The organism is Paraflavitalea pollutisoli, from assembly GCF_029360705.1.
Lineage (GTDB): Bacteria > Bacteroidota > Bacteroidia > Chitinophagales > Chitinophagaceae > Paraflavitalea > Paraflavitalea pollutisoli.
Genome location: NZ_JARKMX010000004.1, coordinates 1 through 57671, shown reverse-complemented (window position 1 = coordinate 57671; position 57671 = coordinate 1). Strand labels below are relative to the sequence as shown.

General features: G+C 50.6%; 50 protein-coding genes and 1 tRNA gene. 24 read left to right on the top strand and 27 right to left on the bottom strand.

Annotation, left to right across the window (positions count from 1 at the left end; all coding sequences use genetic code 11):
• Nucleotides 1–152: 152 nt before the first annotated feature.
• The 4 genes from P2W70_RS10140 to P2W70_RS10125 all read left to right on the top strand — a co-directional run bounded on the left by P2W70_RS10140 (nucleotide 153) and on the right by P2W70_RS10125 (nucleotide 3426).
• Entirely contained in the window at nucleotides 153–1616 is a 1464-nt protein-coding gene (locus tag P2W70_RS10140) for a T9SS type A sorting domain-containing protein (RefSeq protein WP_276481334.1), read from the top strand.
• 130 nt (nucleotides 1617–1746) lie between these two features.
• Nucleotides 1747–2004, top strand: coding sequence for an acyl-CoA-binding protein (locus P2W70_RS10135; RefSeq protein ID WP_276481333.1), 258 nt, complete (start codon nucleotides 1747–1749; stop codon nucleotides 2002–2004).
• A gap of 25 nt (nucleotides 2005–2029) precedes the next feature.
• Nucleotides 2030–2578 carry a hypothetical protein gene (locus tag P2W70_RS10130; RefSeq protein WP_276481332.1) on the top strand — a complete coding sequence of 183 codons (549 nt, stop codon included), beginning with the start codon at nucleotides 2030–2032 and terminating at the stop codon, nucleotides 2576–2578.
• A complete protein-coding gene (locus P2W70_RS10125) occupies nucleotides 2563–3426 on the top strand; it encodes a hypothetical protein (protein ID WP_276481331.1) in 864 nt (287 codons plus the stop codon). The genes P2W70_RS10130 and P2W70_RS10125 overlap by 16 nt, the downstream gene beginning before the upstream one ends.
• Nucleotides 3427–3544: 118 nt before the next feature.
• On the opposite strand, the gene P2W70_RS10120 is transcribed toward P2W70_RS10125, so the two are convergent.
• Entirely contained in the window at nucleotides 3545–4594 is a 1050-nt protein-coding gene (locus tag P2W70_RS10120; RefSeq protein ID WP_276481330.1) for a glycosyltransferase, read from the bottom strand.
• A 16-nt stretch (nucleotides 4595–4610) separates the two neighbouring features.
• Nucleotides 4611–6056 (bottom strand): oligosaccharide flippase family protein, encoded by a 1446-nt coding sequence (locus tag P2W70_RS10115; protein WP_276481329.1) that lies wholly within the window; start codon nucleotides 6054–6056, stop codon nucleotides 4611–4613.
• 79 nt (nucleotides 6057–6135) lie between these two features.
• Here P2W70_RS10115 and P2W70_RS10110 point away from each other — a divergent pair, with 79 nt between their 5' ends.
• Entirely contained in the window at nucleotides 6136–7260 is a 1125-nt protein-coding gene (locus tag P2W70_RS10110) for a glycosyltransferase family 4 protein (protein ID WP_276481328.1), read from the top strand.
• Here P2W70_RS10110 and P2W70_RS10105 read toward each other — a convergent pair.
• Entirely contained in the window at nucleotides 7238–8149 is a 912-nt protein-coding gene (locus P2W70_RS10105) for a glycosyltransferase family 9 protein (protein WP_276481327.1), read from the bottom strand. The genes P2W70_RS10110 and P2W70_RS10105 overlap by 23 nt on opposite strands.
• A 121-nt stretch (nucleotides 8150–8270) precedes the next feature.
• Between P2W70_RS10105 and P2W70_RS10100 the strand changes: the two genes are divergently transcribed.
• Nucleotides 8271–8876: a hypothetical protein gene (locus tag P2W70_RS10100; RefSeq protein ID WP_276481326.1), complete on the top strand. Its 606-nt coding sequence runs from the start codon at nucleotides 8271–8273 to the stop codon at nucleotides 8874–8876.
• 130 nt (nucleotides 8877–9006) lie between these two features.
• Entirely contained in the window at nucleotides 9007–10308 is a 1302-nt protein-coding gene (locus P2W70_RS10095) for a radical SAM family protein (RefSeq protein ID WP_276481325.1), read from the top strand.
• 75 nt (nucleotides 10309–10383) lie between these two features.
• Here the strand turns inward: P2W70_RS10095 and P2W70_RS10090 are convergent, their stop codons facing one another.
• A complete protein-coding gene (locus tag P2W70_RS10090; protein WP_276481324.1) occupies nucleotides 10384–12231 on the bottom strand; it encodes a M43 family zinc metalloprotease in 1848 nt (615 codons plus the stop codon).
• A gap of 356 nt (nucleotides 12232–12587) precedes the next feature.
• On the opposite strand from P2W70_RS10090, the gene P2W70_RS10085 reads away from it, so the two are divergent.
• The 6 genes from P2W70_RS10085 (at nucleotide 12588) to P2W70_RS10060 (ending at nucleotide 17321) form a co-directional block, all read left to right on the top strand.
• Nucleotides 12588–13487 carry a DMT family transporter gene (locus P2W70_RS10085; protein ID WP_276481323.1) on the top strand — a complete coding sequence of 300 codons (900 nt, stop codon included), beginning with the start codon at nucleotides 12588–12590 and terminating at the stop codon, nucleotides 13485–13487.
• A gap of 40 nt (nucleotides 13488–13527) precedes the next feature.
• Nucleotides 13528–14292, top strand: coding sequence for a sulfite exporter TauE/SafE family protein (locus P2W70_RS10080; RefSeq protein ID WP_276481322.1), 765 nt, complete (start codon nucleotides 13528–13530; stop codon nucleotides 14290–14292).
• Nucleotides 14293–14323: 31 nt separating this feature from the next.
• On the top strand, nucleotides 14324–14713 hold the full coding sequence (locus P2W70_RS10075) for a hypothetical protein (RefSeq protein WP_276481321.1): 390 nt from the start codon (nucleotides 14324–14326) through the stop codon (nucleotides 14711–14713).
• 122 nt (nucleotides 14714–14835) lie between these two features.
• Entirely contained in the window at nucleotides 14836–15714 is an 879-nt protein-coding gene (locus tag P2W70_RS10070) for a hypothetical protein (protein ID WP_276481320.1), read from the top strand.
• Nucleotides 15715–15763: 49 nt separating this feature from the next.
• On the top strand, nucleotides 15764–15949 hold the full coding sequence (locus P2W70_RS10065) for a hypothetical protein (RefSeq protein ID WP_276481319.1): 186 nt from the start codon (nucleotides 15764–15766) through the stop codon (nucleotides 15947–15949).
• An 82-nt stretch (nucleotides 15950–16031) separates the two neighbouring features.
• Nucleotides 16032–17321, top strand: coding sequence for a bifunctional folylpolyglutamate synthase/dihydrofolate synthase (locus P2W70_RS10060; RefSeq protein ID WP_276481318.1), 1290 nt, complete (start codon nucleotides 16032–16034; stop codon nucleotides 17319–17321).
• Here P2W70_RS10060 and P2W70_RS10055 read toward each other — a convergent pair.
• The 7 genes from P2W70_RS10055 to glgB all read right to left on the bottom strand — a co-directional run bounded on the left by P2W70_RS10055 (nucleotide 17316) and on the right by glgB (nucleotide 24889).
• A complete protein-coding gene (locus P2W70_RS10055) occupies nucleotides 17316–17867 on the bottom strand; it encodes an NUDIX hydrolase (protein WP_276481317.1) in 552 nt (183 codons plus the stop codon). The genes P2W70_RS10060 and P2W70_RS10055 overlap by 6 nt on opposite strands.
• A gap of 97 nt (nucleotides 17868–17964) precedes the next feature.
• Nucleotides 17965–18684 carry a (Fe-S)-binding protein gene (locus P2W70_RS10050; protein WP_276481316.1) on the bottom strand — a complete coding sequence of 240 codons (720 nt, stop codon included), beginning with the start codon at nucleotides 18682–18684 and terminating at the stop codon, nucleotides 17965–17967.
• A 27-nt stretch (nucleotides 18685–18711) separates the two neighbouring features.
• The gene (ribH, locus tag P2W70_RS10045) at nucleotides 18712–19215 is read right to left on the bottom strand and encodes a 6,7-dimethyl-8-ribityllumazine synthase (RefSeq protein WP_276481315.1); all 504 of its coding nucleotides are present in this window, start codon (nucleotides 19213–19215) and stop codon (nucleotides 18712–18714) included.
• Between the two features lie 110 nt (nucleotides 19216–19325).
• On the bottom strand, nucleotides 19326–20045 hold the full coding sequence (locus P2W70_RS10040) for a tetratricopeptide repeat protein (protein ID WP_276481314.1): 720 nt from the start codon (nucleotides 20043–20045) through the stop codon (nucleotides 19326–19328).
• 42 nt (nucleotides 20046–20087) lie between these two features.
• Nucleotides 20088–21086, bottom strand: a complete 999-nt coding sequence (gene pdhA, locus P2W70_RS10035; RefSeq protein WP_276481313.1) for a pyruvate dehydrogenase (acetyl-transferring) E1 component subunit alpha — start codon at nucleotides 21084–21086, stop codon at nucleotides 20088–20090.
• 646 nt (nucleotides 21087–21732) lie between these two features.
• Nucleotides 21733–22773 (bottom strand): tetratricopeptide repeat protein, encoded by a 1041-nt coding sequence (locus tag P2W70_RS10030; RefSeq protein ID WP_276481312.1) that lies wholly within the window; start codon nucleotides 22771–22773, stop codon nucleotides 21733–21735.
• A 166-nt stretch (nucleotides 22774–22939) separates the two neighbouring features.
• Nucleotides 22940–24889: a 1,4-alpha-glucan branching protein GlgB gene (gene glgB / locus P2W70_RS10025; RefSeq protein ID WP_276481311.1), complete on the bottom strand. Its 1950-nt coding sequence runs from the start codon at nucleotides 24887–24889 to the stop codon at nucleotides 22940–22942.
• Nucleotides 24890–25297: 408 nt separating this feature from the next.
• Between glgB and P2W70_RS10020 the strand changes: the two genes are divergently transcribed.
• Both P2W70_RS10020 and P2W70_RS10015 read left to right on the top strand, forming a co-directional pair.
• Nucleotides 25298–28081: an outer membrane beta-barrel protein gene (locus P2W70_RS10020; protein ID WP_276481310.1), complete on the top strand. Its 2784-nt coding sequence runs from the start codon at nucleotides 25298–25300 to the stop codon at nucleotides 28079–28081.
• Between the two features lie 34 nt (nucleotides 28082–28115).
• Nucleotides 28116–28853 (top strand): GLPGLI family protein, encoded by a 738-nt coding sequence (locus P2W70_RS10015; RefSeq protein ID WP_276481309.1) that lies wholly within the window; start codon nucleotides 28116–28118, stop codon nucleotides 28851–28853.
• A 90-nt stretch (nucleotides 28854–28943) separates the two neighbouring features.
• On the opposite strand, the gene P2W70_RS10010 is transcribed toward P2W70_RS10015, so the two are convergent.
• Together P2W70_RS10010 and P2W70_RS10005 are read right to left on the bottom strand one after the other, a co-directional pair.
• Entirely contained in the window at nucleotides 28944–30818 is a 1875-nt protein-coding gene (locus P2W70_RS10010) for an alpha-amylase family glycosyl hydrolase (RefSeq protein ID WP_276481308.1), read from the bottom strand.
• Nucleotides 30819–30857: 39 nt separating this feature from the next.
• Complete coding sequence (locus P2W70_RS10005) at nucleotides 30858–32243, bottom strand: MFS transporter (RefSeq protein ID WP_276481307.1); 1386 nt, start codon at nucleotides 32241–32243, stop codon at nucleotides 30858–30860.
• Between the two features lie 213 nt (nucleotides 32244–32456).
• Between P2W70_RS10005 and P2W70_RS10000 the strand changes: the two genes are divergently transcribed.
• Entirely contained in the window at nucleotides 32457–33935 is a 1479-nt protein-coding gene (locus P2W70_RS10000; protein ID WP_276481306.1) for a hypothetical protein, read from the top strand.
• Between the two features lie 257 nt (nucleotides 33936–34192).
• On the opposite strand, the gene P2W70_RS09995 is transcribed toward P2W70_RS10000, so the two are convergent.
• From P2W70_RS09995 to P2W70_RS09975, 5 genes are all read right to left on the bottom strand, one after another.
• Complete coding sequence (locus tag P2W70_RS09995; RefSeq protein WP_276481305.1) at nucleotides 34193–34759, bottom strand: hypothetical protein; 567 nt, start codon at nucleotides 34757–34759, stop codon at nucleotides 34193–34195.
• 65 nt (nucleotides 34760–34824) lie between these two features.
• Complete coding sequence (locus tag P2W70_RS09990; protein ID WP_276481304.1) at nucleotides 34825–35457, bottom strand: hypothetical protein; 633 nt, start codon at nucleotides 35455–35457, stop codon at nucleotides 34825–34827.
• Between the two features lie 5 nt (nucleotides 35458–35462).
• Nucleotides 35463–36245 carry a fatty acid desaturase family protein gene (locus P2W70_RS09985; protein ID WP_276481303.1) on the bottom strand — a complete coding sequence of 261 codons (783 nt, stop codon included), beginning with the start codon at nucleotides 36243–36245 and terminating at the stop codon, nucleotides 35463–35465.
• A gap of 263 nt (nucleotides 36246–36508) precedes the next feature.
• Nucleotides 36509–37783, bottom strand: coding sequence for a glucose-1-phosphate adenylyltransferase (locus tag P2W70_RS09980; RefSeq protein ID WP_276481302.1), 1275 nt, complete (start codon nucleotides 37781–37783; stop codon nucleotides 36509–36511).
• A gap of 90 nt (nucleotides 37784–37873) precedes the next feature.
• Nucleotides 37874–39292 (bottom strand): glycogen synthase, encoded by a 1419-nt coding sequence (locus P2W70_RS09975; RefSeq protein ID WP_276481301.1) that lies wholly within the window; start codon nucleotides 39290–39292, stop codon nucleotides 37874–37876.
• A gap of 254 nt (nucleotides 39293–39546) precedes the next feature.
• Here P2W70_RS09975 and P2W70_RS09970 point away from each other — a divergent pair, with 254 nt between their 5' ends.
• The 3 genes from P2W70_RS09970 (at nucleotide 39547) to P2W70_RS09960 (ending at nucleotide 42531) form a co-directional block, all read left to right on the top strand.
• Nucleotides 39547–41022 carry an MFS transporter gene (locus tag P2W70_RS09970; RefSeq protein WP_276481300.1) on the top strand — a complete coding sequence of 492 codons (1476 nt, stop codon included), beginning with the start codon at nucleotides 39547–39549 and terminating at the stop codon, nucleotides 41020–41022.
• 66 nt (nucleotides 41023–41088) lie between these two features.
• Nucleotides 41089–42075, top strand: coding sequence for an ROK family protein (locus P2W70_RS09965; protein WP_276481299.1), 987 nt, complete (start codon nucleotides 41089–41091; stop codon nucleotides 42073–42075).
• A gap of 27 nt (nucleotides 42076–42102) precedes the next feature.
• Entirely contained in the window at nucleotides 42103–42531 is a 429-nt protein-coding gene (locus P2W70_RS09960; protein WP_276481298.1) for a hypothetical protein, read from the top strand.
• Between the two features lie 10 nt (nucleotides 42532–42541).
• Here P2W70_RS09960 and P2W70_RS09955 read toward each other — a convergent pair whose 3' ends face one another.
• The 3 genes from P2W70_RS09955 to P2W70_RS09945 all read right to left on the bottom strand — a co-directional run bounded on the left by P2W70_RS09955 (nucleotide 42542) and on the right by P2W70_RS09945 (nucleotide 45367).
• Nucleotides 42542–43507: a phosphodiester glycosidase family protein gene (locus P2W70_RS09955; RefSeq protein WP_276481297.1), complete on the bottom strand. Its 966-nt coding sequence runs from the start codon at nucleotides 43505–43507 to the stop codon at nucleotides 42542–42544.
• 28 nt (nucleotides 43508–43535) lie between these two features.
• Nucleotides 43536–44468, bottom strand: a complete 933-nt coding sequence (gene lipA / locus P2W70_RS09950; protein ID WP_276481296.1) for a lipoyl synthase — start codon at nucleotides 44466–44468, stop codon at nucleotides 43536–43538.
• 98 nt (nucleotides 44469–44566) lie between these two features.
• Entirely contained in the window at nucleotides 44567–45367 is an 801-nt protein-coding gene (locus P2W70_RS09945; protein ID WP_276481295.1) for a hypothetical protein, read from the bottom strand.
• Nucleotides 45368–45416: 49 nt separating this feature from the next.
• Here P2W70_RS09945 and P2W70_RS09940 point away from each other — a divergent pair, with 49 nt between their 5' ends.
• Nucleotides 45417–45848 carry an OsmC family protein gene (locus tag P2W70_RS09940; protein ID WP_276481294.1) on the top strand — a complete coding sequence of 144 codons (432 nt, stop codon included), beginning with the start codon at nucleotides 45417–45419 and terminating at the stop codon, nucleotides 45846–45848.
• A gap of 111 nt (nucleotides 45849–45959) precedes the next feature.
• On the opposite strand, the gene P2W70_RS09935 is transcribed toward P2W70_RS09940, so the two are convergent.
• From P2W70_RS09935 to P2W70_RS09915, 5 genes are all read right to left on the bottom strand, one after another.
• Nucleotides 45960–47249 (bottom strand): DUF2851 family protein, encoded by a 1290-nt coding sequence (locus tag P2W70_RS09935; protein ID WP_276481293.1) that lies wholly within the window; start codon nucleotides 47247–47249, stop codon nucleotides 45960–45962.
• 134 nt (nucleotides 47250–47383) lie between these two features.
• Nucleotides 47384–47965, bottom strand: a complete 582-nt coding sequence (locus P2W70_RS09930; RefSeq protein WP_276481292.1) for a Maf family protein — start codon at nucleotides 47963–47965, stop codon at nucleotides 47384–47386.
• On the bottom strand, nucleotides 47965–48912 hold the full coding sequence (locus tag P2W70_RS09925) for a geranylgeranylglycerol-phosphate geranylgeranyltransferase (RefSeq protein WP_276481291.1): 948 nt from the start codon (nucleotides 48910–48912) through the stop codon (nucleotides 47965–47967). Before P2W70_RS09925 ends, P2W70_RS09930 begins: the two co-directional genes overlap by 1 nt.
• Nucleotides 48913–49015: 103 nt before the next feature.
• A complete protein-coding gene (locus P2W70_RS09920; protein ID WP_276481290.1) occupies nucleotides 49016–49534 on the bottom strand; it encodes a KdsC family phosphatase in 519 nt (172 codons plus the stop codon).
• 97 nt (nucleotides 49535–49631) lie between these two features.
• Nucleotides 49632–51818 (bottom strand): carboxy terminal-processing peptidase, encoded by a 2187-nt coding sequence (locus P2W70_RS09915; RefSeq protein WP_276481289.1) that lies wholly within the window; start codon nucleotides 51816–51818, stop codon nucleotides 49632–49634.
• A 341-nt stretch (nucleotides 51819–52159) separates the two neighbouring features.
• Between P2W70_RS09915 and P2W70_RS09910 the strand changes: the two genes are divergently transcribed.
• The 4 genes from P2W70_RS09910 (at nucleotide 52160) to P2W70_RS09895 (ending at nucleotide 57279) form a co-directional block, all read left to right on the top strand.
• Nucleotides 52160–52236: transfer RNA gene (locus P2W70_RS09910), tRNA-His, on the top strand.
• A 146-nt stretch (nucleotides 52237–52382) separates the two neighbouring features.
• Nucleotides 52383–53888, top strand: coding sequence for a TlpA family protein disulfide reductase (locus P2W70_RS09905; RefSeq protein WP_276481288.1), 1506 nt, complete (start codon nucleotides 52383–52385; stop codon nucleotides 53886–53888).
• Between the two features lie 90 nt (nucleotides 53889–53978).
• Complete coding sequence (locus tag P2W70_RS09900; protein WP_276481287.1) at nucleotides 53979–54551, top strand: DUF445 domain-containing protein; 573 nt, start codon at nucleotides 53979–53981, stop codon at nucleotides 54549–54551.
• A 91-nt stretch (nucleotides 54552–54642) separates the two neighbouring features.
• Entirely contained in the window at nucleotides 54643–57279 is a 2637-nt protein-coding gene (locus P2W70_RS09895; protein ID WP_276481286.1) for a TonB-dependent receptor, read from the top strand.
• A gap of 92 nt (nucleotides 57280–57371) precedes the next feature.
• Here P2W70_RS09895 and P2W70_RS09890 read toward each other — a convergent pair.
• A partial coding sequence (locus tag P2W70_RS09890; protein ID WP_276481285.1) for a group II intron maturase-specific domain-containing protein occupies nucleotides 57372–57671 on the bottom strand: 300 nt, incomplete at its 5' end.

Below are 57671 nucleotides of genomic sequence, written 5' to 3'. Positions count from 1 at the left end.
GTATCCTATCCCGCGTTATTATCCCAACCGGGGAACCGGGAATGTATTTTGGGAAATGGTCAAGTCCGGCACTCTTTATAAACTTCTAGTAATCAAGCCATATAAATCAGGTATGCCATTTGACTATCCATGCCAGATCAATTCGTACCCTTATGTATCAATCCCGAACCGAACAAATGCCCCCGCGCGCAAAGGCCATTAGTGTCGCCTTTCCCCATGCCTTTGTGTGGAGACGTGTACTGATGACGTTGCTGCTTGCGCTGGCCCTGTTCTTTTCGCTGAAGGCTCAAAACGTTACTGAGATCATCACCGACTATAATGGATATTGGAAAAGCGGCAGCTCCGCCATCAGCGCTGTAAAACCAGACAATTCTCATAACCTGGTAGCTTTTACGTACAATGGCGTTCGCTACTCTACCGGCGTCAATGACGCTTTATTGACCACCCATGGCCAGGCCTTTACGGCTGGTGACTATAAAGCTTTACCGGTTCAGCACATCAGCGTTACGGCCAATGCCAACACCAAGATCGCACTCGGGGCGATGTATGACGGCGTATTCAATGGCGCCAGCAACCCGCCCCCCATCAACGATATCTACAGATACCTCACCGATGGTGCCCGTGGTATGGATATTGGCACCGGGGTAGCCAACCTGCCAGCCGGTACTATTACATTTGCTGTCTCGGACTTACAATCCACCCTCATCGGTGATGGAATTCCGGACCTGTTGATCACGCAAATCGCCGATCCCTCTGGTTCATCAGACCAATATGAATTTGCTGACGTCAATGGCGTACGTGTCGGCAATCTCGTTAGTATCAACCTGGAAACCCTCAGCCACCTTGGCCAATGGATCGCCGACTTCTACAATGCGAATACAAGCCCTATGTTCCTGAGCTCTGGGTTTACACAAACCGAGCGCCCCCTGCGCCTGTGGGCTGCCGATTTCAGCACCTTTGGTATCAATGCTTCCAACATCAACCAGATAGCCTATTTCAGGATCCGCCTGAGCGGTAATAGCGATATGGCCTTTGTCGCCTACAACAACAAATCATTCACCATCCCTTCTTCCCTGCCCGTTGAATTGAATGCCTTTAAAGGAGTGTCCGTGCAACAGTCGGTACAACTTGACTGGCAAACAGCCAGCGAATCGACACTCGCTCACTTTGAAGTGGAATACAGCCAGGATGGTCAGCAATTCACGGCCATTGACCGGGTTGCCGCTACCGGCAACAGCAATACGCTTCGCAACTATGGCTTTACCCACCGAACCCCTGCCGCCGGCGCTGCCTGGTACCGTTTGAAGCAGGTGGACCTGGATGGCCGTTATACCTACAGCAACACGATCAGGGTAGCAGTACAACGCAACGTAAACAGTAAGGTGCATACCTTCCCTAACCCCGTCATCAACCGGGTAACGGTTCAACACAAACGGGCAAACGGCACCGATCGGGCTGTTGTCTGCAACCTGTTGGGTAATGTGCTGGTGCAATGGAAGCCCGCAACCGGCAGTACACAGTCAACTATCAACCTGGAATCCTTGCCTACCGGAACCTATGTAATCGTAGTAGGCCGTGGTGAGGAGCAGCAAACATCGATGATCCTTAAAAAATAATTATATATTGTACAGAACCCACAGACGTCCCGTTTCTACGGGACGTTTTTTTTAGTCGTAGGTCATAAGAGCAAGTTCTGTACCTTGGCTGCTGACTTTTCCTTACATTCGCGATAAACATAATGTGACTATGGACCTGAAAACCCTTTTTGAACAAGCTACTGAAGACAGCAAAGCATTATCCGACCGGCCCAGCAATGACACCCTGCTTCAATTGTATTCTCTGTACAAACAAGCTACCGAGGGCGATGTCAATGTAGATCCTCCTTCCAATCCTTTTGATTTTGTATCCAAAGCCAAATACGAAGCGTGGGCTGGCCTGAAGGGCAAGACCAAAGAAGTTGCAATGCAGGATTATATCAACCTGGTGGGTAAACTGAAAGGGTAAGGTCCGGCAGGGAGCAATCAGCAGCATGAAAAAGACTTTCCTCTACCGGGTTTGGCAACACGACAGGCGACTATGCTACTTACTGATCCTTTTTGGTATCGCGACCCTATTCTTCAATGTACTGGGTACGCAGGTCACCCCTTTCTTCGTATGGGGTATGTATTCTGAAAAAGAACAACCGGTGGCCCAATATGAGTTGTTGCGCACGACGGTCAACGACAGTATGGTGATCGATGCCAGTGCCGGCTATGCACCAGGCACCCGTTTTTTTCTCGGCACCCCCCTTAGTTATTACCTGCGCATGAAGCAGAACGGAGGTATTGATCCCACTATTAGTTTTCTCCGGTCGAAGGCACGAGCTGCCTACCAGTACCTGCAACCCTGGGAGGCCCGGCTCTTTAATGGGCAGGTACAACTGCAGCAATTCCCCGACTGGTACGTTCATTACCTGCAGGAAATCACCGGGCAATCTATCTATAACGTGCAGGTTGATGTATTGCAAGTGCATTACGATAACAGTCAGCGCATCATCCTAGATTCTTCTTACCAACTTTTACAATGGCCCGGACACTGACCAGCAACACCGAGTATAACCGGGCAGAGCGAGACCTGCTATGCCGCCTCGTATTCCTGTTCGTTTTCGGGTCACTGCTGTATGATTATTACGCGCATACCATGCTGCACCAATTGCAGCGACCTGTTTTGAGGTACCCTTATGTAGATCTCACTTACTGGCTGATGCACCTATTGCAGCTGCCAGAGCTGATCACCGGCCATATCGTAGTAGCTGGCATCGTCGATAGCGTGCTTATCATAACTGCCCTGCTGGGCGTCATTGCACCGGCGTGGCGATGGAATATGATACTATTCTTATTACTGTATCTCCTCTACTTCATCGCATTCAATTCATTCGGTACGCATCATACTTCGCATAAGGTGGGCATACTGGTGATCGCCATTCCATTTGTGGTGAAGGATATCCGTTCATTCAACTATCTATGGCAGGCATTGCGGTATTTCGGGTTGTTTGTGTTCAGTAGCGCTTTCCTGTGGAAGTTGCTGCGGTTTGGCTGGCTGCAGCCCGACCAGGGGCTGCTGATCATGCGGAAAAACCTGGCGGCTTTCCTGTATTACCAGAAGCACAGTGTGGCTGCGGGATTATATCGTTTTGTATTGTCACATCCGTTCATCGCCAATGGCCTGTATATAGCGGGCATGTTGTTGGAAGGGATTTTCCTGGTGGGTTTCTTTACGAAGCGATACGATCGCGTATTGTTTTTCGCATCGTTTGTATTGGTGCTGGGTTTCTCCTTTACTGCCGATGCCAACTTTACCGAATTACTCATGCTCTCGCTCACACTCGTCAACTTTCATCCGCTTTTTCGCTACCTGGGGGTCAAGCGCTCTGCCGGGGCAAGTTAACTTTCATCCACTTTATCAACGCTTGTAGGTCAATTGCACTGTAAGGAAGCTTCACTTTCATTCGCTTATTCACCACTTTCGTATGAACCAGCATTGGGGGCTACCTGCATGCCCTCAGTCAGGTAGTTTCCGCCGCGATCATCGCCTCGATCCGGTCCAGGGCATCTCCCAGGCGCTTCCCCTGGCTGATCTGTTGGGCAAGGGTTCGCGTGTTGGCCACCAGCTGCTGGTAAGTACTATCGTCGATACCCGCTATCAGGGCGGTTATCTCCTGCAAACTATCGACGGCATAGCCAATCCCGTATTGCGCCACCAGCGCCGCCGATGCTGCTTTGCGGGCAGTGATAATGGGAAGTCCGGCAAGTAAGTACAGCGACAATTTATGGTGACTGATATATGCCATGTAATCGCCCAGCGGGCCACCAGCCTGCTCGATACTGTCTCCATCCCATACCAACCCGTAGCTGCCTGCAAGCTGTGCAGGTAACCGGTAAGGTTCATACACGCCTTCATAACGTGTATTGGCAGGCCAGCGATCTGCCGTTGCCTCGTAAGGACCATATAGCAGGAAACGAAGTGGCGAAGCCTGCAACTGCTCCAACTGCCAGAGGAACCGGCTCTTCGCGAGGTTGCCCGCGAAAACGATATCGGCAGACGGGCGCCGTTCCTGTACAACAGGTGTTGTCAGGAAATCGAAGAATCCGATCTGTGTCACGCGGCAACCGGGCACCACCTGCCGGATCCATTGTTCCATGGCCTCATTGTGTACGATAAAATATTGGAAAGAACGATAGGTAGTCTTTTCGCGCTCCAGCAGTTGGGCATCGGCTGTTTTGAGTCCATCGATGTCGGCAATAAAACAAATAACGTTTACCTGTTTGCGCCGGGCCAGTAACCGCACCAACGACTGGTGCAGGCGTGGGTATACCGGAAACTGTATCACAAACAAAGCGCCTGCGGGCAACGAGAACACTGTTTTGAAGAGGAACCAGGTTCTTCTGAGTTTGGCCAGTATACTGAAACCATCGAGGCAAGGAAATAAAACGGGTTGAAAACCTTTGCGCATCAATATCTTTTCCGCATCGATATTGCCGACACCACCATGCACCACGCCTTGCCGGTGCAGGTGCTCCTGGAGAAAATACTTATGAGGTCGGTTTGTCGTCATAGTTTCTTTTAATCGATCAGGCCTTGAAATAGGCCCAGCCGCCCTGGTATACGGCGCGCACAAAGGTATTACGCAGCACAAACAACTGCAGCCCAAAATAAGCCGGGATACAGAGAACGACCGATACCATCAATACCATGGCAGGCGCCTCGAACTGTAGCCGTACCCCATATACGATGGGTACAAATACCAGCGAACCAATCAGGGCATTGCCGGCAGTCTTCCAGTCAAAGAGGCGTAGAGCGCCTATACGTTGGCGGATATAATAATAGTTCATTGCCAGCACCACGCCTTCCGATAACAGCAGGGCGATACAAGCACCCTGGTCGGCGAAGTAATAAGACAACACCAGCGTGAAGCCGACAAACAATATACTGCCGGCCACCAGGCTTCGAAGAAATAGTTTCTCCTGGTCATGGGCCACCAGTACCTGCTTGCTCAACAATACCCCCCATCCTTTCAACAGCGGAAAGAGGGCAATGATGCGCAGGTTGGCTGCCACCGCCCCAAACCGGGACCCCAGGAATACCTGCACGAAAGGATCGGCCAGCAGGTAGAGGCCAGCACCGGCCGGTATGGCGAGCAGCGTGAGTAACTGCACCGATTTCAGGATCACCGCCTGCATCCCGGACTGGTCCTGCTGCTCTATCAACGCCACCGTACGTGGATACAGTACCAGGAAGGCATCCGTGAATAGGGCGGAAACGATACGGGCGATCTTCACGGAAAAGGCATAGATTCCGACGGCTGCTGTGCTGCCTACCAACCCAAGCAATACATTGTCGAGCAGCAAGGGAATACCCGCAAACAAGCTGATGAGAAAGGTAACCAGTGTATGGGGAATATGCTGTTGCCAGTTGACCTGCCGGAACCTGATGGGCACCTCGCGAAAAAGCGTCCACCTATTCCACACGAGGTTGGCGATGGCAGAACAAACGATGATGCCATAATACAGGTAGTATTGTTCTGGACGCCTCACCAGCAGGAAGATCGACAGCAGGCCCAGGCCACGTGTGAGGAGCGAGCGGATGGTGATATAGCGGAACCGTTCCTGTCCCCAGAAATACCATTCGCAGGCAAAACCATTGACGAGTAGAAAAGAAAGTGAAAACAACAGCAAGCGCATATCCTGGATCTTGTACCAACAGGCCATCACCGCTATACTATACAACAGCAGGGCACAGCAAGAAGTGACCAGGTGCAATACCAGCAGTTCCGAAACCGTTTTATGTAATAGTTGCTGGTCGCTTCTGGCCCTCGATATGGCACGTACGCCGTACACGACGATCCCAAACTCAGCAATGGCGATGAAGTAGTAGGTAAATGAATCGATAAAACTGACCCGGCCAATGCCTTCCGGATCGAGTACACGGGCTATATAGGGAATAGAAACAAGTGGTATCAGTACCTGGCTGATCGATAGCAGAAAATTATAAACAAGATTTTTCTTTAAGTTTGCCACCAGGGTGCCGTTTTATGAGCCGATGCATAAGTTACAAACATAATACTTATACCGGAACTCTTACTCTTAACACACTTTAATGAAAATAGGTATTTTCGAAACAGAGCATTTTGAAGGCGCCTACCCGGTCATCCGATTGTTCGATCTTCCTTCCAATGAGCTGTACATTTTTACCGATACCAAGACCTACAAACGATTTGGCGATCTTTTTGGTACTTCCATGAGCCGATATCAGTGGCGGATCCTGAAAAGGGCCAGGTCACGGTTGCTCACCTTCTGGCGCTTTTACCGCGCTGTCAAAAAGGTGGGGCCCGATCTGCTGTACATCAATACCATCAGTTCGAACCACCTGTTGTTTGCGGGGGTGATCCGCCTGCTGAAAGGAACCCGGGTGGTATTGACCGTACACGATATCAACTGCCTGTTTCAGTCGACACCTTCCCGCAACCTGCGCGAACTGGTGCATCACCTGGGCAAGCGCCTCCTGATCCGTTATGTGGACGAATTCAATGTGGTATCGGAAACGATGGTCCCCTACCTGAAACAGCAAACGCCAAAACCCATACACAATGTACCCGGCGCCGTGTTTGACAACCGGCAGCATCCGGGCATCAGCGCTTCCTGTTTTCACCTGGTGATTCCCGGCACCATCGACCGCAAACGACGCGATTATGCGCAGGTATGGGCCTTGTTGCAGGAGGCCGAAACCCGCCAGTTTCCATTGTACCTTACCCTGCTGGGGGGCGGCAACGACGAATATGCGCAACATATTTTACGGGAGGCCCGGGACTTTCCCACTTATTATACGCATTTGCGTGTGTATAACACGCCGATCGTCGACCAGGCCGAATTTGACCAGCGGCTCGATGAAGCGCATTTTATCTTTATCCCTTCTGTCGTCCATACCGCTATCTGCTACAGCATTCCTGAGGTATATGGTATCACCAAATCGTCGGGGAATATCTTCGATGTGATCAAACATGCCAAACCCTTCATCGTACCCAGCACCTTGCAGGTACCGGTACAATTGGCCACCAGTGCCATCACCTATCAACACGTGAGTGAGATCGTATCGTTGCTGGAAAAGTTGCAGGAGGAACGCGTGTTGTATGAAGCCATGCTGCAGCAGGCGCTGCTCAATTCACGGGCGTATACCCCCGAGCAGGTAAGAGCCCGCAATCCTACACTTTTTGCCACTTCCTGACGGTTGCATAGTGCGCCTGTATACGATCGTATACCTGATCGGGGTCGATCGAGGCGACCACTTCCGGCAAATAGTCTCGTCCGTAATAGGCCCGGCCCAAGAGCGGGCTCACCACTTTTTGCAGCAATCCATAATCATAGATCTCCGCAGGACTGGTGCAGTTGAAAATAGCCAGCGACGGTATGCCGTAGGCCAGGGCCACGTGCATAGCAAGGGTATCGCCAGACACCAGGTATTCGCAGCGGGCAATATCGTCCAGGTAATCGCGCAGGCTGTTGCGTTGTTCCAACTGCAGGCATTCGAAACCATCTGCCCGTAGCCGGTCGGTCAGTGCAGCGTAACCTGCCCAGGCTTTATTGGGCCAGCGATGGCCACTGCGTGACTCGATACCGATCAGTGCGGTCTGCTGGCGGATGGTAGGGTTGCGGTACATACAGTAAGGCTCGCCATTGAATGCGCGTTCCAGCATCTGGAACAACCAGTACTGGAAGGAGTGGGTATTGGCCACTTTCAGTTCGTTGGCTTTGTGGCGACCGAGCCGGGATACCAGGCTCATATCGTACCAGCCCTTTACTTCATCGGTATAGGCAATACCTTGCGCAGTGGCGTACACACCGATCAGTCGCTGCGTGGCGATGGCCGAGGCCAGCTGCGTACAGGCTGAATCTTCTTCGAGGGAAATGGTGAGGTCGAAAGTTTCATCCCGCAGCAACTCCGGAGCTTCGTCGATCGTGCAAATACGTTGTAAGGCGGGATGGCCGATGGGCAGTATCTCCTGGTAGCGTGGATCGATGACCCAGGTGACGGCCCCCTGCAGTACGTGCAACAGGGTGGTCGTACGAACGACATCGCCAGCGGCGCCGGTTTTTATCAGGAGGATGTTGGCCATATTACGGGGTAATATACTATGTTGATCGATGTAAAACAGTAAAAATATTAAATGGTACCCATTTTTTGTAAACGGTTATGGAAATATCCCGGTTCTGCATCTAGTATCAAACTACTGTGGTATGAACTCTCTAAACTTCCCCGTCATTCATCCCTCTTTCCAGAAGTTGAAGCGAGCTGGCCGGTTATTGCATTTAACGGCCGGAATGCTCATTCTTGTACATGCCATCTCCCATTTTCAACAACCCGAATCGAGCCCGTTGTACCTGGGCTGCCTGCTGCTGATGGCGCTCGACATCTTCATCCTCGTGCTGGCCGGTAAAAATATACTGATGGACATGCCCCGGGTGAACCTGTTCTTCCGCCTGGCGGAGATCCTTTTCTTTCTCGGCATCGGCATCACCCTGCTGCTTGAAGGACATTGGCTGATCGGCACTACTCACCTATTGCTTTGTACGGTCTATAGCTATCTCTTCTATTGCGAGAAAAAGCTGGGGTCGGCCGAATACCTCGCCATCCACCATACAGGCATCAGTATACCCTCCCTGCCCGAAAGTAAGTTCTTTCTGTGGTCGCATATCAATGCGGTAGACGCCCGCTACGACTGCATCTCCATCAATACCGCCAACAGCGGTTCGTACGAGTTTGACCTGCGTGAAAATCTTGCATTCGAAGAACTCGATCAAATTCACGAATTTTGCAGACATTATTTAGGAGCGGGCCGCTGAAAGGATTGATTCACAGGCTTTACCGTATTCCGTCGCACCGATACCAGCTACCGGTTGGTTATCAGTCGATAAGGCAACGGCATAAAGTGGGGAGTCCGGTGGCGGCCGGCCGTGAACTGAAATCTGTAAAATGTCTGTATTAAAGCAATCGCCGTATTTACTGTACTCCGACGGAAAGGGGACCATTTTTGAAGACACCTCGCTGTATGCCGCTGGCCGTGCCGGCTGGGATGCTTTTGAGGTACCTGTAGAGGACTGGATCGAGCTGCCCGATGGCGGCTCCATGTATGAACTGCCTGGTCGCCGGGGTATCGGTATCGATGTTGAGACGGGTGAAATGCGCCTTTGTGAATTGGGTTGGGCAGTAGCCGCCTTTATTCCGCCTGCGCATACCGGCCTCTACATAGCCGCTTACGAAACGGGGCATGACGCCCCTACCCTGCCCCTGTTCTGCTATACGGCAGCGGGCTGGTACAACGATAAATTCTACGTACCGGCGGTGCGTATCGAGCAGGACATTCGTCAGGAGTGTGCCGGCTTCGATCAAAACAAGGTCAACACCGGTGTAGAACATATGCTGGAAGCCTACCCGCACAACCGCCTGGTGCAGCACCTGGCCAATAACTGCGCGCTGACCTACCATTGCCCGGCAGCCCGCAACTATTTCATGGGACGTTGGGAATGTCCGATCCCCAGTTCACCCGCCTGTAATGCCAATTGCATTGGCTGTATCTCGTTCCAGCCATCGGATGAAGAGATCGTGTCTACCCAGGACCGCCTGACCTTCAAACCCAGTGCAGAAGAGATCGTGGAGTTTACCGTACCGCACCTGGAGTCGGCCCCCTTCCCCATCGTGAGCTTTGGACAGGGTTGTGAAGGAGAGCCGCTGCTGATGTGGGAAACTATCCGCACGTCGATCATCGAGATGCGCAAGCATACAAAAAAAGGCAGTATCAATATCAACACCAATGGTTCGAAACCGGCGGCGGTAGATGCCCTTTGTAAAGTAGGGCTAGACTCCATCCGCGTGAGTACCAATTCGGCCCAGAAACATATTTACGAAGCCTATTACCGCCCCAACAACTACCAGTTTGAAGACATCGTGGAAAGTCTGAAGGTGGTACGTGGCCACGGCGGCTGGGCGAGCATCAACTATTTCGTATTCCCGGGTGCTACCGATACGGAAGCGGAATATGAAGCACTGCGCAAACTGATCATCGATACCGACCTCACGATGATCCAATGGCGTAATTTCAACATCGATCCCGACTGGTACCTGGGTAAGATCAATCTGTACGAACAGGGTGATCTGCTGGGCATCAAGCAGGTGCAGGAATTGATCCATGAAGAGTTTCCGAACGTGAAGTACGGCTACTTCAACCCGCCGATGGAGCGCATCAAGGGTAACTACGAAGTCGATTTTGCGCACTAGTTGTACAACAGTCTACTACTATAAAAAAAGCATCGCCGGATCGGGCGATGCTTTTTTGTTACATCAAAGAGCTCATCATTTAATGATGATCCTGGTTGATTTCCTGTACTTGCCTTTGGTGACGACGAGTACATACTGACCACTTTTCAAACCGCGGATATTCAGCGATCGTTTGCCCTGCCCATTATCGAAGGTCCATTGGCGTATGGCACGTGTCTGGTTGAAATCATATAACACATACTTCACAGGGGCCGACCGTGACAACGCTTTGGCATCGGCCGTGATATCTTCCAGGGTAACATTGATATCACCCACCGCCGGATTGGGCGAAGCCTGCACCCTGAATCCACAATCGGGACATCCACCGCCGCCGGGTTCCGAACAATTGACGAATTCTACTTCGAAACCTGTCCAGTCGCTGGTACCGCAGGCATGGTGCAACCTGGCTTCGAGCACATACCAACCGACAGCATAGCTGGAACCAACCGGTATCGGGGTATAGACGGGCCGCCAGGTGGGATCGGTGTAAACGACCGAGAGACTGGGATAGCTGAGCAATCGCCATTCGACGCTTGCACTTTGTGCCGTAAAGGAAAACGAAGGGTAAAATTCATTGCCGGTATGGCTGGTGCAGAAATACGGGCTACCATTTGCGCCATTCGTGAACGACATGAAATCTATGGGAGGAATCCCCACCAGCAAGGTGATCTCGTCTATGTAACCACAGCCTTCCACCCGTACCACCGCTTCGCCATCATATAATTTTGTCAACGTAACGGTATTGGTGTTTTGGCCGGCGGTAATCTGCAATGGGCCGGAAACCACCGTCCAGGTCACTGGTACATTCATATTATTAGAGGCAGTAAGGTTGATCGAACTACAAACTATAACGCTGGTGGGTTGAACGATCTGAAGGGCATTGGTGATGAACGACGCTCTCGGCCCTCCGGTAGCGAACATGGCCCGCATCCTGGACTTCTGGCCATTGGTAAACAGGTTCATGCAGGCATCATCGGTATAATCCATATAGTTCATAAACATATCCCCGCCATTGCTGCACGAAGAAGCCGACGATGGGCAACCACCATTCGCATCGGCCTGGTTGGGCGTGTCGCTGCAGTCATCGGAATCGGAACAGGAAGCATCACTGGGATTGTTGGAGCCCCAGATATGGTATAGACTCAACCAATGGCCTACTTCATGGGTAGCGGTACGCCCGAGGTGAAATGGAGCAGTCGCACTGCCCGTAGTTCCGAAATAAGTGGCGCCGATTACCACGCCATCCAGTTGGGGGCTTGTACTTTGATCAAATGGCCAGGAAGACACGCCCAGAAAGGCTGTAATATTCCCTACCCAAATGTTCAGGTATTTATCAGAGGGCCATCCATCGTGTCCCCCGGCAGCGGTAGATTTGATGTTGTTGTAATTACTGATGCCAAAAGAAGTGGAAGATGAAGTACGGGTGATGCCGTTGGTGGCGGCACCGGTGGGATCCACACAAGCCAGCCTGAACTCGATATTGGGATCGGCAGCAACCCCCAGAAATCCGGCGGGCGTATTTGTCCGGTTCGCGTTGAGCCGCCTGAAATCTTCGTTCAGCACTGTGATCTGTGATTGGATCTGCGCATCGCTGATGTTGGTACCGGTGCCGATAGCCGTTCCGGTATGTACCACATGCACGACTACGGGAATGATAATGGTGCTACTGGCGGTAAGCAGGCGCGCACCTACACCACCTGCCTGTTCGCTTTTGCTAAAGTCCTGGATACGTTTTTCCAGTTGTTGATAACGCAGGTACCGGCCTTTGTCGGTTAGTTTGGCATGATCGGGTTCAAACTGCACACCACAGGTTCTTTGTGCAAAGGAAGGTAGTGCAAGGCAAAGCATAGCCAACAGGGATAAACCCAGAATTGTCTTTCTCATAGATAAACTTGGTTTGGTTAACTAAATGATGGGAATGTCGGGTACATATCAAATAAGCATCGATGATGAACAGGAGAAACTATTTGTGTGTAGACGTCGGTTTGAACAGGTGATTACCGACAAGAAGGGATGCAATAACATGGATGGGTAGAAGCATCTCATAGGCGTTCAGGTTAGTCTGGTACTGACAAATAAGGTTATACGTAAATATGCGTAAAACTTACCGCACCAACAAAATTTTGCGCAGGCATTTACTACTTATTAATGCCCCTCTAATCTACCGGCACCCGGAGTGGGCCGAAAAGTTTACTTTTGCCCCTTATACCGGAATGCCTTAACCCTTTTCGCAGACACACATGACTACGGGCAAAAAAGAACTGTTTATCGGGATCGGACTCGCCGTACTCGCCACGATTGTATGGTCGGGCAATTTCGTGGTGGCGCGGGGCGTCATTCACCAGATACCGCCGGTGAGTCTGGCCTTTTACCGGTGGGCGACCGCTTCCCTTATCTTGCTGCCATTTGCCTGGAAAAAGTTTCAGGTGGAAAGGCCGCTCCTGCTGCAACATAAATCTTACCTGTTCTGGACAGCTTTGAGCGGCATCACCCTCTTCAATACCTTCGTATACGTCGCCGGACATCACTCTCCTGCGATCAACCTGGCCCTGATCGGCACTACGACCTCTCCTATTTTCTCGCTGGTGCTGGCCGCTATCTTTTTAAAAGAAGCCATCAAGCCATTGCGCATCATCGGCGTCGTGCTTTGTATTGCCGGCATTCTTTATTTGCTGTCGCAGGGTAGCTGGGAGCGCTTGAAAGCCTTTCATTTTTCGGCGGGCGACGGATGGATCTTAGTGGCAGCATTGACCTTTGCCATCTACAATATTTTTGTGAGGCGCAAGCCGGCGGGTATTCACCCTATCAATTTCCTGTTCACCATATTTGCGTTGGGCACTTTGTTGTTGTTGCCGGCTTATGTGATCGAGCTGAGCCATACCCCTCCCGTACAATGGACCACCAACCTCGTGTTGATCATCCTCTACCTGGGCGCCGGTGCATCAGTACTGGCTTTTCTGTGCTGGAATATAGCCATCGGTCGACTGGGTGCTGCCCGAACTGCTTTGTTTGGCAACCTCATCCCGATCTTCAGCATCCTGGAAGCGGTATGGTTTCTGGGCGAAACCTTTACGATGATCCATGCGTTGAGCGGACTGCTCGTCGTTGCCGGCGTGCTCATCGCGAATCTAAAAAAATAAAACCGGGTAGTTGCCACCGCGGCAAAGCCCGATCACCATTATGACGACTGAACTGATATTGCTCTGTATCGCTGCGTTCCTTGCCGGTTTCGTAGATGCCATCGTGGGCGGGGGCGGACTGATCCAAACTCCGGTAGGGCTGGTATTGCTGCCCGAATACCCGGTAGCGACTGTGCTGGGTACGTTGAAAATACCTGCCTTTAGTGGTACCAGTTTTGCGGCCATTCAATATGCGCGTACCGTGAAGCTGGATTACAAACGCCTGGGGTTGATGGCCGCTATTGCCTTCTGCGCGGCCTGTACTGGTTCCAAATTGCTTACGCTGGTCAGCAGCAGTTTCATGAAGCCAATGCTGCTGGTGATCCTGGTGGCTGTTGCCATCTATACCTATTCAAAAAAGAACTTTGGCGCCCATACGGAAAAAGACCATAGCGATACCCGCCAATGGTGGTATGCCGCGGGCATCAGTCTGGTGATCGGCTTTTATGATGGCTTTATCGGCCCCGGCGCCGGCAGTTTCCTGATCCTGGCTTTCGTGACCTTGCTGGGCTTTGATTTTCTCAAGGCCAGTGCCCATGCGAAGTTTGTGAACCTGGCTACCAACCTGGGCTCTATCCTGTTCTTTGCGGTGAGTGGTAAGATCATTTATGCGATCGCATTGCCGATGGCCCTGTGCAATGCTTTGGGTGGCTTTACGGGGGCCAGGCTGGCCATCCTCAAAGGCAACAGCTTTATTCGCCTATTGTTTCTGGTAGTGGTGTGTGGCACCATTCTGCGGTTTGCGTACGATATATTTTTGAAGTAATTGGCGTATCTTTCTGGTAAACCTTACGACCATGCCCAAGCATCCCCTTCATGTATCGCACCTGGTACCTTTTCTGCCCTACCTCTATTTCGCGTGCCTGCCGGTAGCTTCTTTTTTGTCGGCACTGAACAAAGATGTCAGCGGCAGTACCTTTTTGTTGTTGCTGCCAACCATTCCCTTTTTGCTGCAATTGTTCTTTTCATTCAAAGGGGTTGACCTGGTGCTAGCCATCGTCACCTTTGTCATTTCGCTGTACCTCACCCTCGCTTATGTGTGGGACCTTACCAAGATCACCAGCGTTACGCCACGCGCTATCAGCTTCATCACCGGCGGTGCCATCGTGGTGTTGCTGAATTTCGTGATGTCTATCCGGCTGTTCAGAAACTTCAATCTGAAGGTGCAACAGGCGCCAACTCTATAAACGCATCCTTCGAGCACCTGGCTTTTTAACAGTTTGCATACAGTTGCCCGGGCAATTAGCACGGCGTTTGTGACGTTTTTATAGCAAACAGTGGTAAATTCGTGTATTCGAATCCCTTGAATATGGATAATAATTTCGAGTCGAAGAAGAATATGCAGGCAGGTGGTTATACTGCTGCGGTGGTAGGACTGCTGCTGGTGATCTTCTTTTTTGTACGGTGGTCGCTGCCGCCGCTTCCCGAGCCATTGGACAATGAAGGCATTGAAGTGAACCTGGGTAGCAGTGATATGGGTATGGGTGATGACCAGCCATTTGAACCAGGCTCTCCCGCTCCGGCCGAGCAACAAGCTTATACGCCTCCTGCTCCTACTCCGGTGCACGAAGAACCCGCCAAGGAAGAGGAAGACGATAAAGAGCCGGATGCTCCTGCGATAAAAAAACCAACCGTCACCAAACCGGAAGCTACCAAACGTCCTGAGAAGGATGTAGTGAAGGCTACACCGGTCAAGAAACCTGTTGCAGAAAACCCTCCGGCCCCGGCGCCTCCCAAACCCAAAGCGGTGTTTAAAGGCGTGAATGGTACCGGCACAGGCGGTAATGAGGCCGATACTTACAAGAAAGGTGGCAACCAAGGTATTGCCGGTGGTACCGGTGACCAGGGTCGTCCCGGCGGCAACCCCAACTCCAACAACTATAGCGGTGGTGGCAATGGCAGCGGCGGTATTTCTGTACGTTCTGGTCTGGGCAACCGCAAGATCTCCAGTTTACCGCGTTTCACGGATGATTTTGATGAGGCTGGTACAGTGGTCGTCGCGGTGAAGTTTGGCCAGGATGGACGTGCCCAGGAAGCTAATTTCATAGCGAAAGGGTCTACCACGGGTAGCGCCGCATTGAAAGCAATCGCGCTGCGCAAAGCACGCGAGATTAAGATCTCCGCCGACAACAATGCTGCCGAAGAGCAGATCGTCGTATTCAACATGGTGTTCAAACTGACCAATTAATACTGCAACCTTACCCTCAAGGATCTATTGCGCAAATTCAAGTGGCCGAGTGGTGTTCCTGGTATCCCTGGTCATCAAACTACTGGGTGCCTGGATGAAGATCACCCAGCAGGCCAATGCCGATCTGCTGTTGACGATCGGATTCTTTGGGCAGATCCTGGCCCCGCTGATCGCCTTTATAGTGGTGGCGCGTTTGTTGTTTACCCGCAAGGCCAACGATCCGTCTAACACTTAATTACTAATCCTTCGATATAGGCAACGCCACGGTTTTGGAACCGTGGCGTTGCTTTTATAGCTTTGTGGCTCCAACATTCGCCATGACGTACGAAGAAACGCTCGATTATTTATTCACCCGGTTGCCCATGTTCAGCCGCATCGGGGCCGCCGCTTATAAGAAGGATCTTACCAATACCATTCAGTTGCTGGAGCAGATCGGCAACCCGCAACAACATGTCAAGACCATTCATATTGCCGGCACCAATGGCAAGGGCTCTACCAGTCATATGCTGGCATCGATCCTGCAGACCGCCGGTTATAAAACCGGGCTTTACACCTCGCCGCACCTGCGTGATTTCCGCGAGCGTTTCCGCATCGACGGCGCGATGATCGATAAAGACTTCATCATCGATTTTACCCGCCGCATTCAGCCTGCTATCGATCTGATAGAACCTTCCTTCTTCGAGATCACGGTAGCCATGGCCTTCGAATATTTTGCCCAACGCGGTGTCGATATCGCCGTGATCGAAACGGGCCTGGGTGGCCGGCTCGACAGTACGAATGTCATCACCCCCGAATTGTCGGTGATCACCAATATTGGCTACGACCACATGAACCTGCTGGGCAATACGCTGGAGGCTATTGCCGGTGAGAAAGCAGGCATCATCAAACCCGGGATTCCGGTGGTCGTGGGGGAAACCAGTCCTGTTACACAACCCATCTTTGAAGAGGTGGCTGCTACTCAGCAATCGCCTATATACTTTGCCGATCAACTGCGTTATGTCGCCGACTGGACCTATGAGCACCATGCCCTGACCGCGCAGGTCACCCGCCACGGTCGCGATGAACGCATTGCCTACCGCCTGGACCTGCCCGGTTTTTACCAGACCAAGAACCTGGTGACGGTGCTGGAAGCAGTGGACCAGTTACAGCAACGTGGCTTTCACCTGCCAACCGAGACTGTACAGGCCGCCTTGCAACAGGTAAAACAAAAGACCGGATTACATGGCCGGTGGGAAGTGATCCATCAGCATCCCGCTGTGATACTGGATGTAGGTCACAATGAAGATGGCATGCGGCAGATCCTGTCGCAGGTGGAATTGACCCACTACGATCACCTCCATATGGTGATCGGCATGGTGAAAGACAAAGAGATCGAAAAGGTATTGCAACAATTACCGAAGGAGGCCCATTACTATTTCACCCAAGCTCAGATACCACGTGCCCTTCCGGCAGACGAGCTGTCCGCACAGGCAGCCACGCACGGCTTGCAGGGAGTCGCCTATAGCGACGTGAATACAGCCCTGAAGGCAGCTTTGCACAAAGCACAGCCGAGGGACCTCATTGTTGTTTGCGGTAGTGTATTTATTGTCGGGGAAGTGGTGTTATAAAGCACCCAGTTTTTTCAATCCATAATAAAGGGCCGTGACGTGCATGGCCTGGATGATCTCGTTGTTGTCGAGCAGCCTTTTCAGCTCGTCGATCGATACGAGGTGGATCTCGATGTCCTCATTGTCGTCGAGCTCCTGCTCACGTACCTTTTTACCACCGGTAGCCAGGTACATGTGCATCATGTTGTTGTTGGTGGAGGGATTGGCGCTCGTTTTGCCGAGGTATTCGAATTTGGTGAAAGCATAGCCCGTTTCTTCCAGCAGTTCACGTGCGATGGCCTCTTCGTTGCTGGCATCGGTATCATCAACACAACCGCCGGGAATCTCCAGGTGGCTTTCTCCCAGGCCATGGCGGTATTGACGCTCCAGGATCACCTGCCCATCTTCTGTCAGGGCCAGTGCCGTTACCCAGTTGGGGAATTCATATACATAATAGGGGCTGACGATCTGTCCATCGGGTCGCTCGCAGGTGTCTTTGCGAACGGTAAACCACATGTCTTTGAACAGGTATTCGGATTTGAGGGTCTTCCAGCTAAGGTCGCGCATAGGGAGATTCTGTTATGGTAAAATGCTTCGTTAATGGATCGTCGGTCTCGCTTTCCTCCTCGTTGCCTAAATGCCTTGCTGCCTCGTTGCCTTTCCCCTACCAACCACTGGCCAGCACATCGGCGATGTGCATGGTTTGCAGGGCGATGCCCTTGTGGCGGATATAACCGTCGATGTGCATGAGGCAGGAATGATCGGTCGAGATGATGCATTCTGCACCGGTTTGCCGGGCATTGCTCACTTTCTGATCGGCCATACCGATGGAGATGGGTTCGAACTTTACGGCGAACGTGCCGCCAAAACCACAGCAGGTTTCCACGTCGTTCATTTCCGTCAGCTCAAGGCCACGCACTTTGGACAATAACGTACGGGGTTCACTTTTAATTTTGCACTCGCGCAAAGCAGCGCAGGAATCGTGGTAGGTAGCTTTGGCGTGCAAAGAAGCGCCCACATCTTCCACGTGCAATACATTGACGAGGAAATCGGAGAATTCGAAAATGCGCTTCTGCATTTCTTTCACCTCGAGGTGGTGCGAGGAGTTGTCGAAAAGCTGGGGATAGTAATTGCGTACAAAGCCGGTGCAGGAAGCGCTGGGCGCTACGATGTAATCGGCTCCGCTGAAATCTTTCAGGAATTTGGTACACACCTCCTTGGCCTCGCGCTGAAAGCCGGCGTTGAAAGCCGGTTGGCCGCAACAGGTTTGTTCAGCGTTGTACTCCACACTGCAGCCCACTTTTTCCAGCACCTTCACCATGTTGAAGGCGGTTTGCGGGTACAGCTGATCGATGAAACACGGTATGAATAATTGAACGTTCATTGTTCCCTGCCTGTAAGAGAAAACCCTCTATTTTTTGTGAAAAGAGTTGACCAACGCGATCATCTTGATAGCGGTGATGGCGGCTTCTTCGCCTTTGTGGCCATGCTTTCCGCCGATGCGTTCGTCGGCCTGTTGCTGGTTATCTACGGTCAATACACCAAAGATGGTGGGTACGGGAAGGGTAAGATTCAATTGGGTGACACCCTGGGTGACGCCCTGACAAACATACTCGAAATGCGGGGTATCGCCACGCAGTACGCATCCCAGGGCGATGAAGGCATCGGGACGGTCATCGCGGTACTTATTGGCATCCCAATAGCTTTTGATGCCAAAGGGAATTTCGAAAGCACCGGGTACATTCACGATAGAAACGTTCTTCACACCCTGTTGTTCAAATACACGCAGGCATCCTTTCTCCAACTCATCGATGATCGCTGCATTCCATTCTGTACGGACTATAACGATACAGGCATCCTTCTTCAGGATGCCTGTATCAACTTGTAATAATTTACTATTGCTAACTTCAGCCATAATTCATTCAAAGGTTCTAATCTCATTCAAAAGCCATGCCCACCGGATGCGCAGTAACCTTTTAACTGGTAGCCGCTACCTATAGGGTGTGCGACAGCTACCTGACCTGTTTACTTGGTATAACCAAGCTTGCCGAGGTATTTGTCAATATCCTGACCGCCTTGTGCCGATGGCATGGCGCTGCGGGGATATTTATCTTTTACCTGCCTGAGGATCGTGATGGCATCCTGTGTTTTACCGGCTTCGCTCAACAGCATGGCTGCGCGGAACAGGTATTCGGGAGCGTTTACTTCATCTTCCGGGAAAGTGCTGCCAGCTTTCTTGTAGTGATCGATGGCTTCTTCTTTCTTACCGAGTTCTGAGTAGGCATCGCCCAACAAACCTTCTGCACGCATTTTGGCTACCTTCTCATCGGTAGAGAATTCTTTCAGGTATTTAACTGCGTTGTTGAAGTCGCCCAGTTGCAGGTAGCAGGCACCGGCATAGAAATTAGCGCGGTTACCGGTTTTGGTGCCACCATATTTGGAGATCACTTTCAGGAAACCGTTGCTGACGCCGTCGCCGTTGAGGGCGAGTTTGGCAGAATCCTGGCGGAAATACTCTTCAGCCTTCCACATTGCTTCGGAAGCCTTGAGCTCCTGGGGTCCTTTATAAAGACTGTTATAAGCAAAATAGCCGCCTACGAGCAATACGATTACAGCAATTGCAATACCGATCGCTTTGCTATTCTTGCTCCAGAACTCCTGGGCATTTGCCACCACTCTTTCTTCAGATGTCTTTTCTGCAGGAACAACAGGAGTCTGACCGGTTGGCTGATTAACAGTAGCCATGTTTGTACGTGTGTTTTTAATGTTGGTTTGTTAGGGTTGTCCTTAGTCTACGATGAAAGGATAGTTTGCATCCATCGCCACGTCCTTCAGCACTTCGTCGTCAGAAGGCCAGGGTGATTCTTCGGCAAACTTCACGGAACCTTCTACGGTTTCCGATACACGCTTGTCGATCGCTGCAATTTCGTCTTTTGTAGCGTATTTATTCTTCAGGATGGTATTTAATACCAGCTGGATCGGGTCACGTTGTTTGTACTCTTCCACTTCTTCCTTGGTGCGGTATTTCTGTGGATCGGAGATGGAGTGACCTTTATAACGATACGTCTTGATCTCGAGCAAAGTAGGACCATCTCCTTCGCGGGCGCGTTTTACGGCGCGGGAAATGGCTTCGTGTACGGCTTCTGCGCTCATACCATCGACGGTATCGCCGGGCATTTCGTAGGCGTCAGCCAGTTTATAGATATCGGTTACGTTGCTGGTACGCTCTACCGAGGTTCCCATGGCGTAGTTGTTGTTCTCGCAAATGAAGATCACGGGGAGCTTCCAGGTCATAGCCATGTTGAAGGTCTCGTGCAACATACCCTGGCGGGCAGCACCGTCACCAAAGAAAGTGAGGGCTACGTTGTCGGTTCCTTTATATTTTTCAGCGAAAGCGAGTCCGGCGCCGGTACCGATCTGAGCACCTACGATCCCGTGACCGCCAAAGAAGAATACATCTTTTCCAAAAAAGTGCATCGAACCACCTTTACCTTTTGCACAGCCGGTCGCTTTACCGTACAATTCGGCCATACAAGCGTCGGGCGACATGCCTTTGGCGAGGGCCAGACCGTGATCGCGGTAGGCGGTTACAAACGGGTCTTCGAGACGGGTAGCGGTCATACAGCCTGCAGCGATGGCTTCCTGGCCGATGTAGGCGTGGAAGAAGCCGCGGATCTTGCCGTCCATTTTATACTTTTCTTCTGCCATGAGCTCAAACTGACGGATAAGCTGCATCAGTTCGTACCAGTACAAATATGTCTCCTTACTGAATTTGGTTGCGGCCACTATGCTTAATTTGAGGTTACCTGCCTAAGAATCATTTCCTCAACCCGGTTGTCCGGAAGGAAAAGGCGGGGGCAAAGATAAGGGGTAAATGGGAAAATCCTAACAGATTGTTACGCTTTTACATATGGCGTTAATAACCTGACCGGGAACCAGTTAAAAGGTGCTGCCAGTGCAGGTTTCAGGGCTGCCGGGAAGCCTCCCGGGGCTATACTGCCGGTAGCTGGTCCGGCACTAAGGGGTAGTTTGCGGAACATCCGCTTAACCCGTTACCGGTCAAGGCTTTCAGGGGGCCAACCACTTATGAAAATGCGCCTTTACTACGGAAGCGGTACGGGAGCGGTATGGGAGCGGGTAAATCCCGCCGCCGTGCGGGTACTACACCGATCCGTCCCGAAGTTGTTTCCGGGTGCGCCGGACGGGCCAGTTACCGGCCAAAGAAGGCCGATCCCTGGGCCAACCATGGGAAAACTGCGCTTTAACTGGCCAGGATCACCGATGGATGGGGCCACCCTGGCGGGTCATTGGTGGCCGATCTGGCGGTCGACCGCGAGGCCGCTGCCCGCATGCGGGCATAGAAAAAGCCCCTGCCGGGGCTTTGTATGGTTGATGGGTAAGGTCCATGCTGTCATTCCGGGTTGGCCAGGCACTATCGCCCACCCGGCATTTTCTTCTCCTGGCGCAGGTCTTTCAAGCTGGGGTCGAGGGCAATGGCCTGGTTGCACAATTGCTCGCCCTTTGCCGTATCGCCTTTCTTCTGATAAGCCATGCCGATCATGTACAGGGCATTCATGTTTTTCTTGTCGATCACCAACAGCTTGTCCCAGGTATCGATGGCATCCTGGTACTGTTTATTGCGGTAATAGGCGTCGCCCACATTGTAGATCAATTCGGCATCATGGGGCCGGTGCTCCAATACCGTCTTCAACAAAGGAATACCCTTTTCGTATTCTTTCATATTGACGTAGGCATTGGCCAGGTTCTCGAGGTATACATCGGTACGCTTATAGCCTTTTTCTGCCGCCATTTCGAACCAGTATACGGCTTTCTTATCGTCGGGAATTGCATAGGCCACCATACCCGCTTCAAACATCCAGTTGAAATTCTTCGGGTCACGGGCAATGGCCTGCTGATAGCAACCTTCGGCCCGTTTATAATTGCTCATTTCCACGAAACAACGACCAGCGATATAAGGCACTTCCGCTTTGGTGGAATCATCGCGGAACGCGCGCTCGCAGTATTTCAATGCTTCGCCATAGTTTTCCATTTCATAATAAGCCTTGGCAATGATGAAATTGACGGGCTTGGTTCCTATTTTTTTCGCCTGCATCAGTTGTGCGTATTTCACTGCCTCGGGCCACTTGCGGGCGTTGATCGACAGTGTGGCCAGGTTTTCGATAATGACGGGGTTCTCCGGGTCTTTCTTTTCAGCCTCCAGGAATTTTTCCCGGGCTTCCATATAGCGGTTTTGCGCCACCAACACATTGCCCCACTCTACGAGATTAGCCGTGTTGCCATGGCCAAACTGGTCGGATTTTGCAAAATGCTTTTCGGCTTCGCGGAAGCGGCGGGCCTGCTGTTCGGTAATGCCTTGTTGGTGATAGTAGGAAGCGCTGTCGGCGTTTTGCGCGATAGCGGTGGTGGTTGCACAGGTGCTGAGCAGCAACCAGACAAGTCGGTACTTTTTCATACTGGTGGATTTGGATATAGCGGCGGCTTTGACCGGCGTTTACAGGGTACTCCTTTTCGGCAGTACTCCCATCACATTACTGCAAAACACCTGCCTGTATTGTGTTTCAGGCAGTTACCGGGCAGTAAAAGATAACCCGTTCAAAATCTTTCAGCTATGTGTTGTACTATTTAAGTACAACTATCCCCAACGGCGGTAAATGGATATTTATTTCGTAGCGGTTTTGCTTTTTATCCACAAGCGTTGTGATGATCTCCGGGTTGAACACATCGCCCGTACCGCCATATTCAGGCTGGTCGCTGTTGAAGATCTCTTTCCACGCATCCTTGCCGTTGGCAAAAAGCTTCCAGTCGCGGTGTACGGCGGGCGTCAGGTTGAGTATTACCAGCAGGTCGTCGGTGGGGTCATTGCCTTTGCGGCGGTACACCATCACACACTCGGGCCGGTGGTTGAGGTCGATCCATTCAAACCCATCCGCCGTGAACTGCTTTTCGTACAAAGCCGGCTCGCGGCGCAGCAGGGCATTGAGGTCACGTACGCAATCCCGCAGGCCGCAATGTGATTCATATTGCAGGAGGTGCCAGGGTAGTTCGGATTTGTAATTCCACTCTACATTGGAACCAAACTCGTTGCCCATGAAGAGCAGCTTACCGCCCGGGTGGGTGAACATATATCCGTACAAGGCGCGCAGGTTGGCAAACTTCTGCCAATCATCTCCCGGCATTTTGTACAACATGGGACTTTTGCCATGCACCACTTCATCGTGGCTCAGCGGCAGCATGAAGTTCTCATCGTAGTAATACATCATGCTAAACGTAAAACGGTTCTGGTGAAATTGCCGCTCGATGGGATCGAGTTTGAAATAGCCCAGTGTATCGTGCATCCAGCCCATCATCCATTTCATGCCGAAGCCCAGCCCGTCCATAAAGGTAGGCCGCGACACGCCGGGCCAGTCGGTGGCCTCTTCGGCAATGGTCTGCACATCGGGAAAATCGCGGTAGATGGTTTCATTCAGGTCTTTGATAAAAGCGATGGCTTCGAGGTTGCCATCTCCCCCGTGCTCATTGGGTTCCCACTCTCCTTCTTCACGCGAATAGTTGAGTTTGAGCATGGAGCTCACGGCATCGACGCGCATACCGTCGATGTGGAATTTATCGAACCAGAAGCGGGCGCTGCTGATCAAAAAGGATTTGACCTCGGCCCGTTTGTAATTGAATATATAGCTGTTCCAATCGGGATGAAACCCTTTGCGCATATCGGCATATTCGTAGGTATGGGTGCCATCGAACATAAACAAGCCATGTGCGTCGTATGGAAAATGGGAAGGTACCCAGTCGAGGATAACGCCGATGCCGGCATTGTGAAAGGCATCCACCAGCCCCATAAAGCCCTGCGGGTCACCGTAGCGGGAAGTAGGTGCAAAAAAGCCCGTGCCCTGGTAACCCCAGCTGCCATCGAAGGGGTGTTCATTCATGGGCATGAGCTCCACATGGGTAAAGCCCATTTCTTTTACATAGTTGACCAGGCGGTCCTGGAAAAACTCATAGGTGTTATACCGCTCTTCATCATGCGCATCGGGGCGCATCCAGCTGGCCAGGTGTACTTCATACACACTCCAGGGCGATTGGGTACTGTTATTGACAGCCCGGTGTTGCATCCAGTGCTGGTCTTGCCACTGGTACCCCAGCTCCCAGGTGATAGAAGCGGTATGCGGGCGGCGCTCCCAGAAGTTGGCATAAGGATCGCCCTTGTCCATTTTGCGGCCGCGGAAGCCATGTATATGGTATTTATAGACCTCTCCTTGGGGCATATAGGGAATGAATCCTTCCCAGATGCCTGAATTGTCGAGCCGTACATAGAGTGGATGTGACTGGGTATTCCAGTCATTGAAATTACCGGTGACTGAAACCCAGGTGGCATTGGGCGCCCATACGGCGAAATAATAACCCGTTTTGCCCAATACCGTAATTTCGCGTGACCCAAACAGTTCATATAGCCGGTAATGTGTTCCCTGCTGAAAATTGACGATGTCTTCGGTAGAAAACAGCGAATAATTCCACACCGGACGGGTACTGTCTACAAAGTGAATGTCCTCGTACTTTTTGTCTTTTGCCACGCGTTGAAATTTATTTACACTTTATTTATGGATTCTTTAACGTGCCGCATCATACAACATCCGCTGAACCATGCGTTTGACCGATGATCATTGAATTATGTTAAAACGGACCTAAAGCCTTTAAGATAATACTGATTATCCGGAATTTCGTGCCGCCCCGAAGAACAGACACCCGGAAGTTCGTAAATATTTTACGGTATTTCCAAACCAACGGTCTTTGTTTGTGCGTCTTTTTGGTAATCGAGATCCGCCTGTTTGCAGATGTGTGACCCCGGCTTGCAGATATCGTTTCATTCAGGTAGCTCCAGTGTGTAGTTTAGCTCAGGTTCTGCGTATAGAGATCACTTTAAATTAACACTGAATAGCATTTAAGTATTAGCCAAACCATAATCAACCCAGCAAAGACCGATGCGAAAACTAATGTTGACCCTGTTGGTACTCCTTGTATCTACAGTGTACCTGATTGCACAACAGCCTGCTCTTAAAGGTACTGTAATTGACACCAGTGAAAAGAAAAATCTATCCAATAGCGTAGTCGCGCTGCTCCGTAAATCCGACTCGGTATTGGTTTCTTTCGGCCGCACCGACAAAACCGGCCACTTCTCCCTTACAAAGTTCACGCCTGGCAAGTATGTGTTGATGGTAACCCATCCTGCGTATGCCGATTACATGGATTCTATTGAAGTGAAGGACGCCGCGCCTGTCAATCTCGGCAATATCGCCATGATCCTCAAATCCAAGTTGCTGGAGGAAGTGGTGGTATCGCACAAACTGGGCGCTATCCGCATCAAAGGAGATACGATCGAATACAAGGCCGATAGCTTCTATATGCGCGCCGGCTCTACGGTAGAAGACTTGTTGAAGAAACTACCCGGTCTGCAGGTAGACCGCAATGGTAAGATCACGGCCCAGGGTGAAGCCGTTCAAAAAGTTCTCGTAGACGGGGAAGAATTCTTCAGCGATGATCCTACGATCGCCACCCGCGGATTGCTTTCGGATGCCGTCGATAAAGTGCAGGTATTCGATAAGAAAAGTGATCAGGCGACCTTTACCGGTGTAGACGACGGACAAAAGATCAAAACGATCGACCTCAAATTAAAGGAGGATAAGAAAAAAGGGTTCTTTGGTAAAGCAGAACTGGGCAGCAATGGCGACCAGTACTGGAACAATAGCCTGATGTTGAATGCCTTTAAATCCAAACGCAAGTTCTCGGCCTTTGGCCTGATGTCGAGTACGGGCAAAACTGGCCTCGACTGGCAGGAAAGCATGAATTACGGTGGCGTCAATGCGCAGTCGGAAATGAGTTCCGATGGAGGCATGATGATGTTCATCGACGGCGGCGGCGACGATTTTGGTGGCGGCAGTTATTGGGGCGAAGGCCTGCCCAAGGGCTGGGCTGCCGGCCTGCATTACTCCAACAAATGGAACCAGGACAAGCTGCACCTCAACGGCAATTATAAATTCAACAAACTGAATACGGAGGCATCCGGACTCAACCTCAGCAAATACATCCTGCCCGATACCTTGTATTATGTCAATGAAACCGGTAATAACTACGAGAGTAAGGAAAGGCATCGTGTGGACGGGATCTTCGAGGTACAACTCGACTCGTCCTCTTCGATCAAACTGACGGCCGGTGGCTCGACGGGTAAATCGAATGCGATGCGCGTCAGCAATTCAGAGTGGCTGGATGAAAACGGCAACCCCGTTCGTACCATCGACCAGCGTACTACGTCTATTGGGGAGAACAAGGCCTTCAACTCTACCCTGCTCTACCGAAAAAAATTCAAGAAACAGGGCCGAACGATCTCGCTCAACTTCACGCAGGATTACCGCGAGAATGAAAGCACCGGCCAGTTGTATGCCAAGAATGATTATTTCGACGCCAATGGCAATAAGACGGAACAGATCGTAGACCAGCAAAAGATCAACGACAATATTACTGCTATGGTCAATGGCCGTGCCGTGTATACGGAGCCCCTGTCGAAAAGAGCCTTGCTCGAGTTCAACTATGGACTGACCAATAACCACCGCCAATCGCGCAGAACGGCATTGGAAAAAGATGGTCCTACCAGTCCCAAGTACGATGAGATCGTCGACTCGCTGACCAACGATTACGCCTTCAATGTATTGACCAATACGGCCGGTATCAACTACCGCTATGCCAAGCCTAAAAGGATCTCGTTTGGCTTTGGTGTGAATGTGTCGAAAGCCGACTTCACCCGCAAAGACCTGAAGACGAACCAATCGACGAAGTACAGCTTCAATAACTTCTTCCCTTCTGCCAACGTAAACTGGACCCTGGGGTCTAATGGTAACCTGCGCTTCAACTATTGGGGCAATACGCAGGCGCCTTCGATCGACCAGATTCAACCGGTGGCCGACAACAGCGACCAGTCGAATATCCGCATCGGTAATCCTGATCTGAAACAATCTTTCCGCAGCCGCTTTAACCTGAACTATAACAAGTTCCAGATCCTGTCTGAAACGAGTATCTGGGCAAGTGTCAACTTCAGCACGGTGCAGAATGACTTCAGCTCCATGACCACGGTCAACAATGGTATGCGCGTGACCAAACCGGTCAACGTGAGCGGTAATTACAATATCAGTGGTTACTTCGACTATGGCAAAAAGATCAAAGCGATCAATACGACCATCGGTCCCAGCGTGAGCGCCAGCAAGAGCCGCAACATCAACTTTATCGACGGTCTGGAGAATACCAACAACAACTACAGTTATGGTTTTGGGGTAAGCGCCTGGGGACAGAAGGAGAAGAAGTACCAGTTCAGTATCCGTCCGGAACTGCGTTACAACGAGTCCAAATCATCCCTGCGTCCGGACGTAGTGACCAAGTACTGGACACAGACTTATGATGCCGACCTCACCGTATACCTGCCCTGGAAACTGGAGATTGGAACCGATGTGAGTGTGAACATCCGCCAGAAGACCGATGCCTTCGACCGCAACAACAACGTGGTGCGTTGGAATGGTCGCCTGGAAAGAAAGATCCTGAAGAAAGACGCGGGTCGTCTGCGCTTCTCGGCTTTCGATATCCTCAACCAGAACATCGGTTTTGACCGGAGCATCAACAGCAACTTTATCAATGAAAGGACCTACGATACCTTCCAGCGTTATTTCATGCTGAGCTTTATCTGGAATTTCAACAAGAATGGCCAGCCGATGGGATGGTAATCAACAGTCACTAATAACTCTATAAACTAATTATATGTCTATCCGCTCTCTTTTGTTCACCCTGCTGACGATATCCGGCGCTTTGGCAGCCCGGGGCCAGCAATTCGTGACACACGGTAAAATTGAATTTGAACGCAAGACCAACCAGCACTCGCTGCTGGAAGAATCGAGTATGTGGGATGAGGCGATGAAGAAAAACTCGCCCAAGTTCCATACCGCTTACTTTGACCTGTATTTCAAAGATGGTCTTACGCTGTACAAGCCTGGGCGCGAACCGGAGGTAAGGCAGATGAAACTGTTTCAAACCTTCCCCTCCGACAATACGATCCAGACCAATTTGTCGACCGACAGTTCAACGGTGCAGAAAGACATCATGAACGATCTATACATCATTAGCAGTGCTACCCGCAAGATCGACTGGAAGATCGGCACGGAGATCAGGAAGATAGCCGGTTTTGATTGTCGCAAGGCCGTTGGCCGTGTGATGGACTCGTTGGTAGTGATCGCTTTCTATACCGATGAGATCGTGCCTTCCGGTGGTCCTGAATCGTTCAGTGGCCTGCCTGGGATGATCCTGGGCCTTGCGATCCCGCGGATGCACGCCACCTGGTATGCCACCAAACTGGAGTTGATCGATATCAGTGACAAGGACCTGGCGGCTCCCAAAAAAGGTAAGAAAACTACCAAGGAAGACTTCAATGGCCGTTTGACGGAGATGTTGAAAGACTGGGGCAATGAAGGCAAACGCATGATCCCGATGATCTTGTTATAGCCATGATAAACGCGCTTCAAACCATCAAAATAGCAAAAGGCAGGGTGATCATCACCTTGCCTTTTTGCTGTATGAACGATGTGGTTGTTTTTACTGCAGTTCGAGCACCCACTGTGTTTTAGCCGGTATCTTTATCGTAGCGCTTATCGTGCTGCTCTTTCCGGTTGTGACTTCCCTACCCTCTTTAAATCCCTTCAGGCGCTCCTCGAAACGCGCGGTATTGATTTCCTTCGCTTCTTCGCTTATATTCATGATACACATCACGGTTTGCCGGGCATCGTAGCGGAAGTACACGTAAACGCCGTCCTCGGGTACATACTGCATCAGTTTACCCGTCTTGATGGCGGAAGACTTTTTACGGAACCGCGCCAACGCGCGGGTATAGTTGAAGAGGCTGTCTTCGGCTGGTGTGCGTCCCTGCGCCGTAAACTTATTGGCACTATCGCCTGCCCAGCCACCGGGGAAATCAAGCCGCACGAGGCCATCGGGGTTGGCGTGGTTCTTCATCATCACTTCAGTACCGTAATACAGTTGGGGTACGCCGCGGAAGGTCAGCAGCCAGGCGAGTCCGATCTTCAGTTTCTGCACATCATCCCCCACGACGGACAGGAAACGGCTGAGGTCGTGGTTGTCGAGGAAGATCACCTGCTTCATGGGGTGTTTGTAGACAAAATCGTTGGAGGCGGTGAGGTAAAGGCGGTTCACGCCTTCCGTCCAGCCAAAGGGCTGTGTCAGTGCCGGTACAATGCCATACAGGTTCAATTGGAAATCGGTAATGGCCGGCAGGTTGCTCTTAAAAGGTATCTGGTATACATTCTCCGTAAAAAAGCTCTGGTTGGGAATGCCATGTACCCAGGTCTCTCCGAAGATGTGTAGCTGCGGATATTCGTCGAGGAGTGCTTTGTTGCACCGGTTCATGAAATCGAGGTCGTTGTAGGCGTAGGTATCGATGCGCCAGCCATCGAGCCCAAATTCTTCGGTGCACCACAGGGCGTGTTGTATGAGGAAGTTGCCTACATAGGGATTGCGCTGGTTGAGGTCGGGCATGGATGGCACGAACCAGCCATCGCTCATCTTCTTCTTATCGATGGCGGCCGCATAGGGATCCATCAACACCTGGTCTTTGTAGGTGGTATTGGTGTAGCGGGGCCAGAAGTGGAACCAGGTACTATCGGGCAGGTCGCGAAACAGGAAATGTTCGATACCGACATGGTTGTATACGGCGTCCTGGATCAGCTTCATGCCACGTTTGTGCAGGGCATTGGACAGGGAATGATAGGCCGCTGCCCCACCGATGCGTGGCTCGATGGTATAGTGATCGGTAGCTGCATAGCCGTGTTCGGTACGCGAAGGCATATCGTTTTGCAGTACCGGATTGAGCCACACGGCCGTAACGCCAAGGTCTTGCAGGTAATCGAGGTGGTTTTCGACGCCCTGCAGGTCACCGCCATGGCGGTCGAATATTTCCTTCCGGTTGAGGCTCTGGTCTTTCATGCCGGCGATGCGATCGTTGGAGGGGTCGCCATTGCTGAATCGGTCGGGCATGATGAGGTAAATAAGGTCTTCGCTGGTGATGCCTTTGATGCGCGTTTTGCCGTTCTGTTTACTACGTGCTTTGAGCTCATAGTTGATCTTCACCTGTTCGCTCAGGATCGTGTTGGCAAGGGTGAGTTGCTTGATACCGGGCTTCGCATTGGCTGCGATCTCGACATCTACAAACAGGTAATGGTTGTTACCGGTTGGGCGCCAGTGGCGGATCACCTTAAAGTCGGCACTGTTGGACAGTACGGTATGTTTGGAAGACGTAAGGCCGGAGGGCCGGTAGATCATCAACTGCAGTTGGCGGTTCTTCATGCCGGTCCACCAATGGGTAGGATATACTTTCACATCGTCCTGGGCATATGTTGCCAGGCAAGTCAATAGTGCCATAGTGGCAATCAGCGATTGCCTGTAAAACAACTTCATCACGGTATAATTTGATTTGTAGGCAGTACCTATGAATGATTACAACAGGTCTTCTTTCATTTTATCCTTCACGATGAGGGCACAGACAAAACCTGCCAACACCAGTAACCAGCCTCCGATCTGTACGGCCATGAGGCGGTCGTTGTGCAATACATTTTCCATGAACTTACCGAAGAACAGCGATGCGATAATCTCGGGCAGTACAATGAAAAAGTTGAAGATGCCCATGTAGATGCCGATCTTATTTTCGGGCAGGTGGCCTGCCAGCATGGAATACGGCATGGACAGGATAGATGCCCAGGCGATGCCGACCATACTCATGGAGAGGAACAACATCGATGGGTCGGTGACGAAGCTGACGGAGATCAGGCCCAGTCCACCGAGCATCAGGCAAAAGGTATGGGTCATTTTCCGCCCAAACTTGCCTACCCAGAAGGGCAGGGAAAAAGAGAAGAGGAACGTAACGAGGTTGAGTACCGCAGAGGTAGCACCGGCGTGTTCGATACCAGCGGTATATTGGTTAAAGGCTTCGGAGCCATTAGCTGCCTGGGGATCACCTTTGAAGAAATTCTGTCCTACGGTGGGGGCATAATAAAACCACATCAGGAACAGCCCGGGCCAGGTGAGAAATTGTACCAGGGCCAGTCGTTTCATTTGCAGGGGCATGTTGGCAATGGAGTGAGTGATCTCTTTGACGGCGCCGGCAAAGCCGCTGCCATGTTGTGCATTGAGCTTTTCTTTCCAGTCGCGTTCGCGCGGGGGATACTCTTTGCTGCGCAGTACGGTATACAAAACAGCGCCGAGGAACATGATGCCGCCGATGTAGAACGACCACATGATGTTTTGCGGAATGCCACCGGCTACTTTGTCGCGGCTGATGTTAAACCAATTGGCCAGTACACCGGGCAAAAAACCAGCGATACAGGAGGCAGCGCCAATGAACATACTCTGCATGGCATAGCCGAAAGACCGTTGCTTGTCGTTGAGGTTATCGGCCACGAAAGCCCGGAAGGGCTCCATGCTGATATTGATGCAGGAATCGAGTATCCAGAGGGTACCTGCCGCCATCCAGACGGTGGGCGAATTGGGCATGATGAAGAGGGCCAGGGAGCTTAAAATAGCGCCGATCAGGAAGTACGGCCGGCGGCGTCCCCAACGGGGGTGCCAGGTGCGGTCGCTGAGGTAACCGATGATGGGTTGAATGATGAGGCCGGTCATGGGGGCGGCGAGCCAGAGACCGGGGATCTGCTCAGGTTTGGCGCCCAGGTATTCGTAAATGGCGCTCATATTGTTCATCTGGAGGGTCCAGCCAAACTGGATACCGAAGAATCCGAAACACATGTTCCAGATCTGCCAGAAATTGACGGTTGGTTTCTCCAGCAGCGCTTTATCCGTTTCGAGCGTGAGGGGTGTCGTAGGCTCCATAGCAATCGTTATTAGTGGTTGACGACGGAAAGATAAGGAGTTATTGTGTAATTGGTACACATAGTCGGGAATTCCTTATTTCCCCTACTCCAGGATAGCCGGAAAAGGGCTTGTCAGTTCCAGGTCATTACCTGGGCTCCATTGTAGCGGGGGGCATAAATCTTTGTATATTAATAGCTGGCTGGTATCTTTACCGGCCTAACCCCTACAAACATGTTATTTGTTTTTATCCACCGCACCCGTGTATTGTTATATTTTCTGTTACTGTCATTTAATTTTTCGGCTACCGCACAGCTTATTACCAGGCAAACAGAGACAAATAAAGACTGGAGTACAATAAGCATAATGGCTAACGCCGGAGGCGCACACATACACCAATACAACTATACTTATCAAAATGCCATTCTATACATTGGGGATACTGCGGCAGTCGTTGCTGCCATGACTAATGGCACCTGGAAACCCCGTTTGTTACAGGTAGACGATAAATTGAACACCAAATGGGATATTCCGGTGGATGGAAACCTCTTTGGTGTTGCCAAAACCCCCAAATTGGGTTTGGCTTTCTACACCCGATATGAGAAAGAACGTAATGCGCCGGCACCTACCATATTGGTGTATGTACTGGGAGTCGATCTTCAATCAGGGGAAATAGCATTTGATAAATTAATCATGGAACGCCAGAGTGATAAACATGTTGAGGCAAAAGTGCTTACTGGTCCAGACGGTACGTTTCAGCACGTGCTCATCCGTGTATCCAATCGACGGTACCACGAAAAATACAATAGCAACAGTGGCAAATGGGAAGGAGAAAGTATAGAATTTAACCTTATCACTTCTGGTGGGGAAAATTTTAGTGAACGCCAGATCTTACCCATTAAGACCGATGGTACCGATAATATGTTTGATGGTGCGATTGCCAACAACCAGGGAGATTTTTTTATCGTATCCTCCAATAACAAAAACGTAGTAGTGGAGAAATTTGACCGGCATGGCAAAGCTGTTGATCGATTAGCAACAAACCTGACGAAGCTTTCAACTTTCGGTGGATTCAGGTTGGCCATCAATGAGCAAAACGACCAATCCCTTTTACTACTTCCTCCTGGAACCGAAGGAGTAAGTGTTAATATATTCAGTTTTGACTTCAGCCGCAAAAAGGTGTTAGCAGTGACAGCACCTGCCGATAGAGCGTTTTTCGACAATATTATGGCGCTGCCCGTCAATGCTCAAGAGCAGTTAAAGTATAAAGAGTTAAAAGATCTGGAGCCCGAAGGAATTATACAACACAATGGCCGGATCATTGCCATTCGGGAGGTACTGACCAGTGAAGAAGGCAAGTATCCTGGTTCCTGGGCCACAGCAAAACATACGATCATTGTATCCATATACGACCAGGACCTGAAGGTGCTGACACATATCGCCTGTAAAAAGGAGTTCCTAAGTTATACCCTCAGAAAAACTTCTATAGGATACACAGTCAGGAACAACCAACTAATAATAGCCACGAATATTGGGGATCTTAAAAATGCGCAGGGTGCGTATATAGTCATAGATCTGGATACTTATAAGAAGGAAACGATCAATACAAAATCTTACACCTTTGAAGGCTCGGCTACCTGTTGGTTTAAAAACCGTTTCTGGATTCAATCATTAATAAATACGGAAGCCCGATTTGCCGAATACACCTACTAAGCTATAAGCTGTGCAAATACCTGGCGGCGAGGAGTGTTGGCTATAGGTCCCCTACTTCCTGATTGATTGCAGGCATGTCTGCTATTGAGCCGGTCCACCGCCCTAAACTGCTGGGTCAAGACTGGACGGTACAGCGTGGTGGTTGGTTCAGTTTGCATAACAGGATCACGATTAAGCGTATGTGCAAACGAATATACGTTTAATCGGTGTAAACGTTGTACAGAATGGCTGATGGTGTTTTTTAGAAGTGGCGACTGTTAGCTTCTGGAGGGAGGATCCAGGCGTGGCTCAAAACCGTTTACTTTCAGGAAGGCGATCTGGTCTTCGATGAGTTCCAATACTTCTTTATCGTGGACAGCCTCTTTAGGAAGCAGGATGGACGTTTGTACAAAGATGTCTTCAAACTTGAGTCCCCTTGGCTTCAGCAGTTCTTCGATCTCTTTTTTCGTTCTGCGCTCGTTGATCTTTTCATCTACGCCGATATAGATATTGAATCCTTGACTGGAAGCACTTTTGATCTTCACCGGAAACCCATCGACGACGCCAGTGGTTCTTTTGCCGGAAAACAAAAAGCGCGAGCGGGTAGCCGTGTAGCTGATCCAGAAACCATTTGCGAGCAGGTATTTGAATGGAGCGCTGGCAAATAATACCGTGGCCTTCGAAAAATCCATGTAAGCGCCCAGCAGAAAAACAATATAGCCGAAGAAGGCCAGTGAAAAAGCCAGAAATCCATTCATCCATGCATCCTGCAGGTAAGATTCAAAGGGTGTAGTACGATTGAAGATGGTCAACACGACAAATATGGCCACAAAAAATATGACCAAACCCCAAAACTTTTTCCTATTCAACAGGATGTATTGCAACATAGATCGTATAAAAGTACTATACTTTATCTCAATTGCCACCCTTTGCTGACTAAAAAAGATTTGCAGTCAGGGCAAAAGTCATGTTCTTCATCGAGGGGATTGCCTCCCGCTGCGTCACGCATATAGCAGGATATCACACTGCAATGTGGCAATCCCTGGGTATGACCAAGTTCATGGATCGCTACTTTATAATACTGTTGTTGCTGGCGCTTTTTCGTCAAGCGATAAGTAGATGCAACGCAGGCCTGGCCCGGACAATAGCCGTAGCCCATCACTCCCCAATCCTTTATGTCGCCCTTGGTAACACTGATATCTTGTGTTGTCAGTCCGATCAAGACAGTATCGCTGCTACCAAACTGTCGCAGGTACGCGATCAATGAATCTGCCCGGTAACGAATACGTGGTGCATACCAGGCATGCGCAGGAAGTGGGATAGATGACCGCAGTAACACCTTACGATGGACCGATTTTAGCTCATTGTATACCTGTTTTGCCGTCGCCGACGGGAAGTCACCCAGCGGTTGGACCACTACTACACGCGATACATGTATCACTGGTTGCCGGCAGGCTACTTTGCCGGACAACCAGGGTAACAATAAGAACAGTATACATTTTTGTAATTGTGGCTGGCCGCCTGTGGGCGGTCGTTTGTTCATGCCCATCAAAACGTTTGTTTTTTCTCCAGTTCAGGCAAGGTTTCATCGATGCGGCGAGCCAATTCGGGTAGTTTGATGGTGGGTACTGCCGGAAATAGATGGTGTTCGAGGTGATAAAACATGCTGAAGGTGATGCGGTTCTTCCAGCCACTTCTTTGCGTACGGGCCAGTTCAGGTGTTTCTTCCGTATGGTGATGCACGGTCCATACCGCAAAAAACGCCATCAGGAATTCTCCGATAACCATTACTATAATGTGGTAGATCAGGAAATATAACTGGAAATAAAAAACCACGAAAGCAAATAGCGCAATCGAAAGCAGTTCGACTAATACGTTGCGTACATATTGCTTGTTGCCCAACTGCAGGGTGACCTTATGGATCAGGAACATGTGTACCGGTCCATAGAGTATCGCTCCGTACCACGACATCCCTGCCGATTTGCCTTCATAATCTTCCTCCGTGAGGCAGTATTTGTGGTGACGGATATGGTTGAACTTAACCGCATGGATCGACGCCATCATCAGGATACTATTCAGGTACAGCGAAAGCCAGGTAAGAAATTTATTGGTGCCAAGTGAATTGTGGAAGCCATTGTGTACCTGTCGTAAAGCGGTGAGGAAGAAGAAAGCAGAAAATGGTAATGCAAACCAGTAATAACCAATATAAGCGAGCGTCCAGGAACCGAGCAACCAGGGAATGGTCAGGTTGTTTTCGATGAGCATTTCGCAGACATTGAGCTGGCGCAGGTCTTTCCATTGAACACGACGTACAATTTCAGCGTGGGTCATATGGGAGGTTTTTATTGTCGGAGCAACTGGCAGCGCGCACAAAGAAGCTGGTTCACAACAGCCGGGAGATTTCGGCCACCATTAATCGGTAAAAGTAAACAATGATCGACAGAAATCAAAGAATTAGTGTGGGTATTCAGGTGAGGTTAGCTTCCGAAAACCCCGGCAAGAGCTTTAGCGGCATCTATGATAGGTTCTACGCTGTCGGACATAAAAAAAAGCCGCCCGGGGGCGACTTTTTCAATATAGTTTGTAACGCGCTGTTAGATCACAAATCCATCAGGCAGGATGGCCCCTTTCTTCACGACTACGATACCATCTTTGATGGTATAGAGCGAATGATCGGTGCTTTCCAGCTGATCGTGCCCGTTGATGCGTACATCATTACCAATCCGGCAGTTCTTGTCGATGATGGCATTTTTGATGTAACAACGGTCACCGATGCCGAGTGTGGGCAGGCCACGTTCGGTGGCATGTGACATCTCGGGAATCGTTTCGTAATAGTCGGTACCCATCAGGTAGCTGCTCACGATGGTGGTACCATAACCGATGCGGCTACGAATACCGATCACACTGTGCTCGATGCGGCTGGCATTGATGATACAGCCTTCTGAGATGATGGCTTTTTCGAGGGTAGTACCGCTGATCTTCGCCGGCGGCAACATCCGCGCACGGGTATACACCGCGTTGGAGTTGTCGAACAGGTTGAAGGGCGGGATATCCTGCGTCAGGGCCAGGTTGGCCTCGAAGAAGGAATAGATGTGGCCGATATCGGTCCAGTAACCATCGTACTGGTAGCTGGCCACTTTATAGTTCTGCAGGGATCCGGGCAGGATCTCTTTACCGAAGTCTGTGCAATCCTTGTATACATCCAACAGCAGGTCGTTGAGTAGCTTCCTGTTGAAGATGTAAATACCCATGGAGGCCAGGTATACTTTGCCCTGCGCTTCCATTTCGGGACCGGTATCGCTCGACCAATCGGGCAGCAATTCTTTCTTAGGCTTCTCAATGAAGGAGGTGATCAGGTTGTTCTCGTCGGCTTTCAGTATGCCGAAGTCAGATGCTTCGCGGGCAGGTACCGGGATGGTAGCGATGGAAATATCGGCCCCGCTATCCTTGTGGTTCTGCAGCATTTTCTGAAAGTCCATCTGGTACAGCTGGTCGCCCGACAGAATGAGTACATATTCACATTCATGCTGATTGAGGTGGCGCAGCGATTGCCGTACGGCATCGGCGGTACCCTGGTACCAGGACGGGTTGTCTGGTGTTTGCTCCGCTGCCAGGATATCAACAAACGCACTGCTGAAAATACTGAAGTGGTACGTGTTCTTGATGTGCTTGTTGAGCGAGGCAGAGTTGAATTGTGTCAACACGAACATGCGGTTGATACCGGAGTTGATACAATTGGAAATAGGGATGTCTACCAGGCGATACTTACCAGCAATCGGCACGGCAGGCTTGGAACGGCTGGCAGTAAGGGGGTACAACCTGGTGCCGGCTCCTCCACCCAATATGACTGCAATCACTTGTTTACTCATATTTGTCGGGTTTTTATATTTGATCAGTGCTATTCTATCCTTTTTTTGCAACGATAAGATGCTGGTACAACAGCTTTATGGCTATAATGTTTATACCAATGCTGCCTGGTAAACGTCGACATACTGCTGAACACTGGACTCCCAGCTAAAATCGAGCTGCATCATCTGCCTGCGAATCCTTTTTACGGTGTCCTTCTGGTGATACAATTCCGTTGCCCGCCAGATGGCATGGGTAATATCGCCTACACTTGTGTTGTTGTAGCAAATACCATATCCTCCCGGATCGCCATAGTCGATCACGGTATCTTTCAGTCCACCGGTACGGCGTACCATCGGCACCGTTCCATAGCGCATGGAGTACATTTGGTTGAGGCCGCAGGGCTCTACCCGCGAAGGCATGAGCAGAAAATCCATGCCGGCGTACATAGTATGACTGAGTCCTTCATTGTAGCCAATGAAGACATTGTAATCGTATTGCGAGAGGGGTTTGAGCGCAGACAGGGCAGCTTCCACCTCGGGAAATCCGCTACCCAATATTAAGAAGTTCATGCGACGCCCGATGTGCATGAGCGAGTCGCGGATAGCCTGGGGCAACAGATCGGCCCCCTTCTCTCCTACCAGCCGGCCGATAAACCCGATGAGGGGTTTGTCGAAATCGAGCGAAAACTGGTCGCAGAGCTGCATCTTATTCTTGGCCTTGCCTGCCTCCAAATCCTCCAGCCCATAGCGGTGGGTGAGGTATTCGTCGCTGTGCGGATCCCAAACCTTGACGTCGATGCCGTTCAATATACCGTAACACTTGCCTTTTTCGTATTCAAACAGTGCCTCGAGCCCGTTGCTCACGTATTTAAGCTCTTCGAGGTAGCTGGGGCTCACGGTGGTGACCTTGTCGGCACATTTGATGCCACAGGCCAGCGGATTGATGGTCTTGTCCCATTCCAAAAGCCCCCATTGCCACATGTCGTAGGTCGGGATGAAGATGCCTTGTGCCCAGCTCATCCAGCCCTGGTACTGGGCATTGTGGATGGTCAGTACGGTCCGGATGCCGGCAATCGGCCGGTATTTGATGGAGTTCTTCAGCATGAAGGGGATCAGCGCTGTGTGGTGATCGTGTACATGGATCACATCGGGATGATGTTGCCAGGCACTGACCCAGTCCAGTACGGCGATCTGGAAGGCGGTAAAGCGTTCCGTATCGTCGTCGTAGCCGTATACTTTTTCCCGGTCTAACAGTCCATTGATATCTACCAGGTACAGATCGAACCCGAGTTTATTATGTCTTTCTTTAATAATGGTAAAATCGAACCACCAGTTGCCCAGGTTGGTATTGCCCTTGTGTACCACATCCCAGTCGTTCTGATACAGGAATTTTGTTCGATACATGGGCATCACCACTTTGGCGATATGCCCTGCTTCGTTGAGGTATTTTGGTAGCGCACCCACCACATCTCCCAATCCCCCTGCTTTGGCCACCGGGTAACATTCTGCGCTGACGTGTAAGATCTCCATGCTGTTTCAACTAATTGGTGTGCATAAATCCCTGTCAATTTAGGAAGGATTTTGATTCATTGTTGCACAAGGCTTAAAAAAGGCAAAAGAATGCTTATGTGTGATCATCAGCAGGTTGCAGTATCATTACAAAAGCTACATTTGCGACACTAGTGCCCGGGGCGCCTTGTATAAATTTTGGGCCACCCTAGCTGTCAAAGCAAAAAACATTTACTTTTAACCAATTTTAATCAAATTAGCTAAAACGGTATTGCATGTCTAAACCCACCAAATGGTCCCAGTTCGGAGTACTGGTCTCGGTTTTCTTCTTCTGGGGATTTGTTGCTGCCAGCAATGATATCCTGATCCCTGTGTTTCGCGAAAAACTGCATCTGGAGCCCTGGCAGGCGCAAATGGTCGCTTTCGCCTTTTATGTGGCTTATACAGTAGGTTCCCTGATCTATGTGGGCTGGAGCAAGGCTGTGGGTGGCGACTTACTGAATAAGATTGGTTATAAGAATGGTATTGCCATTGGTCTGATCATTTCGGCATTGGGTACCCTGTTGTTTTACCCGGCAGCCGAAAGTGAATCCTTTCCGCTGATGATCTCGGGCCTGTTCATTGTGGGCCTCGGTTTCTCCCTGCAACAAACAGCCGCCAACCCCCTGGCCATTGTGATGGGCGATCCCAAAACGGGTGCCCAACGACTTAGCCTGGCCGGTGGTGTAAATAATTTTGGCACCACCCTGGGTCCCGTACTGGTGAGCTTTGCGATCTTCGGATCGGTTACCAGCAAAAATACCGTGGCCGATATCGGTGCTGTAAAAATACCTTACCTCGTATTGGGTGCGGCTTTTGTGATCGTAGCCCTCATTTTTAAATTCTCCTCGGTTCCCAATAAGATCGATAGCGTAGAAGAAGCACCCAAAGACGCTTCTTTAACGGACTATGCCGCTACCCTGCCCCGCAAAAGCCCGATGAATTACCCGCAACTCGTGTTGGGTATGATCGGCATTTTCGTGTATGTCGGTGTGGAAGTGGCTACTGCCGCCAACCTGCCCCAGTTTATGGAAGAACACCTGAAGACGCCGGAAGGCCTGCCCTTCACGGCTGAGAAGGTAGCTCCTTATGTATCCCTGTACTGGGCGAGCCTGATGATGGGTCGCTGGACGGCCTCGGTAGGTGCCTTCAACCTGAGCAGTGGTGTTAAATCGATCCTGCGTTTCGTGATGCCTTACCTGGCATTCGGCGTGTTCCTGCTGATCAATGTGATCGCCAATCACGACATTACCCCTTTCTATATCTATCCCGTCATCATCCTGGCGCTCATCATCGCCGACCTGCTGAGCAAGGGCAACCCGGCCCGCCAGTTGCTGATCCTGTCGTCCTTTGGCATCGCTGCGTTGCTGATCGGTATGTTCTCCGATGGTATGATCAGTGTGTATGCCTTCACCAGCGTGGGTCTGTTCTGCTCTACCCTCTGGCCTTGTATCTTTACGCTGGCCATTGCGGGATTGGGCCGCCATACCAACGCCGGCTCGAGCTACCTCATCATGATGATCATGGGCGGTGGTATCCTGAGCTTGTTGCAAGGCTGGCTGGCAGGTCCTGGTGTGATCGGCATTCAGGCTTCGTTCATCGTAGGTGTACTGTGTTTCGCCTACCTCGCTTTCTATGCGATCAAAGCGAAATCGATCCTGAAAACACAGGGCATCGACTACGACAAACTGGAAGGCTCCGGAGGCCACTAATCAACAGAAATAATTTGTACATTGCGTCCCGCTCCCAAGCGGGACCTTTTTTTAGAATATAAACTCATGGCAATCAGTCAAAAGCAAGAGCTTGCAATCGGCATCGACATTGGTGGTACCAATACCGTATTCGGCATCGTAGATCATCGTGGTGACATCTCATACCGGGGTGCCATTTCTACCAGGAAGCATAATAACGTCAATGACTATATCGACGAGTTGTACGAAGCCCTGATGCCTGCCATCAAGGAAGTAGGCGGTATCGACGTGATCAAAGGCATCGGTATCGGCGCGCCCAATGGCAACTATTACAATGGTACCATCGAGTACGCTCCCAACCTGCCCTGGAAAGGAGTGATCCACCTGACGCAACTGGTTACCGACAAATTTGGTGTACCCGCTTCTCTGACCAATGACGCCAACGCAGCTGCGGTCGGCGAAATGATGTATGGCGTAGCACGCGGCATGAAGGATTTCATCATGATCACACTCGGTACGGGTGTAGGTAGTGGTATCGTTGCCAACGGTCAGCTGATCTATGGTCACGATGGCTTTGCCGGTGAACTGGGGCATACCACGATCATTCCTGACGGACGTTTACACAAGGGCACTGGACTGCACGGCTCGCTCGAAGCGTATGCTTCGGCTACGGGTGTAGCATTGACTGCGCTTGAATTCCTCGATAAAGCACCTCAGCGCGACAGCCTGTTGCGCAATTATGCCAAAGAAGCCATCGATAGCCGTGTAGTATATGACTGCGCGATAGAAGGCGATAAACTGGCACAGGAAGTATATGAGTTTACCGGTAAGGTACTCGGATTGGCCTTGGCCAATTTCGTCATGTTCTCGTCTCCCGAGGCCATCATCCTGTTTGGCGGGATGACCAAGGCGGGCGACCTGATCCTGAAGCCAACGCAGGAGACCATGGAAAAGAACATGCTGCCTATTTTCCAGAACAAGATCAAACTGCTTTTCTCTGAACTGAAGGAAGCTGACGCCGCGATCCTGGGCGCCAGTGCGTTGGTTTGGGAGATGAAGACCAGCTTGGCTTAACGTTGTATTTACACAACTGCTTTATATATGAAATCCTCTTTTATCCTGTTCGCCTCTTTGATCATCAGTGCGTTTGTTTACGGACAACGTGATAGTACCGACCTTACTGGTACCTGGCGTTCGATGCTCGAAAAGGATAAAAAGGGTTTCATCTTTTTTAAGGATGGATTTTTGTCATTCATCCAGACCGATGAGCCGGAAATAGGCGGCCATCCTGGTGAACAGTCGGAAGGCAAGACTTTCTGGCGTTACAAAGTAGGGCGGCTAAACAACTTCTTTACCATCGACGTCATTACCATCCGTATTGAGAAACAAAAGCAGGTAGAAGTAGAACGCTCCCTGGGGTTATTTACTTACCTGCGCGATGGCAGGATCAAGATGGCCCTGCCTCCTCCGGGACAGCCCAGACCCTCTCAATTCGTCAGCGGGGAAACGAGGGTATTCACCCGCCAGTAACTTGCTCTAATTATTTCTTTTTCTTTTTCGGTTGCTCACGAATAATGAACACACCCGGCACGGATCGTTGCCCTGTTTTGTCGGACGGCTGGATGGTTTCCTTGCCATTGACCAGTACACAGCTGCTGCCGCCGCCATCGAGGTTCAAGGCTTCCACACAACCCAGGTCTGCCAGTATTTTGGCTTCTTCGGCCAGCGTTACCCCTTCAGCAACTCCCGGAAATCGTCCCTGCACCACTAATATGATCAGCTGGCGCTTGGCTGTATAGCCCATGGCCGTACGCGGATGCAGGTCTTTTTCTCCATTCACGAACATCTGCTCCGCTTCATTCGTCACCCGTACCAACCCATCTTTTACCAATACAGGTCCACCGCCGATAGCGGTTTGCATTTTCCACCAACGCCACTGATCGAGGGTATTGAGGTCCGCAAACGATGGATCGGGATTGGTGCCTTTTGCCAGGATAGGCCGCTCCTGGAAGGCATATGGCCAACGTTGGGCCGTATCGGTAAACAACCAGGCTACATCGGCACCGCGATGCTTCGTGATTCCAAAGGCACTGCGGGTAGGATAATAAAAGGAATCGGTGCCTTTTTGCTGCATGGCCGGCTGATTGTAGGCTACCAGCTTGCCGTCGCGCATCACCGCATTCAGGTTTTGATTGGTGGCAAAGGAGAAGAAGGTGCCGTTCATGACGAGCAGCGGTTGCTTTTCCTTTTCATAGAATTGACTGGGTGTATACCGTTGTCCCTCTCCTACCTGTGTGGTAAATTCCAGTTTACGGTCTTTCAGGTTGGCCACAATACAATAGGCGACAAAGGGGCGACCATTGAGCGAGTCGGTCGTCTTATAGATCTGCAGGCCCGATGGCAATCTGCCAAATCCACTATCTACCCGCCGCCAATTGAGTTGCGCCCAAGAAAAAGGAGCATACGCCAATATGAGTATGCTCCCGAGCAATAATTTCTTTTTCAAAAGGATCTTATAATGTGTTGATCGAATACTAGGCCAGCACCTGTTGCTTTTGCAGCTTCCAGGTAGAGACGCCATAACCGGGTATCACGTGCTTATCGCTGTGGTAAGAGGAACGTACCAAAGGACCACTTTCAACATAATCAAAACCCATTTCATAACCAGCCTCCCGGAAAGCAGCAAACTCATCGGGATGTACAAACCGTTGTACCGGCAGGTGCTTACGGGTAGGTTGCAGGTATTGACCGATGGTCACCACATCTACACCGCTGTTGCGCAGGTCACGCAGGGTTTGCAGTACTTCTTCTTTTTCTTCACCCAGCCCCAGCATGATACCGCTTTTGGTACGCATGCCACCTTCTTTCAACACTTTCAAGACATCCATGCTGCGGCGGTATTTAGCCTGGATACGTACCTGGCGGGTAAGCCTTTCCACCGTTTCGATGTTATGCGACACCACTTCCGGCGCTGCTTCTATGATACGCTGTATATTTTCCTGCTGGCCTTTGAAATCAGGCACGAGGGTTTCGAGTGTGGTAGCGGGATTGAGCGACTTGATCGCTTTGATGGTATTGTACCAGATGATGCTGCCGCCGTCTTTCAATTCGTCGCGGTCAACGGAGGTCACCACGGCATGTTTTACCTTCATCAGGTAAATCGCTTCTGCCACGCGCTGAGGTTCATCCCAGTCTACCGCCTCGGGGCGGCCGGTGGCCACCGCACAAAATCCACAGCTGCGGGTACAAACATTACCCAGGATCATAAAAGTGGCCGTACCTTCTCCCCAACACTCTCCCATATTGGGACAGTTGCCACTCTCACAGATGGTGTGCAGCTTATGCGTATCCACCAGTCCACGAACATGCTTGTAATTCTCGCCGGTAGGTAATTTTACCCGTAGCCAATTGGGTTTCTTGATCTTAGCGGTTTCGGGTACGGTATTAATAATCGGTAATTCCTGCATATTTTGTCTTTCAGTGATCTGTATCAACAACTTATAGCAAGCAGTTGTTCAATATCGGCAGCCGGTGGCTGCGGCGACAAAAATACATCACTTTGGTGTCATTTTCGCTTGCCGAGGAGCAGGGTGACATATCCGTTGAAGAAAAACGTCTTTTCCTTGTTGTAGGCCATCTGGGATACCTTTTGGGGATAATATTCGGCCCCAACACCCACTTCCACGGCGCTAACCGTTTCATTGAAACGGCCAAAATCGAACCGCATCCCTACTTTGGCCTGGGCTCCGGGACGGAATTTCACTTCATTCCAGCCTGTCGTAAATCCGGCAGCACCAATCTCCTTGTAGTTGGAATCGATGATCGTGGGGTATGTGGAGCGAACACGTTCGCCATTTTTATCGACATCTACGAGGTACGGTTTCTGGAAGCCCAGCGAAACACCACCAGCATATACTGCCATCACTGCTACGCCATTTTTGTTGCCTTTACCACCAATCACCCGTTGCTGGCCCATGCCAAATTTCAACTGGTAAAAATTGTTGGTCTTACCATAGATATAGCTGGATACGTTGAAGGCACCGTAGGTTTTATTGATCCGCTTTTCCTTCGAACTTTTCTTCTCATTCAATTCTATCTGGAATATAGTAGCTACCCGGTTGCTTTTAAAGCGCCCCCATTCGTAAGAAAGACCATAGCCGTCGGTCGATAATTTGATGCCGAAAATGCTTTGTTTGTTAAAAATGATCTCTCCCTCCTCTTCCATTTTCAGTAGTTTGGCTACCTGCTCTTTTTTGGCCGCTTTTTTATCCTTCCTGGCTGTGGGCGACTTCGCTTCGGGGTTGTTCTGTGCCCAGGTTGAACATGCTATCAGTCCTAATACAATTGACAAAACAAGTTTCTTCACCGGCTGTGATTTAATTATTCAACGTAAATTTAAGGCAAAATTACACATAATGACCTCTACTGTTGTTTACGAAGGAAACCTGAGAACGGTTTGTTCCCATTTAAAATCAGGCAGTCAGATCCAGACGGATGCACCACCAGATAACCAGGGCAAAGGCGAACGCTTTTCCCCAACCGATCTGCTGGCCACTTCCCTGGGCGCCTGCATGATGACGATCATGGGTATCAAAGCCAGGGATATGGAGGTAGACCTGACCGATACGAAGATTGAATGTGAGAAGATCATGGCGGCCGATCCGCGCCGGGTGAGTGGCATCAATTTAACCTTCAGCTTTCCGGAAACGCTGGTGGTAGACGAAAAAACAAAGGAAATACTGGAGCGTGCAGCACATACCTGCCCGGTGATCTACAGCATTCACCCGGATATTGTCGTGAATGTGACGTTCAACTGGAACCCTGCAACGATCACCCTGAAAGTGTAAGTAAAATAGACATTCGGTGACCGATGCAGCATAAAATCTGTACAGCCACCTGATAAACCCCATGCTGAATGCCCACGATTCCGGAATGGGGTTTTCTTATGCGCCTGCTGCCTATTTAGTGGCCGTTCCCATCCTTGTCATATTCTTTTTGAGCAGTACGTTCCCCACCGCACAGTCGAGACATCGCTTCTGATCGCAATAATGGGCCTTCAGCTCCAGGAGCGCCTGCGATTCGAAAGCATTGGTGGCATTCACGCCGCACTGGCGGAAACTACGGGTTACCTGGTTTTCCTCGGCTTGCAATTCGTTGAGCCATTGCAGGGCCTTGTCTTTGAAAGGCTGCTCTTTCCGGAGGTAGCCATAGGCAAACACCATGGGCACGATGGTATTGATGATGACATTGCGGATCATGCTTTCGCCCAGGTGTTTAGGACGGGCGGGGGAAAGATGATCAAAAGTATAATGCAGCTCCCAATACGCTGCCGCCTGCACATCGAGCAGGGTTTTAACATCTTTGATCGATTCTAATTCCTTATATTTCGAGAACAAATGACCTGATTGATGGATCAACATCGCCAACTGAGAGAGCCGGAGCGTCGGGAACGACGCCGGTCGCATGCGCAGAAACGCAGAAGCCTGCGGCACCTGCTGCAGGTGATAGGCTTTTTGCTGGAACTGGTATCCATATTTTAACTGCCGGGGCCAGGCATCAGTAAAGTCTTTTTCCAATAAACCGGCCTGTCCCGCCAGCAATCCCTCCAATTCATCTGGCTTATCGCGCAACTTACCCAGTAGGGTCAACGGAATACTGCGTGCTACCAACTCAAATACATCCGCATTCACTTTCATGCCAAAATTACGGGCCATCAGCCACCAGCAGGTTTCATCCCAGTGTTGGTTATTTTGCCGCAGGCAATCCATCACCCAGCCCGATTTACGTTGAAGCCGCTCTACCAGCAATCGTTCATTCCACGATAACCAGGTCAGTGGGTTGACCTCGGCGATCTGTTCACCACAGGCAATGAACCACTGATTGTTCATCCAGGTTTCGTATTGCTGCAACAACAATTTGGACACACGTTCCTGTAATGCCAACACCGGAATCGGGCTGGCACGACTGTCGAGATCTTCCTCCCACACTACATGCAGGATCACTTTATCATAATTGGGATCATACTGGTGTTCGTGACGGTACCAATGGGAAGTTTTGATGTGCAGCTCTACGGGGCCAACGATCGTGGTGTCGCCAATTCGTATGCGGGCCGCCAGAAAATCTGGCCCTTGATTGGTATTTAAAGTGCCGGGATGTAAGATCTGAAAGGACTCACCGGAGGAAAGCAGGAGTTGCGATTTATTGAAATACTGGAATTGCCAAATAAACTGGAGCAGTCGTTCAGTCATAGGTAAGCGGCTTTTGCAGCATATACGGAATAATCCTCCGGACGTATTGCGAAGAACTCATTTTTCCCGGATTATTTATGCACCATCCCCGCAAGGGCAGGCTTCGTACCAGTATCTGCTCAACGCGCCGACTGCTATATTGCTTTTAATGCCTGTACCACACGGCTTACCGGCAGGCCCATGACATTGTAGAAATCGCCATTGATCCGTTTGATTCCGGTAACACCGATCCACTCCTGGATGGCATACGCGCCTGCTTTATCGTACGGGCGGTATTTATCGACGTAGAAAGCGATCTCGCTGGTGGTAATGGGATGAAACCAGACCTCGGTAATATCGGCAAACGCCGTTTCGTCGCCGTCGTGGAGGATCACTACACCGGTAATCACCTGGTGCCTTTTGCCCGAAAGACTGCTGAGGATATCGATGGCGTCTTCCCGGTCTTTCGGTTTACCAATGATGGTTTGTTCCAGCACGACGACCGTATCGGCCGCAATGATCGTCGCATTATCCTTGTATTTCAGGTACTCGTCACATCGCTGTACAGCCAGCGCTTTCTCGCGGGCGATGTGTATCGGAACTGTTTCCACCGGCATGCCGGCCGGAAAACTTTCATCGGTAGAACGTACGATCACATCGAAAGGGATCTCGGCCCATTCCAACAATTGCTTGCGGCGGGGCGATTGCGAGGCCAATACTACACGTTGAAGCACCATCAGGTAAAATAGATTTTAAAGAAGATCATCGACACGATGCCCGTCAGCATGACAAACTTCACATGATTACTCACCTGGTGAAACTCCTCGCTCAGCTGGGCTTTGTACAACCGGCGCAGGATAACCAGGAGGGGAATGATAATAAGTACTACACAATACAGGGCCGACCACCACCAGGCAAATGTAAGTACATAAGCCTGTACGATCACCAGGGCCGCTACCAAAACAATGATCCAGGTGGCCGCAAACACCTTCGATACGTTGACGCCCCACACAATGGGCATGGTGCGGCAGCCATACCGCTCATCACCCGCCATGTCTTCGATATCTTTGACCACTTCCCGGATCAGGGAAATGATAAAAGCAAATCCCGCATACAGAAACGTAATACGCATGATCTTCGAGGCTTCCGTCAAACTATGAACCTCCGGCGACTTGATCACCTTGTAATGGATCATAAAGCCAACTACCATGACCGTCCACGCCGTCAACAACGAAATGATGATATTACCACTGAGTAATTTGCGTTTGAAGGTCGTGGAGTAGAACCACAGCGCGATCACGCACCCCACATTGGCCGGTGCCAGCCACCACACACGTGTTTTCCAGGCCACAAACGTGCTGATCAGTATGCCCGCAATGGAAAGTACCAGGTGCCACAAAATGGCCCAGCGACGTTTGATGACCTTTTCCACCACCAGTTTGCCCGGTTTATTGACCCGGTCGATATTGAGGTCAAAATAATCATTGATAATATAGCCCCCTGCCGCGATCAGCAATGAAGCAATGGTCAGTAAGATGAACTGGTACACCGGGATCAGCAAGGGCATATTGGCCTGCCTGAATACGGGCATGACCACGCAAACCAGAAACAACAACTGGGTGAAGGCAATGAACACGAGGTTCAACGAGCGTATCAACCGAAAAAATGCGACCACAAGTTTCATGAGGCACTAAGATAATCAAGAGATTTAATGATTGCCAGCATTTACCGGCAAGGAGCATCTTTTTTGCCCCGGTATTGGATAGTAGCCAGGCAGCAAACCCGTACTAAATACTTGCAGTATGCGTATAAAGGTCCCAATGGTCGTTCAGCTTCAGTACTTTTTCGATCACATCGCGCACACAACCCATACCGCCCGTGTGCAAAGAAATGTAATGTGCTGCCTCTTTGATCTCCGTCACGGCATCCGCAGGCGCACAGGCCAGGCCGGCTGTCTTCATGACTTCATAATCGGGAATGTCATCGCCCATCATCAACACTTCGGCCGCTTGGAGGCCATGCTGCCGCATGTATTCCTCCAGCCGTGCTTTTTTATCTTTTACCCCCATAAATATATCTACCAGGCCTAGCTTGTGCAGGCGATCTACTGCAGGATCGCTGGTGCTTCCCGAGATCACCACTACCCGGTACCGCTTTTTGATGGCCAGCTGCAACGCAAACCCATCCTTGATGTTCATACGCCGGTACTGCCCCCCATCGAGCACATAGACGGTGCCGTCGGTCAACACGCCATCCATATCGAAAACAAAGGTCGTAATACGCTTAAACTGATCTAATAGGGTCATAACGTTGGATAGTAAGAAGACAAAAATAGTGAATATTAAAAAAGAACGCTGAACGGCAGGGGCCATTCAGCGTTCTGTACTATTAAATTATATACGATTAATTGATCTTGTTGGCGCCGCCCGTGTTGTACACCACATTCTGTTGAATGATCATGTCATTGATCACATTCACGGCTTCACCAAGATATATATCGCGGTTGCGCAGGTTCTTGATCCAGGCTTTGAAACGCTCCAGTTTACCGGCATCATACTCAAACTTCTTCAGGTCATCGCTCAGGGCCTCTACATCGAGTTCCTTCGCCGATTTGCTGATCGAGTCGATCTCTTTACCAATGGTTTTGGATTGTTTGGCCTCTTCCTGGAATTTCTTCAGGCTGAGCGGTGATACTTTATCGTTTTGCTTCGACAACCATTCTGCATTGGCCTGAATCCGTGAAAAGGCAGCATTGGTCTTGATACGCTCGTCGCTGGCTTTTTTAATGGGCGCCAGGTCCAGGCCGTATTTCCAACGACTGAAGTCGGCTTTCTCAATTTCATCCCACGGCAATGCGTCGGGGTTGTCCTTTTCGCGGAGCTTGGAGTACTCTGCCAGATCAGGCAGAGTGATATCGGAGCTAACGCCACGCAGCTGGGTAGAACCACCATTGATGCGGTAAAACTTCTGCAGGGTCAGCTTTACAGTACCCAGTTCGCTGTTGGGATTGAGCATACCCAATGTTTTATCCAGACCAATATTGCGTTGTACAGTACCCTTACCATAAGTAGTGGTGCTACCGATGATGATACCACGGTCGTAATCCTGGATCGCTGCGGCAAAGATCTCGGAGGCAGAAGCACTGAACTCGTTGACCATAACAGCCAGCGGACCATCGTATAATACCGATTTATCGCGGTCTTGGTAGATGGTAGGTTTGCCTTCCCGGTCTTTCACCTGTACAATAGGGCCACCTTCGATGAAGAAACCCACCATTTGTACTACATCGAAAAGAGAACCACCGCCGTTGTTGCGCAGGTCCATCACGATGCCATCTACCTTTTGTTCCTTCAATTTGATGATCTCTTTGCGAACGTCTTCCGCACAACGGGGACCTTTCGGGTTCTCGAAATCAGCATAAAACTCGGGCAGGTAGATGAAACCGATCTTGCCTTTTACTGTATTGATGATCGCACTGCGGGCAAAGGTTTCGTCCTGGACGATCTTATCGCGGATGAGGGTTACCACCTTCACGGAACCATCGGCTTTTTTCAGCGTGAGGCGTACTTCCGTACCTTGTTTACCACGAATCACTTTCACGGCATCCTCTACGAAGAAGCCAGCCAGGTCGGTGGGCTCGGCGGAGCCTTGTGCCACCTTCAGGATAAGGTCGCCTACAGCGATCTGACCCGATTTCCAGGCCGGACTGCCCGTCACCAGCGTAGCGATCTTGATACCACCATCCGATTCGATCAGTGAAGCACCGATACCGAAAAAGGTACCGCTCATCTGCTCGTCGAAATAACGCTTGTCGACGGGTGGGAAGAACGTAGTATGGGGATCCATCGACTCGGTGATCGTCTTCACGAATTCGTTGAAACGATCATCCTCGGAGATCTTCAGCTTGAGGCGCTCGTACGTGCGGTCCATGATCTTGAGTACGCGGTCGCGTGCTTCTTTTTCCAATTCCGCATCGGTCTTGGCTTTTACACTGTCTTTGCCTTTGGCATTGTCGCGGGCATCGATCAGGTCCGAATAACGGTCGAGTACATAATACTTCAGGCGTTTGCGCCAGAGTTCTTTGCGCTCGGCCTCATTCTTCGGCCAATCCAACGTTTCTGTATTAAGGTTGACAGACTCGTCTTTGGTGAATTCGAATGGCTTGCTCAGAAGTTCTTTGTAAAGCGCTTCCGTTTCAGGAATACGCTTTTTGAGGATCTCAGAGACAGCAGGCACAAATTGCACGGGCTCACCCAGGATCTCGTTGTCGATCTTGGTTTCGTATTTCTTCAGCTGCTGAATATCCGATTGCAGGAGGATGTTCTTGGATTCGTCTACATACCGGTTGACCAGGAACTTCTTGAATACTTCTTTGGAGAAATTGTCATCGATCTTCTTAGGGCTATAGTGAATCTCGGAAAGCATTTCGCCGACGTTGCGTAGGATCTTTTCATACTTCGTAGCGGGCGGATTACCCCCTCCACCACCAATACCGAGCGACCGGAAAGCGACAAACAGTCCGGCACCCAATATGATCAGCACAATGGGCAGGTTTTTCTTTTTTACCATATAACGTAATACTTTAGTCATTGCTACCAAAAATAACGATAATTAAGCTGGGTTGTTGCGAGCTAAATTGAATATTAACAATCGGTTTTGCCTGAAAATCCGAATATCAGGAGGATCGGGAAAACCAGCAGGATAGATGGTACAAGGGCTAATTACCTGCCGTACAAAATGGACATCCGCTGGTGGTCATGGAGATCGTTGATAACAAACTCCCATCAATTTCCCGCGCGCCCTCACCTACCGATCAGCCATGAGAGACGATCATCCGACTTTGTGCATAAAAAATTGGCAATCATTAAAAAATAGGGCGCTGTTTTTTTGGAGGAAATGATATTTGCTTTACATTTGCACTCCCAATTACGGTAGCCATAGCTCAGTTGGTTAGAGCGTCTGATTGTGGTTCAGAAGGTCGCCGGTTCGACCCCGGTTGGTTACCCCAAAAAAGCGTTCAGATGGAAGTCTGGACGCTTTTTTATTTTCTACTGCTGCCACGCCCCCAACAATAAATTAATCCCTTCTTTAACTAACTTCTTAGTTATAATTATAACTAAATTCTTAGTTTTACAGCCATAACTCAAACACACTATGAAAACGTTGACTTGCATCGCGTTAGGCGCTCTATTAAGTACATGGCCAATTTTATCCCAGGCTGCCGAAGGTGAAAAACAGCCGTCGACCAGTGCTGCTTTGGCACCCGATTCACAGAATAACCAACTCACCCGCACCCAGGTAGACTCCGTAAAGATCACCTGCATCGTGCCCGAAGGCATCCATACTGTAGCCATCGCCAAGCCCATCTTATTCCTCACCCAAATGCGACCAGAACAAATTACAGATGCAGCCGTGCACGATGGCCGCATCGACCTCGCCTTCGCCCAACAAACACCCGGCTTTGTACAATTCATTGTATCGGGCCACAACAACTGGATGGTGTATGTGACGCCTGGTGATAGCATCACCTGCAGGATCACTGGTACTGGCCCCACCAGTACAGTACATTTCGAGGGCCGCAACGCCATCAACTGGCAGTCCTTCGCCCTGGTATCGGGCCTTACTGCCAATCGTTTACTGCCCACTTACAGTCGGTACAACGATCCGCATGTTTACCAAAATGCGCTCAATGCCTGGCGGACCGCTGCGCTTGATTCACTCACTCAGTATTGGCAGCCCCAAAAGCCGAAAGCCACCGTTCAACAGCTGGCAAAAGCCTGGATCGACTACGAATACGTTCGCCTTACCTATGCCATCTTACCCGGTTTGCCCGCCGATTTCCCCTTTGCCACGTACACCCGGGAGGCAGATCAATTCCTCTTCAACAGCGACCTACTGGCAAACGTCAGCAGTTATCAAAACGCCTCGCTGGCCAAATATATCTTCCGCTACCGGCGTGATACCGCCTGGACGATCAGCCGCCTGGCAGCGAATGCCCAAAAGCTATTATCCGGCAAAACCCTCGACCATGTATTGTCCAACCTGACGGGCGTCTATGCACAAAAGCAACTGCCAGCCGATAAACCTGCCTTGGAAAAGCTGTTTGTCACTGCGCAAAAGCAGGTGAAAGACTCCGTATATGTGGCCTATATCAGCAAAACAGCCCTTGATTACCGTGTCCTCGGCAAACCGTTGCCCGACGCAGTACTCGATCAAACTTTCCTCACTTCTTATACAGGCGGACAGGAAACAAGTCTGCGTACCCTCCTGCAACAATACGCCGGCAAAGCCGTGTACCTCGACCTCTGGGCGAGCTGGTGCGTTCCCTGCCGGGAAGATATTTCCCAATCGGCCGAAGCAAAAACCTACCTGAAGGAAAAAAGCGTAGCCTATTTGTATATATCTATCGATAAGAATGCTGCAGCCTGGAAAACGGCTGCCGCACAGGATACCATCACAAACGATCAATTCCTGCTCAATACAGGTAAGGCAACCCCCTTCTACCAGTTCCTGAACCACGAATTCATTCCCCGGTACGTATTACTCGATGCCAACCACAAAGTGAAAAGTACCTATGCACCGCGGCCCAATGCGGGTGGCACGGCCGCTTTAAAAGCACTCGTCGCATCTTTGAGCGCCAAAGTGGTCACTTTTAACTGATCATAAACCGAAATCAACCAGGGGCGCAGGATACAGCTACGAAAGCCAAAAATAGCTGTACCTTGCGCCTTCATTTTATAAAAGCAGTCTATGAGCCCCTGGTGGTTAATGATCCCCATTCTCTCAGCCCTCATCGGCTGGCTAACGATTCACCTGGCAGCCAGGCTCTTCTTTTCGTGGATCTTACCCAAACGTCGTCACCAGTGGACGGCCACCATCGCCAGGCAGATCAGCCAGGAATTGTTTGCCTCCGGCCTGCTCGAACAAAAAGTGGCCAACCCCGAAAGTCTCCAGAAAATAATGCCCCAGGTGGAGGTACATGTCGATGACTTCCTGCGCCAGGGTCTTCCCAAAGCGTTCCCGGTCATCAGCACTTTTATTGGCGAACGTACCATTGGTCAATTGAAGGAGATATTCCTTAAAGAACTGGAAACCATCTTCCCGGCCGTGATGAAAAGTTATGTGGGCAACCTGCAACAGGACCTCGACCTCGCACAGGTGATTATCGACAAGGTCGGTAGTTTCACCTCCGAAAGTATACAAATTGCTGCCTATCAGGCCATAGGCGCCGACCTCAACAAAGCTGCCGCACTTGCGGCCGGCCTGGGGCTGATCATCGGTCTGGCCCAACTCGGCATTGTCATGGCGACGGTCACTTATTAGGCTTTTTGCCACTCATCACAATGTCATAACCGTGTCACAGGTTCTATTCCACTTTTGCGTCTAATCCCTACAATTATAATTAACCACAGGTATGAGAAGTCTTCTATTATTTGTTGTATGTGCTGTTCTGTGCAGTAGTAGCATAGCCCAATTCCCCGGAGGAGGCGCGCCAGGTGGCGGCCGGCCAGGCGGTGGCGGCGTTCCCAGTATCGGCCACTTTTATGGTCGTATCCAGGACGCTAAAACCAATAAAGGGATTGAAGCAGCCTCCGTGCAGTTGATCATGACCAAAATGGACGCTGCTACTAAAAAACCCAAAGATTCTATCGTAAGCGGTATGCTGACCCGCAGCAACGGAGATTTTAGCCTGGAGAACCTGCCCATCTTCGGCAATTTCCGGCTCAAGATCACCGCCATCGGTTATAAGACCATCGATCAGAAAGTATCTTTCGACCTCAAGTTTGGCCAGGGCGATATGAGCCAGGCGATGAACGCGGTCGATAAAGACCTCGGCAATTTCAAGCTGGAGCAGGACGCCCAGGTGATGGCAGAAGTGACCGTTACCGGCTCCAAACCCCTGATTGAAATGGGTATCGACCGTAAAATATTCAACGTGGAGAAGAACATCAACTCCGCAGGCGGTACAGCCGTGGATGTGATGCGCAACGTACCTTCTTTGAATGTAGATATCGATGGTAACGTAACCCTGCGCAATGCGGCTCCACAGATCTTTGTGGATGGCCGACCCACTACCCTCACCCTCGACCAGATCCCTGCTGATGCGATCCAGAGCGTGGAAATGATCACCAATCCTTCCGCCAAATACGACGCAAGCGGTGGTCAGGCTGGTATCCTCAACATTGTACTGAAGAAGAACCGCAAGGCTGGTTACAATGGTAGCATCCGCGCCGGTATCGATTCCCGCGCCCGCATCAATGCCGGTGGCGATATCAACGTTCGTCAGGGTAAGGTAAACGTATTCGCCAACGCGATGTACAACCAACGGAAGTCTATAGGCTGGGGCTGGTCGGAGCAAACTGACCTTCGCCGCAACATCTTCACCCGCCAGGACAATGACCAAACCAACCGTGGTTCCTTTGCCTTTGGCCGCTTCGGACTTGATTATTTCCTCGACAACCGCAATACCATCTCGGTATCGCAGTCGCTGGTACGCGGTAATTTCAAGAACGATAACGAAGAAGACTACCTGGTCGACTCCCTCAGTAATTTCAGCTACAGCCAAAGCCGTAACAGCCTGGGTGAATTCACCTTCCGCAACTACGGTACACAATTGAGCTATAAGCGCTTGTTTGCCCGCGCTGGCCAGGAGTGGACGGCCGATGTCAACTACAACCTGAGCAAGAACGACAACGAGAGCAATATCTTCAACAACTATTACCTCGACCGCGATCAAACGATTGCCAAGCCCGGTGGACTGGTGCAGAACTCGATCGGTAAGGGTAAGAACAGCTTTATCGTTGCCCAGACCGACTTCGTACAGCCCATCACCGAGAACATGAAATGGGAAGCAGGTCTGCGTGCGCAGATCCGCAAATCGGAAAGCTTGCAGGACATTGCCTACAACGGCATCAAGAACCCCGACTTCAGCAACAACTTCGAGTATACCGATTACGTATATGCCGGTTACGCTACCTTCTCCCAGAAGGTAAAGGATAAATGGAGCTACCAGTTAGGGTTGCGTGCAGAGAGCTCCAGCTACGATGGTATACAACAAGGTAAGGGCGAATACTCCAACAGTTTCCCCATCAGCCTGTTCCCCAGCGTATTCATCACACGTAACTTCGAAAACAAGCAGGATCTCCAGGTCAATTACTCCCGTCGGGTAAACAGGCCCAACTTCTTCCAGTTGATGCCCAACTACGACGTATCGAACCAATTGAGCTACCAGACGGGTAACCCCAACCTGGTACCGGAGTTTACGCACTCACTCGAACTGTCGTACCAGAAGACCTACGGAGCCAAGAACAATACCTTCCTGGCCACCATCTTCGGTAAATACACTGAAAACCTGATTGCCCGCTACCAATATTGGGAAAAGTTCAATACCGACTCTGCTTTCGTAACCAGCTGGATCAATGCGAATGAAGCGTTTGCCGGCGGTTTGGAACTGGTGTTCCGTAACAACTGGACCAAGTGGTGGGATATGAACTTCAGCACCAACGTGTATTACTCCAAGATCAATGGCGACGAAGCGATGCAACAGCTCGACAACGAGCGTACCAGCTGGTCAGCCAAGATCAACAACACGTTTAAACTGGGTAAAGGCTACAGCATCCAGCTGAGCGGTGACTACATCAGCAAGAGCGCCTTACCTGTCAGCACCAGCAACAGTGGTGGTGGCGGCGGTGGTGGTCGCGGCGGCGGCGGTGGTGGCGGCGGCTTCATGGGAGCAGCCCCCTCTTCTACACAAGGTTTTATCGATGCCAACTATGGTGCCGATCTGGGCCTGCGCAAAGAGTTCACCCTGTGGAAGAATACAGCCACTGTTTCCGTTAACTGGAACGATATCTTCCGTACGCGTCGATTCTATTCGTTCTCCGAGTCAGAAGGCTTCACGCAGTGGGATTGGAGAAGAAGAGATCCCCAGGTGGTACGTGTTAACTTCAGCTACCGCTTCGGTAAATTCGATATCGGCCTGTTCAAACGCAAGAACATGAAGGGCGAATCGGAAGGCATGCAAAATGGAATGCAAGGCATGGGTCAATAATCCAAGCCTGATCATAAGTGAGTAGGAGGCGCGGTTTCTGCCGCGCCGTCCCCTCCAGCCACCGTACGTACGGACCCGTATACGGCGGCACATCAGAATAAAAACGTTGGAAGGGTACTTAATTCCGTAAGGGATAGGTACCCTTCTCTTTTGAGTAAAGAGCTGTTCAGTGCCCGTTTCAGGATAGGACTGTGACTCAGCCGCCAATAGCCTTTACGACTATTGCCCCATTGATAAGCCTGCCAGTCGGGCGTCCCCAAACTGACGAGCTTTTTCACCCGGGTCGACGGCAGCTTCCATTGTTTCCAGTAGCATTGTCGAAGGCGGCAGCGAACCCACTTATCAAGTTCGACATATACGCTCTTTGCCTCGTTCAGTCTGAAGTACTGTAC

Coding starts and splice junctions, on each gene's coding strand:
- P2W70_RS09975 (WP_276481301.1), bottom strand. CDS start 39,292: ATGGAGATCTTACACGTCAGCGCAGAATGTTACCCGGTGGCCAAAGCA.
- P2W70_RS09905 (WP_276481288.1), top strand. CDS start 52,383: ATGAAAACGTTGACTTGCATCGCGTTAGGCGCTCTATTAAGTACATGG.
- P2W70_RS10020 (WP_276481310.1), top strand. CDS start 25,298: ATGCGAAAACTAATGTTGACCCTGTTGGTACTCCTTGTATCTACAGTG.
- P2W70_RS09940 (WP_276481294.1), top strand. CDS start 45,417: ATGACCTCTACTGTTGTTTACGAAGGAAACCTGAGAACGGTTTGTTCC.
- P2W70_RS09925 (WP_276481291.1), bottom strand. CDS start 48,912: ATGAAACTTGTGGTCGCATTTTTTCGGTTGATACGCTCGTTGAACCTC.
- P2W70_RS10040 (WP_276481314.1), bottom strand. CDS start 20,045: ATGGCTACTGTTAATCAGCCAACCGGTCAGACTCCTGTTGTTCCTGCA.
- P2W70_RS10085 (WP_276481323.1), top strand. CDS start 12,588: ATGACTACGGGCAAAAAAGAACTGTTTATCGGGATCGGACTCGCCGTA.
- P2W70_RS10030 (WP_276481312.1), bottom strand. CDS start 22,773: ATGAAAAAGTACCGACTTGTCTGGTTGCTGCTCAGCACCTGTGCAACC.
- P2W70_RS10135 (WP_276481333.1), top strand. CDS start 1,747: ATGGACCTGAAAACCCTTTTTGAACAAGCTACTGAAGACAGCAAAGCA.
- P2W70_RS09990 (WP_276481304.1), bottom strand. CDS start 35,457: ATGAACAAACGACCGCCCACAGGCGGCCAGCCACAATTACAAAAATGT.
- P2W70_RS10110 (WP_276481328.1), top strand. CDS start 6,136: ATGAAAATAGGTATTTTCGAAACAGAGCATTTTGAAGGCGCCTACCCG.
- P2W70_RS10105 (WP_276481327.1), bottom strand. CDS start 8,149: ATGGCCAACATCCTCCTGATAAAAACCGGCGCCGCTGGCGATGTCGTT.
- P2W70_RS09960 (WP_276481298.1), top strand. CDS start 42,103: ATGAAATCCTCTTTTATCCTGTTCGCCTCTTTGATCATCAGTGCGTTT.
- P2W70_RS09985 (WP_276481303.1), bottom strand. CDS start 36,245: ATGACCCACGCTGAAATTGTACGTCGTGTTCAATGGAAAGACCTGCGC.
- P2W70_RS10125 (WP_276481331.1), top strand. CDS start 2,563: ATGGCCCGGACACTGACCAGCAACACCGAGTATAACCGGGCAGAGCGA.
- P2W70_RS10090 (WP_276481324.1), bottom strand. CDS start 12,231: ATGAGAAAGACAATTCTGGGTTTATCCCTGTTGGCTATGCTTTGCCTT.
- P2W70_RS09915 (WP_276481289.1), bottom strand. CDS start 51,818: ATGACTAAAGTATTACGTTATATGGTAAAAAAGAAAAACCTGCCCATT.
- P2W70_RS09965 (WP_276481299.1), top strand. CDS start 41,089: ATGGCAATCAGTCAAAAGCAAGAGCTTGCAATCGGCATCGACATTGGT.
- P2W70_RS09920 (WP_276481290.1), bottom strand. CDS start 49,534: ATGACCCTATTAGATCAGTTTAAGCGTATTACGACCTTTGTTTTCGAT.
- P2W70_RS09930 (WP_276481292.1), bottom strand. CDS start 47,965: ATGGTGCTTCAACGTGTAGTATTGGCCTCGCAATCGCCCCGCCGCAAG.
- P2W70_RS09970 (WP_276481300.1), top strand. CDS start 39,547: ATGTCTAAACCCACCAAATGGTCCCAGTTCGGAGTACTGGTCTCGGTT.
- P2W70_RS10100 (WP_276481326.1), top strand. CDS start 8,271: ATGAACTCTCTAAACTTCCCCGTCATTCATCCCTCTTTCCAGAAGTTG.
- P2W70_RS09895 (WP_276481286.1), top strand. CDS start 54,643: ATGAGAAGTCTTCTATTATTTGTTGTATGTGCTGTTCTGTGCAGTAGT.
- P2W70_RS10095 (WP_276481325.1), top strand. CDS start 9,007: ATGTCTGTATTAAAGCAATCGCCGTATTTACTGTACTCCGACGGAAAG.
- P2W70_RS10055 (WP_276481317.1), bottom strand. CDS start 17,867: ATGCGCGACCTTAGCTGGAAGACCCTCAAATCCGAATACCTGTTCAAA.
- P2W70_RS10000 (WP_276481306.1), top strand. CDS start 32,457: ATGTTATTTGTTTTTATCCACCGCACCCGTGTATTGTTATATTTTCTG.
- ribH (WP_276481315.1), bottom strand. CDS start 19,215: ATGGCTGAAGTTAGCAATAGTAAATTATTACAAGTTGATACAGGCATC.
- P2W70_RS10140 (WP_276481334.1), top strand. CDS start 153: ATGTATCAATCCCGAACCGAACAAATGCCCCCGCGCGCAAAGGCCATT.
- P2W70_RS10120 (WP_276481330.1), bottom strand. CDS start 4,594: ATGACGACAAACCGACCTCATAAGTATTTTCTCCAGGAGCACCTGCAC.
- P2W70_RS10075 (WP_276481321.1), top strand. CDS start 14,324: ATGCCCAAGCATCCCCTTCATGTATCGCACCTGGTACCTTTTCTGCCC.
- P2W70_RS10005 (WP_276481307.1), bottom strand. CDS start 32,243: ATGGAGCCTACGACACCCCTCACGCTCGAAACGGATAAAGCGCTGCTG.
- P2W70_RS10010 (WP_276481308.1), bottom strand. CDS start 30,818: ATGAAGTTGTTTTACAGGCAATCGCTGATTGCCACTATGGCACTATTG.
- P2W70_RS10050 (WP_276481316.1), bottom strand. CDS start 18,684: ATGAACGTTCAATTATTCATACCGTGTTTCATCGATCAGCTGTACCCG.
- P2W70_RS09935 (WP_276481293.1), bottom strand. CDS start 47,249: ATGACTGAACGACTGCTCCAGTTTATTTGGCAATTCCAGTATTTCAAT.
- P2W70_RS09900 (WP_276481287.1), top strand. CDS start 53,979: ATGAGCCCCTGGTGGTTAATGATCCCCATTCTCTCAGCCCTCATCGGC.
- P2W70_RS10130 (WP_276481332.1), top strand. CDS start 2,030: ATGAAAAAGACTTTCCTCTACCGGGTTTGGCAACACGACAGGCGACTA.
- P2W70_RS10060 (WP_276481318.1), top strand. CDS start 16,032: ATGACGTACGAAGAAACGCTCGATTATTTATTCACCCGGTTGCCCATG.
- P2W70_RS10070 (WP_276481320.1), top strand. CDS start 14,836: ATGGATAATAATTTCGAGTCGAAGAAGAATATGCAGGCAGGTGGTTAT.
- lipA (WP_276481296.1), bottom strand. CDS start 44,468: ATGCAGGAATTACCGATTATTAATACCGTACCCGAAACCGCTAAGATC.
- P2W70_RS09980 (WP_276481302.1), bottom strand. CDS start 37,783: ATGAGTAAACAAGTGATTGCAGTCATATTGGGTGGAGGAGCCGGCACC.
- P2W70_RS10015 (WP_276481309.1), top strand. CDS start 28,116: ATGTCTATCCGCTCTCTTTTGTTCACCCTGCTGACGATATCCGGCGCT.
- P2W70_RS10080 (WP_276481322.1), top strand. CDS start 13,528: ATGACGACTGAACTGATATTGCTCTGTATCGCTGCGTTCCTTGCCGGT.